Genomic DNA, 57,671 nt, shown 5'->3' on the forward strand with positions numbered 1-57,671 from the left:
GCGCCGCGTCCGTTGCGGCGGGCGATCTCGTTCAGCAGGAGACGATTCGGGACGCGCCGCAGGGCCCAGCCCCCCGCGAACAGCAGGCGCACGCCGAAGCGGCGCCCGACGAGAGGCGGCAGCTCGAGGATCGATCCCCCCGGCCGCTCGATGCGGTAGGGATCGCGCGGCCACGCGGGGTCGCCGATGTAGACGATCGGCGCCAGGCTGGAATCGTAGCGGATGCCGGCCGCGATGAGCGCGTCCAGCGCCGCCGTCACGACCCCCGAGGCGCGGCCGCGCCGCCCGGCTCCGGGCGCGCCTCCGAGACTCCAGCGCGGCGCGCGGTAGCCGAGGACCGGCTCCCCCGTGCCCCCTTCGACGGCCCGGCGCGCGGCGATCAGGTCGGCGCGGAACTCCGTGTCGGACATGGGGGCGACCGCCATGTGCAGGTAGCCGTGCACCCCCACCTCGTGACCGCGCTCGTGGATCTCCCGGATCAAGTCCTGGTGGCGCGCCGCGACCCAGCCGACGGCGAAGAACGTTCCCCGCACCCCGCAGACATCGAGGAGATCCAGGAGCGCGCGCGTGTTCTCGACCGCGCGTCCGGGCAGCCGGTCCCACTCGCCGGGCGGGATGATCCGCTCGTCGATGTGGAACCACTCCTCCAAGTCGACCGTCAGGACGTTCGCGATCGCCGCCACGGGACGCCTCGGCCGAATCATACTCGACAGGACGGGCCGCGGCGCCCGCGCGCGGCGGTACAATGCGCCGCATGCCGGCGGGGGTCGATCTCGGATCGTCCAGCGTCAAGGCCGTCCTGGTTTCGGACCGCGGCCGGCCGGGCCGGGCTGCGCGCCGCAGGATCGCGACCCGGCGCGGCCGGGCGGGCCGCGTCGAGCACGACGCCGAGGAGATCCTCGGCGCCTCGCTCCTGGCGTTGCGCGCCGCCATGCCGCGGCGTCCCGAGCCTCTCGACCTCGGGATCGCCACGCAGCGTTCGACGATCCTGTTCTGGGACAGCCGGACCGGCCGGCCTCTCACGCCCGCGTACTCCTGGCAGGACCTGCGCGGCGAAGCGCTGTGCGAATCGATGCGGCGAGCCGGACGGCTCGACGACGCTGTCGTGGCGCGCACGGGTCTGAGGCTCACGCCCTACTATTCCGCATCCAAGCTGGCCTGGGCCCTCTCGCATGTCAGGGGGCTTCGCCGTCTCGTGGCGGCGGGTCGGGCGCTGTGGGGCACGCTCGGCACCTTCCTCCTCTGGCGCCTCGGCGAGGGGGCCTCGTACGCGATCGATCACGCGAACGCGCAGCGCACTCTCCTGTTCGATCTCGAGACCCTGTCCTGGGATCCGGATCTGTTCGAGGCCTTTGGCCTTGCGCCCCTCCTGGACGCTCCGGCGCTGCCCGCGCTCGTCCCCACGACACTGGCGACGCCCCTGCATCTCGCGGTGGCCGGACGGGCCCTGCGCCTGGGCGCGATGACGGGAGACCAGCAGGCGGCCCAGATCGGCCTGGGCTGCAGGGCCGAAGGGGTCACGACAATCAACTACGGTTCGGGAGCATTCGTGCTGATCAGCACCGGCCGCAGGCTTGCGCGCGTCCCGGGTCTCCTCACGACTCTGCTGACGTCCTGGGGAGATTCGGGAACCGAGGGGAGGACGGCCAGGCGTTTCGCGGTCGAGGGACCGGTGAACGCCGCCGCGACCGCGATCGACTGGGCGATCAAAAGGTTGAGACTCCGGCTGCGGACCCGCGACCTGGACCGCTTCCTGGGCGCCGACGACGGCCGGCCGCGCACGGTCCATTTCCTGCCCGCGGTCGCCGGTCTGGGGGCGCCCCGCTGGGATACGACCGCCAGGCCGCGCTTCGTCGGGGACACGCGCGGCGCCTCGCCGCGGTCCCTCCTGCGGGCCGTGGTCGAGTCGGTCGCCTGCCGCTGCGCGGAGATCATCAGGGTCGCCGAGCAGCACGCGGCGCCGGGCCGGGTCCCGGGCGGCGCCGCTTCCGCCTCCGGACCGCTCCCCGTCCTGGTGGCCGGCGGCCTGACGCGGTGCCGGACGCTGCTCCAGGCGCAGGCCGATCTCCTGCAGCGTCCGATCGTCGTGCGCGAGTCTCCCGATGCCACCTGTCTCGGGGCCGCCCTGCTGGCGCGAAGCCCCGCGCTGTGGTGGGGGGACGGCATCGCCGTGGACGCCGGCGGTGGCGGCAGGAACGTCACGTGGCCGCGCCTTTCGCCCGACGAGGGGGAGAGGCGCTACCTGGACTGGGCGACCGCCGTTTACGGGACCGAGGGGGTGACGCGCCCCGGCGTGGCGGCGGCGCGGGCTTCGAGATAGGGGCGGACGGAACTCTCGAAGACCGGTCCCCGGGTCGCGCCCCAGAAGACCCGGGCGATCGAGCCCTGTCTGTCGATGAGGAGTGTGATGGGGGCGATCGGCGCCCGGCCGTAGTCGTCGTACACCTTGCGATCGGCCACCAGGACAGGATAGGGAATCTTGTAGCTGTCGATGAATCGCCGCAGCATCTCCCCGCCGTCCTGCGGCATGATCAGAGGGTCGGTGTTGATTCCCAGGACGACCAGACCGCGTTCCTTGTACGCCTCGTACAACGCGATCAGATCGGGCGTCTCCATGCGGCAGGGAAAGCAGCTGGAGTACCAGAAGTTCAGGAGGACCACCCTGCCGCGATAGTCGGACAACTTGACGGGGACTCCCTTCATGTCCTTCAGGACGAGGGGGGGCGCCGGTTTCCCGACGAAGCGCTTCAGATAGGCGTCCTTGAGGGGCGTCTGCGCGCCTGCGATCGAGAACGGGGCCAGGAGGCTCGCTGCGAGCAGAAGACCCGCCGCACGGCTCCTCATGCCGCGGCCGCCCGTCCCGCCTCGCGCAGGCGCGCCAGGACGAAGTCACGCTCCAGGAAGGCGAGGAACCAGCCGGCGCGCGGCCCCTTGGGCTGTCCCAGGAACGCCAGGTAGATCGCTTCGAAGGCCGCCGTCGTCTTCTCCATTCCCACTTCCTTCGCGACCTCATAGATGAGCGCGTGGATCTCCTCGCCGCTCATCCCCTCGCGCAGGCCCTCGGCAAGGCGGGAGAGAAACGCGCGCTGCGACGGTTCGAGAGCGCGCGCCGCCATTGGAAGGGCGCGCTCGACCGAGAACTTCACGTCCTCGGGCGCGAACTCACGCAGCCAGCGGATGGCATAGCCGGCCCGCTCCTTGAGCGCCTCCGGGTCCGGGACCGGGTAGCCGTTGCGCTTCAGGATCACGACCGCCTGATCCAGGTCGAAGTCGGCCATCTGCACCACGTTCACCAGGTGCCGGAACGGCACTCCGACCGCCTGGAACCGGCCGGCCTCAGAGAGCTGCAGGGCGCGCGGGTCGCGGCTCTGCGAGGTGGCGTCGTCGAACTCGTCGATCAGCGACAGGAGCGGCAGGCCGGGGTCGAATCCGATCGAGCGCATCGGCCGGGTCTTGACGATGAGATAGCGCAGCACCTCGGGTGGCAGGACTTCGAGCATCCGGTGGACCGACAGGATGTTCCCCTTGCTCTTCTTCAGCTCCCCCTTCCCCTTGAACGAGATCCACTCGTAGGTGATGGGAAACGGCGGAGGGGCCTTGAAGACGTCCCGGCAGATGAGGGCGCCGGTGTCGTACGAGCCGCCGCGCGTCGCGTGGTCCTTGCCGAACGGCTCGATGGTCACCGGGATCCGCGCCCAGCGGGCGGGCCAGTCCACCCGCCAGGTGAGCTTGCCGCCCCCCTGCATCGACACCGTGCCGCGCCCGCCGCATTTGCAGACGTAGTCGACCGTCAGGTTCTTCTCGGAGAACCCCTTCACGATCGTCTCGGTCATCCTGCCGCACGCCTGGCAGATCGGGTTGAACGGGCTCCACTCCGGCTCGACCTTGCGACCCGTGCACTCCTGCAGGATCCGGGCGATGACGTCCCGCCCCTTGAGCGCCTGGAGGATCTGCGGCACGAGGATCCCGGACTTGTACATCCGATCGGCGTAGTAGACCTTGACCTGGATGCCGAGCGTCTCGAGCGACGCGAGGAACGGCTCGAGAAAGTGGGACGCGTAGGATTCGTGCTTGCCGCACGGGCAGGGGAATTCCGAGAGCGGCTTGCCGATGTGGCCCGAATAGACCGCGGCGTCCAGGAACGGATAGACCTTCCGGAGAGGGTCGAAATTGTCGGCCACGTAGTTGAGCGTCACCTGGACACCGCGCTCCGTCAGGACGCGGTAGATGACGTCGGCGGTGATCACCTCGCGCAGGTTGCCGATGTGGATCTCCCCCGAAGGCGAGATCCCTGTGGAGATCTCGTGCGGGCCGGGACCCTGCTTCAGGATCTCGTCGGCGATCTCGTCGGCCCAGTGTCTTTCGCGAACGTGGACCATGACCCCCTCAGCGCGGCGCCGTCCCCGCCACCAGGCGGAAATGCACGGCGATCACGTCGTCCATGACCAGCCAGAGGAAGCGCGGGATCGGAATCCGGAAATCGCTGTAGGTCAGATCGGCGTTCCCTTCGGCTGTCAGGACACCGCTATCATACCGGATCGTCGCCGGGACCATGAGCGTCCTGTCGACCCCGTGCAGGCTGAGGACGCCCTCGACCAGCGCCTTTCCGGATCCGACCCGGATCGACGTCGACTTGAAGACGATCTCCGGGAAGCGCTCGATCTCCAGGTGCGTGTTGCGCATCTTGCGGTCGCGCAGACGATTGCCGGTCTCGAGCGAGACCGCCTGCACCCTGAGGACGGTCGAGCCTCCACGCGTCAGATCCTGCGGGTCGAACGTGACCTCCCCCTCGAACCGCCGGGCCGTGCCTTCGATCGTCTCGCCGGGGCGGCTGATCGTGAAGCTCAGGCTGCTCGCCTGCGCGTCGAGGGGAAGCGTGATCTCGCCGGCGGCCGCGGCCGGTGCCATGCAGCACACGACCAGAAGCGCAGCGACCCCGGTCCTCGCCCCCTTCACCGCCCGCCCCCCGGGACGAAGCGCCGCCGGTCTCCCATCGCCGCCGCGTACTCGGCACGGGCCAGGAGCGCCCGCTCCTCCGTGAGGACGCGCGCCCGGAGGAGCGCCAGGAACAGGACCGCGGCGGCCGAGGCGGTGATCCAGGCTCCCCCGGCGAGCGGCAGCGCCGTCACCTCGACCAGGACCGCGACGTAGTTCGGATGCCGCACGTGGCGATACGGACCCGCGGTGACGACGCGCAACGGTCGCGGCAGGATCACGCGCATGGTCCACAGATCTCCCAGACTCCGGATCGCCCACAGCTTGAGACCCTTGGCCGAGAGGAACAGGACGACCATCGCGGCCGCGAACGGCGCGGGTGGGTGTCTGCCCAGGACGACATGCTCGGCGATCGCCGCGGGAAAGACCGCGATGTAGACAGGCACCATCAGGCGGTAGACCCAGGGGGCCACTTCCTCGGCCCCCGACTCCAGAAGACGCGTCTCATGACCCAGTGCGTGCAGACGCTCCAGGATCGCCGCGAGCGCGGCCGCGGCGACGAGCGCGATGTAGCCGATCGACGTGGCTTCGAGTTCGTGCATGGGATGACAGGATACCGCGCCTCGCCACCGGACAGATCGGGCCGGCCGGGGGCCGGCGATGTCCGGGAGCGTGACACGACGCGGAGAGGCGCGCGCACGTCTCGCCTGAAAGACCCGCCCAGCAAGGAATACAGGATAATCGATCGCATATTTCGGTTGACTTGGCGCCGGCGCGTCGTATACTCGGGGCCGACATCCCGCCCCGCACTTTTTCGCGATCGCTTCCCCGCCCCCAGGAACGAGGTCCCCATGAAGGTCGATCCCCTGGCGCACGGGCCGACGCACCTGACCATCCTGCCGACGTACCGTTGCACGGCCGCCTGCGCGCAATGCTGCTTCGAGAGCAATCCGCACGTGCAGGGACGCATTCCGATCGAGCGCATCCTCGACTACATCGACCAGGCGGCCGGCGACTTCCCCAGCCTCCGGCTGGTGGTCTTCTCGGGCGGCGAGTGCTTTCTCCTGCGCCAGGATCTCGACGCGGCGATCGAGCGCGCCACCAGCCGCGGCCTGGCGACGCGCTGCGTCACCAACGGCTACTGGGCCACCTCGCCGCGGGCGGCGCGCGAGCGCATCCTTCCCCTGTACGAGGCGGGACTCACCGAGCTCAATTTCTCGACCGGCGACGACCACCAGAAATTCGTCCCCTTCGAGCGGATCGTCCACGGCGCCGTCGCCGCCGCCGAGTCCGGTATCCGGGCGCTCATCGTCGTCGAGGGGCGCTCGGGCGCCCGGTTCACGATGGAGCAGGCCCTCGCCGACCCGGTCCTCGCCGAATTCATGCGCACGAGCCCGGCCCGCTCCTCACTCGACCTGCTCAACAACATCTGGATCCCCTTCCAGGACGACGTGGAGATCGCGCAGCCGGAGGGGATCTATCGGACGCGCGAGCGGCTGGACCGCTTCCAGGGCTGCGACAACGTGATCGAGAACCTGGTGATCACGCCCGACGAGAAGGTGGCGTCGTGCTGCGGCCTGACCTTCGAGCACATCCCCGAGATGAAGATCGGCGACGCGCGCCGGACCCGCCTGCGCGATCTGTACGACCGCCAGATGGAGGACTTCCTGAAGATCTGGATCCGCGTGGAGGGTCCCGAGAAGATCTTCTTCTTCGCGACGGAAAAAGACCCCGCTCTTGCCTTCCCGGACGGCGCGACGCATCCCTGCCAGACGTGCGCCGCGCTGTTCCTGAACCCGCGCGTCCGAAAAATCCTGGCCGCACATTACCTCGAGAAGGTCCCGGAGGTGATGTTCCGCTACCAGATGATGCGGACGCTGGAACGGCGCTCCGACCCGAGCTTCGCCCCCGCCCGGCAGGACGCGCCCCCGGCACCGGACGGCGGCCCGCCGCGTGTCGGGTTCGGATCGTGACGGTCGTCTGGCGAAATCACAGGGGGTTCCCATGAAGCGCAGGACGTTTCTCAAACGCAGCTCGATCGGTCTGTCGGCCCTCGTGGCCGGCGTCGCGGGACTGAAAAATGTCTCAGGCTCGGGGCCCGGCGCGGGCCGGGTGTACGGCGTGCCCGAAAGTGTCAGACCGCGCACGCCTCTCCAGCACGATCTCCTCAGGCTGTCGATGAGCCGCACCGACGTTCCGCCCGAGGCCTGGAGGGATGTCGCAGCACTCAGCCTCCTGGCGCAGGACGTGTTCGACAATCCCGATGTCGCCTCGGCCTTCCACCGCGACCCGCAGAACTACCTGAAGGCGGTCGGCCTCGACGACGTGAGGCTCGACCCCGAGGCGGTCGAGGTGAAGGTGGCGCTGGCCCTCGGCGATCCGGATGTCCGCTCGGCCATCGACCGGGATGACCCGCGCGCCTTCGTGCAGGCCCTGGAAGGACGCGGTCTCATCCGCTCACCGGAGCCGTCCGTGCTCGCGCAGCGGATCGGCTCGCAGCTCGAAGGTCTCAAGGGGCGCCTCGACACCAACCCGGTCCCCGAATCGTGCACGGCCGTCGCCATCTGCATCGCGGCCGTCTGGGTCTGGGTGGCCGTGATCCAGGACGCCGTCGTGGCGGTCGCGGTGGCGGCCGTCGTGAGCCTGTACGCCTACGCGCTGATCTCGACCAGCGCCTACGGGGGCGGGGGCGGCGGGCGCCGGCGCAGGAAGGCACGGCTGTCGACGGCCCTGGACCACAACCCTTCGTTCAGGCTGGCCGGCGCACTCGGAGGCCCCGAGTTCGGCGATCGGGTGGCCGAGTCCTTCGTTGAGGAGAACGTCGAGCGGATCGCCTCAGCGGTCGAGACGCTGGAGGCCTACCAGAAAGCAGGGGTCCTGCCCCCCGAGCGGCTGCGCGCGCTCCTGCGCTCCCAGATGCTGCGCCAGCTCCAGGGGAACGCCGTGGACTTCGAGGCGCCCCTCTCATGAACGCCGTCTCCTCCCCTCCGGCCGATCCGATCGTCCGGGCCTGCGGGACCGGCCGGTTCGTCCCGTACTTCCGGAACCGGCCGATAGGCTCCGAGACGGTCCGGGCTGAGGCCGGGGCGAGCGGCCGCATCCGCCTCCGCGCCGAGACCGAGATCGCGATCCATAGGTTCGATCTCCGGCAGACGGTCGTGGCCGAATTCGCGGCCGACCTGCGCCCGCGCTTTTGCACGGTCGAGGCCGTCGTGAACGCCCGACCGTTCTCTCTCGAGCTGGAGGTGGAGCGCGACAGGGCCGTGGTGGCGTCCCGGTCAGGAACGGAGCGGCGATCCGCCCTCTGCGACGTCACGCGCCCCCCGCTGCTCCTGGTCGACAACTGCTTCGCGTCTCACGCCTTCGCGGCGCTCGCGGCGGCGCGCCACGCTTCAGCCATCGACGCGTTCCTGTCGCTGCCGGCGTGCGAGGAACTCCGTTTGACCCGCCCCGGCGTGCTCAAGGTCCTTCTCGGGGGGCGCGAGTTCGGCCCCCCGGCGCTCAGCCTGCACCTGACGCCGGACCTCGACGAGCACGCCTGGCTCCTGGGGGACTGGATCGAGCGGCTGGTGATCCCGCAGACGCAGATGCGCATAGAATGGATGGCAAATCTTCCGCCACCTGGAGGGCACTCATGACGGACACGGCCCTGTTCTCGGCTCCCTGGGACCAGAAACTGACCCTTGTGACGGTCGCGGGCTCGACGCTGCTTCTCCTGGGCGCGACGCTCGCGGTCTGGGTGTCGCTGACGATGGTCCCGCCCGGCCCCGGTCGCCTCCTGATTCTGGCCGGCGGCGTGCTGTCGCTCGGCGCCTTCGTCTTCGGCGCGCTCCTGGCGCCGCGCGGCTACACCGTCGCGGGGGATCGCCTCACGATCGATCGCCTTCTCCGCCCCGTCGAGATCCCCCTGGCCGCGATTCGATCGGTGGAGCTCCTGTCATCCGACCGCCTGGCGGGCTCGTCGAGGACCCTCGGGTCCGGAGGGCTGTTCGGCTACTACGGTCTATTCCGCAACCAGGCCCTCGGCAGCTACCGGATGTACGCCACGCGGGGGGATGGCTACGTGCTCGTCCGCGCCGCGCAATCGTTCGTCCTGACACCCGATAGCCCCGAGCGGTTCATCGAGGCGATCGAGCGCCGCCGCGGTCCTTCGGGCGGGTCGTAGGAGGATGGCATGAGAGGGTTCTCGAATCTCGCGTGTCTCGCGCTTCTCCTCGTCGCGGCAGGGCGGGCCGGGGCGGCCGACCGGAAGCAGCCGGCCGACGATCTGCAGGGAATCGCCGGAGGGTTCGTCGATCTTCTGGCGGCCGGCGATTTCGCCGCGGCGGTCAAGCGCTTCGATCCCGCCATGACGGCCGCCCTGCCGGCGGACAAGCTGCGCGACGTCTGGAAGAGCCTCAACACCCAGGCGGGCGCCTTCCAGAAGCAGACCGGGACTCGGGTCGCGAAGGAGTCGGGCTACCAGGTGGTCTTCGTCGCGTGCACGTTCGAGAAAGCGGTCCTGGAGGCGAAGATCGTGTTCGACGGCTCGAAGCGCATCGCCGGGCTGTTCTTCGTACCGCCGCCGGCGAGATCGGAATACACGCCGCCGGCGTACGCCCGGCCCGGGGCCTACGGCGAGGCCGACGTGCGCGTCGGGAGCCCGGACTGGCCGCTGCCGGGGACGCTGTCGACCCCCGCGGGGCAGGGGCTCGTTCCGGGGGTCGTGCTGGTCCACGGCTCCGGTCCGCTCGATCGGGACGAGACTGTCGGCCCGAACCGGCCGTTCCGTGACCTGGCCTCAGGGCTGGCCTCGCGCGGCATCGCGGTGCTGCGCTACGACAAGCGGACGAGAGTCTACGCGGCCCGGTTGCAGGCGGAGTCCGATCGGCTCACGCTCAACGAGGAGACCGTCGCCGACGCGGTGGAGGCGGTGCGGCTCCTGCGCGGAAGCCGCCGTGTGGACGCTTCCCGCGTGTTCGTCCTCGGCCACAGCCTGGGCGGGGTCGCCCTCCCTAGGATCGCGAGACTGGAGCCGGGGATCGCGGGGTTCGTCATGCTGGCCACTCCGAGCAGGCCCCTTCAGGAAGCCTACCTCGAGCAGATGGCCTATCTCGCCGCGCTCGACGGTGTCACGACCCCCGAAGAGCGCGCGCGGCTCGAAACGATACGGCATCAGGTCGAGCGGGTCGCTGCGCACGATTCCACGGCCGCCTCCGGCGCGGACCGGCCGGATGACCTTCCGCTCGGGCTCGGCCGCACCTACTGGGACGATCTCGCACGTCACGACGCCGGCGAGGCGGCGACTCTTCTCAGGGGGCCCGTGCTCGTGCTCCAGGGGGGGAGGGACTACCAAGTGACGCGGGCCGACTTCGAGGGCTGGCGGCGGCTCCTCGCCGGACGCACCGACGTCGCGTTCAGGATCTATCCCGCCCTCAATCACCTGTTCATGGAAGGGGAAGGGATGGGAACGCCGGACGAGTACCTGGTCGCCGGCCACGTCGCTGCCGAGGTCGTCGAACAGATCGCGACCTGGGTCAAGGACCGGCCGGCCGCCACGCCCGCGCGCTCCTGAACGACCCGGGGCGGCCGACCCGCCGCCCTATGCGCGTATCAGTCGCGCCAGGAAGGCGGGGCGCAGGACCTCCGCCGCGTCCGTCGTGTCCCCCGTGACGCGCGCGAGGAGATCGGCCAGGGACGGGTCGCGCCGCAGCCGGCGCGCGACCCAGTCGGTGAGCCGCGGGCTCTTCAGAAGTAGCTGAAGCAGTCGGTCGAGCCACAGACGGGAGCGGAAGAGGCGGCGTCGCTCCGCCTCGTACGGCTCGAGGGCGCGGCGCCCGGTCCGCCCGCGCACGAGGGCGCCGTCCAGGATCTCCGCCGCGAGCTCGGCGCCGCGCAGCGCCATGCCGATCCCCTCCCCAGTGAACGGGTCGTAGAATCCGGCAGCGTCTCCGACCAGAAGGACCGCATCGTCCACGCACCGGGCCGCACGGCAGGCCAGCGGACCGGTGGCCCACGGACCGGCCGCGATCTCGGCCCCCTCCAGGCGAGCGCGGGTGAGTGGGTGGGAGGCGAACCGCTCGCGCAGGAAATCGGCCAGGTGCGCGCGCCCACCCGTCACGCGTTCCAGATCGCCGCGATCGACCACGACACAGGCGTTGGCGAGACCTCCGGGGAGAGGGTTGATGCCGCAGTAGCCGTACGGCGTGACGATCATCTCGCCGTGATCGACAGGCACCCTCGCCCCGCGGACGTGGGCCATCACCGCCCACTTGCGATGCCGGGGCTCGGGGCGTCTCAATCCGAGCCGGCGGGCCACGAACGAGTTGCGGCCGTCCGCCCCGACCAGGATCCGGGCGCGCAGCACCTCGCCGGCCGTGCCCCTCCGCACGGTCACCTCGAACCCGCCCGCGGCCGGACGCTGCAGCGATACGACGCGCGTCCCCTCGAGGACCACGGCGCCGCTCCGCCGCGCCCCTTCCAGGAGCACGCCGTCGAGGTCGAGACGCCGCATCGACAGGCCGCGAGCGTCCCCGGCGTAGCGCCCCAGGACCTCAGTCCCGTCCGGGGAGACCACCGCCATGCCGACGGGACGGCGTGGGGCGAGGAGGAGGATCCCGTCCAGCACCCCGAGGCGCGCAAAGATCGGGAGGGCCGACGGCGGGACGTACTCGCCGCAGATCTTGTGGCGCGGGAAACGTGCGGCGTCGCACAGCGCTACGGTGCGGCCGGCGCGCGTCAGGAGAGTCGCGAGGGTCGACCCGGCCGGTCCGCCGCCGGCGATCACGACGTCGAACGACTGGCGGCCGGTCATTGATCGGTCGCGCGCAGGACGATCGCCGAGTTCTTCGAGCCGAAGCCGATGCAGTTGCACAGGGCCAGGCGCGGGCGCGCCGCGCGCGCCCGGTTCGGCACGTAGTCGAGATCGCACTCGGGATCGGGTGAATCGTAGTTGATCGTCGGCGGCAGGAAACCCTCCCGCATCCCGAGGATCGTCGCCACGACCCCCGCCGCCCCGCTGGCCCCCTGCGCATGACCGATCATCGACTTCGTCGCCGAGGCCGGGACCCCGCTCGCCCGCCCTCCGAGGAGGCTCCTCACGGCCATCGTCTCGACGCGATCGTTCTGCCGGGTCGAGGTGCCGTGCAGGTTGATGTAGTCCACCTCCTCCGCCGGCGCCCCGGCGGACAGCAGCGCCAGCTCCATCGCGCGCGTCGATTCGGCGCCTTCCGCGCTCATGTGGACCCGGTGGTGCGCGTCGCAGGTCGAGCCGTACCCGGCCACCTCGGCGTAGACGCGGGCTCCGCGCCGCCGCGCGTGCCCGTCGTCCTCGAGGACCAGCATGAAGGCTCCTTCCCCGAGGACGAAACCGCTCCGGTCGCGGCTGAAGGGGCGCGAGGCCTTCCCGGGACGATCGTTCCAGCCGGTCGCGGCGGCGCGCATCCGGCAGAACCCCTCCATCATTCCGAGGGTGATGCAGGCCTCCGCCCCGCCGGTCAGGACGATCGGCTGATCGCCCCGGCGCACGGCGTGCAGGGCGTAGCCGATCGCGTCGGTGCTGCTGGTGCAGCCGTTGCTGAGGACGTGCGACGGGCCGGCGAACCCGAAGCGGATGCTCAGCTCGCTGCTCACCATCCCGATGACGGAGGACGAGATGGCGAATGGATTGACGCGCCTGATCCCGTGTCGGTAGTACCTTTCGTACTGGCGCTCGGCGAAATCGGCGGCGCCCGCGCCGGTGCCGATCACGACGCCGACGTCGCCGCGGGTGCCTTCGGGCGGGTCCACCGGCAGCCCGGCGTCGCGCAGCGCCTCCTGCGCGGCCACGATCGACAGCGGCACGATCCGGCCGACGCGCGGCAGGTCCTCCGCGTCGAGGTGTGCTGACGGATCGAATCCCGGGACCTCGGCCGCCACCTGGCAGGGCAGGTCGTCCGGATCGAAGAGGGTGATGCGCCGGGTGGCGCTCGCTCCCTCGCGCAGGCCGCGCAGGTACGCATCCACTCCGAGGCCGAAGGGGGAGACGACGCCGAGACCGGTGACGACGGCGGCCATGGCGATCGAGTCTATCACCCGGCCCGGGAGTCGGCGACGCGCGCCGCGGACTCCTCCCGGGCGCGGAGCGCTTCCCGCAGGCAGTCGGCGCCCAGAAGGACATAGAACGGCGCGTACTCCACCACGCGAATCCACGGGTACGGCTCCAGCGCACGGCCGGCGGCCCCCAGGTTGACGTACGCCAGGGAGACGAGGCCGGTGAGGAGCAGGAAGGGGCGCGACGGGAACAGGCAGAGCCACGGGAGCACCCACAGGAAATACCAGGGGTGTGCGGTCGGAGACAGAAGCAGGGCCGCGGCGGTCAGGAGAAAGCAGCCGCGCAGCGGGTCGGCGCGCCTGAGCCAGAGCCCGACGGCGAACACCAGCAGGGCAAGAGCACAGAGGCCCTTCGCGAGATCGACCGGGTAGACGTAGGCGTACAGACGGTCGAGTCCTCCCGTGTGCGGGATGCAACTCCGCGTCCAGGCAATGGCGCTCTTGAGTCGCGGTGTCGGATCGAGTGCGTCGATCGCGGCATAGACCAGCGCGAACAGCGACTCGTTCGCCAGCCAGCGATCGGAGTAGGCTCGCAGCCCGGCGAAGAGGCGCCGCCCGGCGGCGTGGAACGGCCAGTACGCCGCGATCAGCAGGGTCGGGACGAGCAGCAGAGAGCGGGCCCGGACCGAACGCAGAAGCGGCGCCATCAGGACGAGCGGGAACAGCTTCACGAGACCGCCCATCGTGAGGGCCAGGGTCGCGCGGTGTTCCCTTTTCTGTATAATCGCTCGGGCCGCCAGGAGAACGAACAGGATGGCGGCCGGCTCGAGGTGGCCACTCCAGGCCGTCTCCGTCACCGCCAGCGGATTCCAGGCATAGATCAGCGAGAGCACCGGCGGCCGACCCCGCGCCCGGAGAAGAGCTCGCAGGGCGACGATCACGAGCAGGTCCGCGACGATCACGAGGAGCTTGATGCCGTAGACACCGGCCTGGAGCGCCGCCCCCGCCGCGAACAGCGCCTGCGCCGCCGGCGGATAGATCGTCGGGATCTCCGCGTGCTCGATGCGCGCGATCTCCTTATCGTCCGGGGACGCCGCGACACGCGAGGCGGGCGTCTCGAGAAACGGATTCCCGCCGGACAGCGTGACGCGGCCGTCCAACAGATAGCGGTACAGATCATGACTGAGGGCCGGGGGAGCGGCGAGAAATGTCAGCCGGAACAGGCACGCGAGTCCGAGGACGAGAGGACCCGCCCCCTCGCTCTTCCCCCGGAGCGTGTCACGGACCGCGAGGAGGTAGAGGAGGAACACGACGAAGTACAGGACGAGGAAGAAAGAGGTGCGGCCGGGAGCGGGTTTCGCCGCGAGCAGGAGGAGGAAGCCGCACTCCATCGCCAGTCCGAAGACGAACAGACGGGAAAGGGACCGCTGCAAGGTCCGCGCATCGTAACAGAGGCCCCGGCGACCCACAAGTGAGGTGCCCCGCGTGACCGTCGTCCTTGGCACGATCGTCGCGGCCTACTACGCGACGCTGCTCCTGCTCTCGATCTACGGCGCGCACCGTTATTCCCTGCTGCGTCTTTATCACAGGCACAAACCGTCCGACACGCGCCCCCCGCCGCCGCTCGACCCGCTCCCCGTGGTGACAGTGCAGCTTCCCGTGTACAACGAGCGCTACGTCGTCGAGCGCCTCATCCGCGCCGCCTGCGCCCTCGACTACCCTGCCGATCGCCTGGAGATCCAGGTGCTGGACGACTCGGCGGATGACACGCAGCGCCTCGCGGCGGACACCGTTGAATCGATGCGCCGGCTCGGGCACGACGTCGTGCACCTGCGCCGCGGGGGCCGCGAGGGGTTCAAGGCCGGGGCGCTGGCGTACGGTCTGGCGCGCGCGAAGGGAGACCTGATCGCGATGTTCGACGCCGATTTCGTACCGCCCCCGTCGTTCCTCCTCGACCTCGTGCACCACTTCGGCGACCCGCGCGTCGGAATGGTGCAGGCGCGCTGGGGGCACCTCAATCGCGAGTACTCGGTCCTGACCCGCATCCAGTCGATCTACCTGGACGGGCACTTCGTCATCGAGCACGCCGCGCGGCACCGCGCCGGCTGCTTCTTCAATTTCAACGGCACCGCCGGAGTCTGGAGACGGGCCTGCATCGAGTCGGCCGGCGGCTGGCAGTCCGACACCCTCACCGAGGACCTCGACCTGTCGTACCGCGCGCAGCTCAAGGGATGGGAGTTCGTGTTCCTGCCGGACGTCACGGCCCCCGCCGAGCTGCCGGCCGACAACGACGCCTTCAAGACGCAGCAGCACCGCTGGACCCTGGGTTCCATCCAGTCGGGCCGGAAGATCCTGCCGCGGCTCCTGCGCGCGCGCCTTCCGCTCAAGGTGAAGGTGGAGGCGTTCTTCCACCTCACCAACAACAGCGCCTACGCCCTCATGCTGCTCCTGGCGATCCTCATCGTGCCGGCCGTGCTCGCCCGCCGCGCGCTGGGCCTCGACGGGCTGGTCTACATCGACCTGCCGCTCTTCCTCCTGTCGACCCTCTCGATCTCCATCTTCTACGTGTGCGCGGAGCGCGAGGTGCACGAGGACTGGCTGACGAGCCTGGCCTACCTGCCGTTCCTGATGTCCCTGGGAATCGGGCTCAGCCTCAACAATGCGCGCGCGGTCTGGAGCGGCTGTTCCGGGAGACGCGTCGAGTTCCTGCGCACCCCGAAGCACAGTCTGCAGGGGACGGACGGGGACTGGAGCCGTTCGTCCTACCGCGGGCTCCGCCGACGCGGCTGGACGGCCGCGGAAATGCTCCTGGGTATTTATTTCACCGCCGCAAGCGCCTGCGCCATCATCACGGGGAATGCGTCCGTCCTTCCCTTCTTCCTCCTGTTCCAGATGGGGTACCTCTACACCTCGTTCCTGTCGCTCGCCCAGGCACTGCGCCGGCGTCTCGAGTCGGCGGCCCTTCTCCGAGCCTTGCGAGAAGCGGAGAAGAAACGCCTTGACGCCGACCCCGGTGCGGCGTAGATGAGTGCGCGACACACATCACTCGAACCCGTCATTCGCTGATCGTCCATCGCCGCCCCCCGGTCTGAGCCGGTTGCAGCCCAGGGAGGGACTGTGCTGCCGCTGCGGACCATCGTCGCTCCCGGTATCCTGGCCTGCATCTTCATCTGTCCCGCCGGTGCTTTCGGCGTGCCGCTCGTTTCCGGCCCGGCCGGCTGCGCCCTGGAGCTGCGGGCGCGCGACGCCTCCGGTAACACGATCCTGATGACGGTCGCCTACGCGCTCGATCGCCCCGGTCTGGTCCTGGCCTCCCTGTCGGCCGCGGCGCGCCTGCGGACTCAATGGCAGCGCCTGCAGACGGTGCCCGATCCCGGATCGGCGGGGCCGGGGGATGGCCCCGCCCCGATCGAGGTGACCGAGGTCCTCCTCCAGGACCCGAGCCGGGATCTGGTGCTCCTGCGCGCCCCGGGGCTCGCGGCGTGCGGCGGAGAAGGGGACGGTGCCGAGGACGAACAAGCCGCCCCGGCGCCCGCCCCGGCAGAAGGGGACACGCTCGTCGGCCTGCGGGACCGCGACGGCTACCGGCCGCGCGTCTTCCAGGCGCGTCTCGACAAGATGATCGCCCTGGGGGCCGGCCCCGGGCTCCTGCGCGTCCGCATTCCCGACGGGGGCGGCGCGGGATCAGGTTTCCTGTTCGACCGTCACCACCGTCTGTTCGGCTCCATCCTGCCGCCTCCCCCCGGCGGCGATCGATTGTTCGCCTGCGCCGTGCCGATCGATCGCAGCGAGATCGACGTCGCCGCGTCCGGCCCCGGTCTTCCGGTGCCGGACGCGCTGGCGCGCCCCGCGGACGACTTCTCGCGCAGCGCCGCGGGGCTCTGGGCGCAGGCGCTCCTCCTGACGCGCGACGACCAGGCGGATCGGGCGCTGCACCTCCTGGACGACGTGGCGCGTATTTCGGGAGATTCCGATGTCCTGATGCTGGAGCGCGGCGGCCGCCTGTTCCGCATCGGCAGGACCGATGCCGCCATCGCGGACTTCGAGCGCGCCGCTCGGCTCAGCCCGCGCCTGCACCTCGCCCGGTTCAATCTCGGCGTGGCCTACGGCACGGCCGGCCGCTACGAGGACGCGATCGACTCGTTCACGCACGCCCTCGAGATCGAGCCGCTCCACGCGCAGACCCACTTTCAGCTCGCGCTCGCGCTGATGGCGACGCACCGGGCCGAGGGGGCGCGACGCGAATGCGACAGCCTCGAGAAGATCGATCCGGCGCTGGCGCGCGATCTGCGCGCCGCGCTGCCCTTCTGAGCCGGCCGCCCCGCCGCCCGATCACAACTCCGTAATACCGCTCCGACAATCCTCGTACCTCCCTTGCGTTCGCCCGCACGGACCTTATATTGCGATTGCGTGATTCCCGAGGCCCGTCGATGGCCCGGAGAATCGGAGCACGCCCCGTGCGTCGGCGACGACGTCGCGTGGCGGCGTCGATTGACGGAGTCGGAGGGAGATGATGACAAGGACAGCCTTCTCGTGGGCGGCGCTGCTTCTGCTCGTCCTGGCCACGGTGACGCCCGCCCTGGCCCAGGAGCTGACGACCGGCACCATCTCGGGCAAAGTCAGCGATCCCACCGGCCGCGGCATCCCTGGCGCGGTGATCATCGCGACCTCCCAGTTCGGGACACGGACCGCGGAGACGGACGCGAACGGCGCGTACATCCTGCCGTTCCTGCGCCCGGGGACCTACACGGTCCGGGCGGAGGCTCCCGGCGGCTTCACCACGGTGATCCGCAATGACGTCGGAGTCGGTCTGAACCAGAAGACGAGCCTCGACTTCACCCTCGAGCCGGGCAAGACGGAGACGGTCACCGTGAGCGGCCAGGCGCCTCTCGTCGACGTCACCTCGACCTCGACAAGCACCAACATCAAGTACGGCGACTTCGCCAACTCGGTCCCGCTCGGCCGCGCGTTCACCGACACCTACGCCGTGGCGGCGGGCGTCGTGAGCGGTCTCGGGACCGGCGACGGGAACTACTCGATCAGCGGCGCCTCCGGCCTGGAGAACCAGTACCTGATCGACGGCGTCAACATCACGAACACGGGCTACGGCGGAATCGGCGCCTACAACATCAATTACGGATCCCTCGGCACCGGCGTCACGAGCGAGTTCCTCGACGAGGTGCAGATCAAGACCGGCGGGTTCGAGGCGGAATACGGTCAGGCTCTCGGCGGGATCATCAACACCATCGTCAAGTCGGGCACCAATGATTTCAAGGGGAGCGTGTCCTTGTACTCCAGCCCGAGCATGCTGCAATCGTCCCGGCAGCTCGTGAAGCTGGACGCCGGCACCTCCAACGTCGTCAACGAGAATGTCCAGGACTTCGCCTTCAGCGTGGGCGGACCTTTCGTCAAGGACAAGCTGTTCTACTTCTTCGCTTACAATCCGGTCCTCACGACGCACAGCGTGACCGCCCAGCCTCTGTCCGACCCCGCCTTCATCGCCGCCAGCGCGGGCGTTTCGGTGTTCGACGAGACCTCCGCGACCGGGTTCAACGCCCCCAACGCAGTGGCCTTCCCGTCGGCGGGTCGCGAGTTCGACCGGAAGCGCACCGCCAACAACTACGCGGGGAAAATCAACTGGCAGGCGTCCCCCAAGCACCAGGTCGAGTTCTCGTTCTTCGGCGACCCGGCCACGGGCGCGGACGGCCCGCAGCGCGGCAGCGCGGTGCGGTACGGTGACTTCGCCACCGGCGGCGGCGAGAGCGAGATCAAGTTCGGCTCGAACAACCAGACCCTGAAGTGGAGCGCCGTGTTCACGCCGCGCTTCTTCATGGAGGCGCAGATCGGCCACCACGCCGGGACGTTCCGCGAGACGTCGGCGCTCGACCAGTACTCCTACACCGACCTCAGGAACACGCTCGAGTTCTTCCGCGGCGCCGACAGCTACGACCCCGGCGGCGGCCCCGTGCCGCTCACCCTGTCGCCCGTGGCCGAGCGCCGCGGCGGCGTCGGCTTCATCTCGAACCAGGACGACAAGGACACGGCGTATTCGGTGAAGATCACCGAGGTCTTCGGCAAGCACGAGGTCAAGTACGGCGTGCAGTACGACGACATCTCGTACAAGGACACCGCCACCTACACGGGGCCGTCGTTCAACATCCAGCTGCCGGTGAGCGATCCCGCCACCGGTGCGCCGGTTGACGCCGATCTGAACGGGATCCAGGACACCGTCTCCGTGCCGACCCGCGGGGGCGCCCTCGTCAGCGTGCGCAACGGCATCGGCACCGACGTGGCGGTGGCCTACGACAGCGCCAATCGCTTCCGCGTCACCCGGGCGCAGCTCGGGCCCGAGCTGCCGCCCACCACGGCAAACGAGATCGCCGGGTTCGTGCAGGACACCTGGCAGGTCCTGCCGCGCGTCACCGTCAAGGCCGGCGTGCGCCTGTCGACCGAGTCGGTCCAGGGGGCCGGGTCGTTCACGCTGCCGTTCGGGACGCAGAACATCACCCTGGGGGGCGTGACCAGCCGGATCTTCACTCCGGGAACCTCGAGCTACACCCCCGACTCGTACGTCTTCGCCGGCAACCTGGCGCCGCGCCTCGGCGTGAGCTGGGACGTCCTCGGTAACGGCAAGAGCCGCGCCTACATGAACTGGGGCCGGTATTTCGAGAGGATCCCCAACGACTTGGCGATCCGGGCGCTGAGCAACGAGGTCGGCATCAGCCGCCAGGAGTTCAGCGACCGCGACTTGACGACGCCCCGGCTCGGCGGCCCCACGGGCAGCTGCTCCGACGGCGCGGGCGGCTCGACCACCTGCCAGCCGCTGGCGGGAGGAGTGTTCACCCAGGGAGTCGACAAGACCAACGTCGTCTCCGGCACCAGGCTGCCTTACGAGGACGAGCTGTCGGGCGGCTTCGCCTTCGAGGTGACTCCCAACTCATCGTTCGAGGTCCGCAGCATCTACAGGACCCAGGGGCGCGCCCTCGAGGACGTGCAGGTCAACGCCATCGAGCAGATCCAGAACTTCTACTACGGCACATCCTACGGGTATCCGTACGACCCGTTCGGCGGCGTCAACGGTGTCGACCAGGGCGCGGGGACGGGGGCCAGCGTGAAGTTCCCGGCGACCACGTTCGGCTCGTACGAGCTGGCCAACCCCGGGACCAAGAACGTGCCGAAGGGCGGGCTGTTCAATTTTCCCAAGCCGCAGCGCCGCTACAAGTCGCTGGAATTCATCTACACCAAGCGGTTCTCCGACAACTGGTCCGTGTACGCCAACTACCGCTTCGCGCGGCTGATCGGGAACTACGAGGGCCTGTTCCGGAACGACAACGGCCAGAGCGACCCGAACATCACGTCCCTCTACGACTTCCCGAACTCGCCCCTCATGTCGGGACAGTTCAACGCCGGGCCGCTGCCGTCCGACGTCTCGAACGTCCTGCATGTCTACCCGTCGTACCAGTTCGCCAACAAGCTGCGTCTCGGAGCCAACTTCTCCTGGGCGTCCGGAGTGCCGCGCACCTCGATGCTCGCGCACCCGATCTACCAGAACTCGGGAGAGATCCCCGGGATCAACCCGACCTACGCGTACTGGGCCGATCCGGGCACCGGTTCCGAGCTGCGCAAGACCAAGAGCCTGGGCACGGCGCTCGCCGACCCGGACCTGCTCCCCTTCGGCGGTCCGTTCCTGTTCTCGTACGACCCGGTCAAGAGAGGCAACCTCGGGCGGACACCGGATCTCGTGACGCTCGACCTGCACGCCGACTACCCGATCCAGTTCGGGAAGTCGAAGATGAGCGTGATGCTCGACGTGTTCAACGTCTTCCAGAGCCAGGAGGCGACGCTCTACGACGACAACGTCGAGCTCACGGCGGGCGTCACCGACCCCGACTTCCTCAAGCCGATCCAGTACCAGGCTCCGCGACAGTGGCGCCTGGCGGCCCGCTGGGATTTCTAGAAGCTCGCCGCACCTCGGTACCTCCTGATTCGGACGGCCCCCGCGAGGGGGCCGTTGTACTGTCCGGCTCTCGTCGCGCGGACTCCGTCTCCTCTATACTCGAAGCGTGACCGCCGCGCGCAACACCACGACCCCGGCGCAACCCACCGGTTCGTACCCCCGAAGACGGGCGTTCCCGCGCCGCGGCGCCCTCCTGGCCGCGCTCGCGGCCGTCGCCGCAGTCCTCGGCGCCGCCTCCATCCTGCGCGTGCCCGAGGGGATGCTGGGGATGACCGGCGGCAGGCTGCACGGGGCGGGCTTCGGCTTCCGGCCGCCGTTGGCGCCCGTCCTGCTGTTCCCCCTCTCCGGTCGCCTCGACGGAGTGGATATCGACAGGCGGACCGAGGAAGGGGCCGCGGTCCGCGTCCGTCTGTCGTTCGCCTACCGGATCGATCCCGGAGCGCTCGCGGGAGGTGCTGCGGAGATCGAGTCGTCCGGACTGCGCGGCCTGGCGGCGTCCCGCGCCGGGACGGCGCTCGATCCGATGCCGCTGGCGGCGCTCTTGCCCGCCGACCCTTTGCAGGGGAGCGCTCCCCTGCCGCGATCGGCGAGTGTTGCGATCGACCGGTCGCTGCGCGCCGCGGGGATCGAGCCCCACGACCTGTTCGCGCGGATCGGTCCGCCGGGCTCGTTCGCCGAGGCGGCGCCGACGGCGGAGCCGACCGGTCTGCGCGTGCTTCTCATCGGTCTCGACGGCGCCGACTGGGACACGATCGATCCGCTGATGCGGGCCGGCCGGCTGCCCAACCTGGCGCGTCTCGCGAACGGCGGGGCGCACGGTCCGCTGCGCTCGTACGATCCGATGATCTCACCCCTGTTGTGGACGACGATGGTCACCGGGGTCGGTCCGGACGTCCATGGAGTCGCCGATTTCCAGGCGATCGACGACGCGACCGGCCGGCGCGTGCCGATCACCAGCCGTTTCCGCAGGGTCAAGGCGCTGTGGAACATCCTGGGCGACGCCGGCAAGTCCAGCGCCTTCGTCGCCTGGTGGGCGTCGTACCCGGCGGAGAAGGTGGACGGCGTCCAGGTCTCGAACCTGGTCGTGTTCCAGACCCTGCGGCCCCGGCCGCCCGGTGCCACGGCACCCGCCGGCCTCACCTATCCGCCCGGCTACTTCGACGAGGTCCTGCCTGCTCTGCACACCGCCGCGGACCTGACGTACGAGGAGGTCGCTTCGATCCTGCACATCGACCGCGCCGAGTACGAGGCGGCGCTCCACGAAGTTCTGCAGCCCGCCGCCACCGACGACGAGAAGGAGACTCGGAAGCTGGCGCAGCGGCCGGTCCCGCTGGCCATCTCGATCCTCGCCGGATCGAAGAACTACGCGGCCATAGCCTCGAACCTCGTCGCGCGGAGGATGGACCTCACGGCGGTGTACTTCGAGGGGATCGACATGATGGGCCACCGCTTTCAGCACTGCATGGCGCCGCGCCTGGCGATCTGCCCCGAGGAGGACTACCGCCGCTACCGGGACGCCGTCGCCGGTTTCTATGTCAAGCAGGACGAGTTGATCGGCCGCATCGTGAAGGCGGCCGGTCCCGGGACGACGATCATGGTGGTGTCGGATCACGGCTTCAAGACCGGCGCCGGCAGGCCTCAAAATGTCTTGCCGTACACGACCGAGCAGCCGGTCGAGTGGCACCGCGAGAACGGCATCTTCATCCTGATCGGACCCGGGGCGCGTCCCGGTCCCCTGGCGCCGCGCGCTACACTGTTCGACATCGCGCCGACGCTCCTGTACCTGGTCGGCCTCCCCGCTTCGGAGGAGATGCCCGGTCGCGTCCTGCTGGAGGCGATCGATCCGGCCTTCGTGGCGGCCCACCCGGCGCGCACGATCCCCTCCTACGAGCGCATCGGGGCGCCGCGCGAGACGACCGTCGTCGCCTCGGGCCAGGGCACGCGCGAGGCGGAGGAGGAGCTCCTCGCCAACCTGCGCGCCCTCGGCTACATCTCCGGCGACCCGGCCGGCGGGGCGCACGCGACCGGTCCCGAGCCGGAGGAGGCCGCGACCGGCCCGGGTGGAAAGGACGTGCCGGCTTCGGCCGGTGTCGGCGGTTCCCCCGGGGGCGGGACGCCCACGGCGGGCGCTTCGAGCGGTCCCGGCGCCACGACGCAGGTGTTCTATCACCGCAACCTCGCGACCTATTTCATGAAGCGGCGCGACTACACGCAGGCGGCGGAGCAGCTGCGTCTCGCCAACGAGCGCCAGAAGCTGCCGAAGAACTACCAGCTGCTGTCCGAGGCGTACCTCGGACTGGGCCAGCACGACCTGGCGCTCGGCGCCCTCGAAGAGGGGCTGCGCACCATGGAGTCGATGGATCCCGAATCCGTGCTTTGGATGGTTCAGCTGGTCCTGTCGCGCCCTGGCGGCCGCGACATCGCATCCGACATCGCCCGGCGCTGGGCGGCGCGCACCGCGAAGCGACCCGGCCTGGACGACGCGATCGCCGGCCTCCTCGCCGAGGACAGGGGCGGGAGGGAGGCGGCCATGGCGCTCTACGCCAAGTCGCTCCAGGCCGACCCGGCCCGCGTGGTCGCGGCACAGCACCTGTTCGCCCTGCTGCCACCGGGAAAGCGCGGGATGCTCGAGCCGATCCTGAGGCGCGCGCTTCTGCGCGACCCGCGCATCGACGAGTTCCACAATCTCCTCGGAATCCTCCTGGCGGGCTCGCGTCGGGCCCCCGAGGCGCTCGAGGAGTTCCGGCGCGCCGAGGAGCTCGACCCCGAGAACCCCCGCTTCCTCGCGAACCTGGCCGGGGCCTTCGCGCAGCTGCAGCGCTGGGACGAGGCCGCCGCCGCGTACGAGCGCGCCTGCGCGGCTTCGCCGTCGTCGGCCCTCTATCTCAAGCTGGGATCGGTGTACAGAAGGCTGGCTCAGCCCGAGCGGGCGCTCACCGCGTTCCGGCGGGCGCGCGACCTGGGGGACGACGGGAGCGCGCCGTTTCTGGGAATGGCGCTGGCCAAGGCCGAGATGAACCGGGTGGATGAAGCGATCGACCTGGCGCGGCAGGGACTGGGGCGGCATCCCGAGGACGCGGCCCTGCGCTCGGTCTACGACGATCTCGTCAGGAAGTCACGTAGTCCAGGATCGCCTCCTGGTCCGCCTGGCTCAGGTCGATGAACTCGATGCCCGCCTGAGGGGCCCCTTCCGGGGTCTTCCCCGCCCGCACGACCTTGGCCTTCACCTTGACCTGGGATCTCGTCCCGGGCAGGTAGAACTCGAGCTCCAGGACCGATCCGACCGAGATGGCTGTCGAGGTCTCGAGCAGGAGCCCCTTCTCCCCCAGGTCCTTCGCCTGACCGATCACCTGCCGGGAGGCGTGCGTGCCCGTGACGTTGAAGACCACCGTGATCCGCTTCGCCTCGCGTTTCTTGATCGACAGGATGCGCGCCACGATCCCGAGAAGCTCGTCGGGCTTCTCCGGCTTGATGACGAACTCCGTGCACCCGGCCTTCAGGCAGCGCTCCCGGTTCTGCGGCGTCCCGGTGGCGCTCATGATGATGATCGGCGTCGCCTGCAGCACCGCGACCTTGCGCATCGCCGCGCAGGCGGCGACACCGTCCATCTTCGGCATCTCGAGGTCGAGCAGCACGAGGTTGGGCTGGCGCTTCTGGGCGATGTCCACCGCCTCCTCGCCGGAGGTCGCGGTGAGGACCTCGAAGCCGCCGCGCTGCAGGTAGGATTTTTCGATCTCGAGGAAGAACTTCAGGTCGTCCGCGATCAGGACCGTGACCTTCGCCAAGCGCTTCTCCCGCGGTGCCGGGCGGAGGCTACCACGCGCTCGAAGAGGGTGTCAACGCGACGAATCGCGCGACGCGGCCGGCGCGATGCGGTCGGCGTGATCGTCCAGAAGAAGCACGTCGATCGTGGATCCGGCAGGCAGGACAGCCGTCTCCGAGGGGACGATGGCGAGGGCGTTCCCGCGGGCGCAGGACACGAAATCCGCGGAGCCGGTCGTGGGCAGCACCTCGACCTCGTACACGCCGCCCGACCACCTGGCCCGTGCCTGGTAGTAGCCGGCGCGGCCGGGGTGCTGGCGGACGGGGGTCTTCAAGATGCCGCGCACCGGCGCGGCGGCCGGATCGGGACGCCCCATCATCCGGCGCAGTGCGGCGCGCCCGAAGACCTGGAAGATGACGTAGGTGGAGACCGGGTTGCCCGGGCAGCCGAAGACCAGCGTGGGGCCGCGGCGGCCGAACGTGAACGGCTTGCCCGGCTTGATCGCCACTCTCTCGAACAGGATCTCGACCCCGAGCGAGCGGAGCGTCCTGCCGACCAGGTCGTGCGTGCCCATCGACACGCCGCCCGAGAGAACCAGAACGTCGTCGCGCAGGCCATCCTCGATCATCCCCCGCAACGCCCTCTCCTCATCGGGGGCGATCCCGAGATACCGCGTCACGACACCGGCGCGGCGCGCGAGGGCGCGCAGGAGCGGGCCGTTGCTGTTGCGGATCCGACCCGGACCCGGCGCAATCTCCGGCTCGACGAGCTCGTCGCCGGTCGCCACGATGGCGAGACGCGGCAGGCCGCCGACCTCGATCGTGGTGCGGCCGCAGGACGCCAGGACACCGATCTCCCCCGGGCCGATGAGCCCGCCCGGACGCAGGAGGACGTCGCCGGCGCGCACGTCGACGCCACGGCGCGCCAGGTTCGCCCCCGGCCGTACGGCGCCGAGCGGCCGGATCGCCGTCGCGTCGCCCGCCGCCGGCACCGTCTCCTCGACGATCAGGACGGCGTCCGCGCCCGGCGGGATCGGGGCCCCGGTCATGATGCGCGACACCGTGCCCGGCGTGACCGGGCGCAGGGCCGCGGGATCCATACCGGCCGGGATCTCCTGCACGACACGAAGGGGCCGGCCCCCGTCCTGAGTGTCGGCGGCGATCACTGCGTACCCGTCCATCAGCGACTTGTCGAAATCGGGGTAGTCGTGGTCGGCGCGGATCTCCTCCTGGAGATATCGCCCGAGGGCGTCGTCCATGCCGACCCGCTCCGAGGGCAGGACCGGCGCGGCTTTCAGGACGATCGACAGCGCGGCATCGACGGGCAGCGGGTCCGGCATGAACGGAGTATACCGCGCCGGGACTGGGGCCCCTACGACCGCGCCCGGATGATCGCGACGCGCGGAATGCCGGCGAGGTCGGGCTCGATGGCGACGACCTGGAGACGGTCCTGTCCGGCGTACAGGTCGCGCAGGGCGGCCTCCTGGCCGAGACCGATCTCGACGATCAGGTGGCCGCCGGCCTTCAGGAACACGCCGGCCTCCCGCGCCAGACGGCGATGGCAGACCAGGCCGTCCGGACCGGCGGCGAGGGCGGCGCGCGGCTCGAAATTCCGCACCTCGGGCGGCGACCGCGTGAGGTCGTCGTCGCTCAGATACGGTGGGTTGGACAGGATGAAATCGACCGCCCCCTCCAGGCCTGTCCCGCGGTGCGGCAGGAGGAGATCACCGGCGGCGAACCGGATGCGCGCCGCGACGCCGTGGGCGAGGGCATTGTCGCGCGCGACCCGCAACGCCTCCTCCGAGACGTCGCTGGCGTGGACGCGGGCGCCGGGGACCTCGCGGGCGACCGCCACGGCGAGACAGCCGCTGCCGGTGCCGATGTCGAGCACGACCGGCTCGGGCGAGCGGTTCAGGCGGAGAAACGCTTCGACGATCCCCTCGGTCTCGGGGCGCGGGATCAGGACGGCCGGTGCGACCTTGAACGCGAGCGACCAGAACTCCTGCACGCCGGTCAGGTACTGCAGCGGCTCGCGCGCCGCCCGCCGGGCGATCTGGGAGCGGTAGCGGGCCGCCAGCGCGGGCTCGACAGACAGCTCGGGGTGGGCGTGCAGTCGCGCGGCGTCGAGACCGAGGAGGTGGGCCAGGAGGACTTCGGCGTCGCGCGCGGGGTCGGGAACTCCGGCCGCCTCCAGACTGGCCCTCCCCTCGGCGGCCAGCGACGAGGCGGTGGCCCTCTTCAGACCCGCACCTCCTCCTTCAGCGCCTCCGCCTGGTAATGCGCGACGATCGGCTCGATGAGCGAATCGAGGTCCCCTTCCATGATCTCGGGCAGGCGGTGGATGGTGACATTGACCCGGTGATCGGTCAGGCGGTTCTGCGGGAAGTTGTAGGTCCTGATCTTCTCGGAGCGCTCGCCGGTGCCGACCTGGCTGCGGCGGTCCTTGGCGATGGCGTCCTTCTGCTTCTGGATCTCGAGGTCCAGTAGGCGCGAGCGCAGCACCTTCATGGCGCGCGCCTTGTTCTTGTGCTGCGAGCGCTCGTCCTGGCATTGCACCACCGTGCCCGTCGGCAGGTGTGTGATGCGGATCGCCGAGTAGGTCGTGTTGACCCCCTGGCCGCCGGGACCCGTGGCGCAGAACGTGTCGACGCGCAGGTCCTTCTCGTTGACCTCGATCTGCACGTCGTCGGCCTCCGGCAGGACCGCCACCGTGGCGGTCGAGGTGTGGATGCGTCCGGAGGACTCGGTCGCCGGGACCCGCTGCACCCGGTGCACGCCGCTCTCGTGCTTCAGACGGCTGTACACCTGTCTGCCGTTGATCAGGGCGATGACCTCCTTGACACCGCCGAGACCGCTCTGGCTCAGGTTCAGGACCTCGACCTGCCAGCCCCGTCGCTCGGCGTAGCGGCTGTACATGCGGAACAGCTCGGAGGCGAACAGCGACGCCTCCTCGCCGCCGGTGCCGGCCCGGATCTCGAGGATGACGTTCTTCTCGTCGTTCGGATCCTTCGGCAGGAGCAGCGCGCGCAGCTCGGCCAGGAGCGTCTCGCGGCGCTGCTCGAGCGACTGCAGCTCCTCGCGCGCCATGGCGCGCATCTCCTCGTCCTGCATCAGGGCCTGCGACTCCTGGATCTGGCGCGCCACGTTCTTGTAGTCCCCGTACTTGGTGATGGTCCTCTCGAGCTCGCGGTAGGCCTTGGTGACCTGCCGGTAGCGGTCCTGATCGGACACGAGTCCCGGATCGCTCATCTGCCTTGCGAGCGAGTCGAATTTCTCTTCGAGACTCTTCAGACGATCGAGGATTTCCATGTCGAGAATCTATCACCGCGGCGCGCGGGGCGCCACACTCAGCGGGACTCGGCGCACGCGCGCCGGTCCCGGGGACCTGTGTCCGGATGCCAGTCCTGGACTCAACGATGTCATGGGGCGATGCGGCGCCGGGATCGGGACCGGGCCTTGCGGCGCCGGCCGGCGCTACGCGCCGGTGGCCGGGCCCTTGCCTGCGGGAGAGGCGGCCTTGTCTTTCGAGGTGGCCGGCGCGCCCCCCTTCGGGACGTTCTTGTAGCGCTTCTCGAACCGCTCGACACGGCCCGCCGAGTCGATCAGCTTCTGCTTGCCGGTGAAGAAGGGGTGGCACTTGGCGCAGATCTCGAGGCGCATGTCGTCCTTCGTCGAGCGGGTCGTGAAGGTCTCTCCGCACGCGCAGGTGACGGTGACGATCTTGTAGACGGGATGGATCCCGTTCTTCATGTGACGACTCCTCTGCTGGAAGTGCGCATTATAGACGCATCGGGGCGCCGGCGCCAAGTGTTCTTGGTGACCCAACCGGACCTACCCCATGTTGCTCATGGAGGACAGGAACTCCTCGTTGTTCTTGGTCTTCTGCATCCTCTCGATCAGGAGCTCCATGGCCTCGACGGGCGACAGGGAGTTCAGGACCTTGCGCAGGACCCAGGAGCGGTCCAGCTCGAGCTTGGCGAGGAGCAGCTCTTCCTTGCGCGTCCCGGAGCGGGTGATCTCGATGGACGGGTAGATCCGGCGGTCGGCGAGCTTCCGGTCGAGGTGGATCTCCATGTTGCCGGTTCCCTTGAACTCCTCGAAGATGACGTCGTCCATGCGGCTGCCGGTCTCGATGAGGGCCGTCGCGATGATCGTGAGCGACCCTCCCTCCTCGACGTTGCGCGCCGCGCCGAAGAAGCGCTTCGGGCGCTGCAGGGCGTTGGCGTCGACACCGCCCGACAGCACCTTGCCCGACGGCGGCACGATGGTGTTGTAGGCGCGGGCCAGGCGGGTGATCGAGTCGAGCAGGATGACGACGTCCTTCTTGTGCTCGACCAGGCGCTTGGCCTTCTCGATGACCATCTCGGCGACCTGCACGTGGCGGGTGGCCGGCTCGTCGAACGTCGAAGAGATGACCTCGCCGTTGACCGAGCGCTGCATGTCGGTCACCTCTTCCGGCCGCTCGTCGATGAGCAGGACGATCAGGATGACCTCGGGATGGTTCTGCGTGACGCTGTTGGCGATCGCCTGCAGCAGCATCGTCTTGCCGGTGCGCGGCGCGGCCACGATCAGGCCGCGCTGTCCCTTGCCGATCGGGCAGAGGATATCGAGGACGCGTGACGAGGCGTTCTCGCGCGTGGTCTCGAGCTTGATCCTCTGGTTCGGGTACAGCGGCGTGAGGTTGTCGAAGAAGATCTTCTCGCGCGCCTGGTCGGGGTGCTCGAAGTTGACCGCCTCGACCTTGATGAGGGCGAAGTAGCGCTCCCCCTCCTTGGGCGGCCTGACCTGGCCCGAGATCGTGTCGCCGGTGTGCAGGTCGAACTTGCGGATCTGCGACGGCGACACGTAGATGTCGTCCGGCCCGGGCAGGTAGTTGTACTCGGGCGCCCGCAGGAAGCCGAAGCCGTCCGGCAGGGTCTCGAGGACCCCCTCGGCGAAGATCAGTCCGGACCGCTCGGTCTGGGCCCGCAGGATCTCGAAGATGAGCTCCTGCTTGCGCAGGGCCGTGGCGTTCGGGACGTCGAGCGCCTTGGCAATGCCGGTCAGCTCGGCGATCGACTTCTCCTTGAGGGTGCGGATGTCCAGCTTCTCGCCGGAGAGCTCGGCGGGCGGGGCGTCGATCCGCTCCGCCTCGTCCTCGGCGATGACGGCCGCCTCAGGCGGTTCGGCACCGCCGTTGGTGGCGACGGCCGGCGCCACGGGGGTCTCGGCGTCGGCGGTCGGGCGGCGAGGCGGGCGGCCGCCTTCGCGGCCTCCCCCCTGCCGCGGGGGTCTTCCTTCACGGGGTGGCTTCACTTCACGTTCCATTTTGTCTCCGTTCACGGGATGGTCCTTCCTCCTTGAATGACCGCGCGGCCGCGGAGCCTGTCGCTCTGCGCCGCGCGGAGTGTCTCGTTCTCACAGACTTCGTCGATGACCCGCCACAGGGCGGGTACTCCGTCCCCGGTCGCCGCCGACACGGCGATGGGGGTCCTGCCGTCCGGAAGGCCGAGCCAGCGGGCTGCGTCCTTCAGAGCGCGCGTCTTCTCGTTGCCGGAAAGCTTGTCGATCTTGGTCAGCACGATCTCGCGGCGCACGCCGAGGGCGCCCAGCCAGTCGCACAGCTCGCGGTCCATCTCGGCCGGCTCGCGGCGGCTGTCCACAAGGTGCACCGCCAGGTCGGGGCGCCCGGGCTCGGCCATGTAGGCATCCACGAGACCCTTCCACTGAACGCGCACCGCGTCCGGGACGTTGGCATAGCCGTACCCCGGGAGATCGACGAAGTACAGACGTTCGTTCACCGAGAAGAAGTTGATCGCCCGCGTGCGTCCCGGCTCCTTGCTGGTGCGGGCCAGGCCGCGCGCTCCCAGCAGCCGGTTCAACAGGCTCGACTTGCCGACGTTCGACCGGCCCATGAAGGCAATCTGAGCCCATCCGTCGCGCGGAAAGTCCTCCGGGCGCGTGGCGCTGACGTGGAAACGGCAGGCGGTGATCTTCATGTCCGGTTGGGTCAAAAGACTTCGGATTCAACCCGCAGGCGCGCCGCTTAGCGGCGCCGTCCGTCGGTGGGCCCGTCCGCGCGGTACGGCGAGGGCGGACCGTGATGCTGGGGAAATCCCGCGGGACGGACCCGCGGGCTCTCTTTCGGGACTGCAACGCGCCGCTCTAGGGATTTTGCAGGAACGGACGCGCCGGGACGATCCTAATGAGCAACCGTGCCGGGGATGCCCTTGTTGAGGTCCTTATTATACTCCTTTTCGACCTCCGGCTGGTCCCCGCGCTCCAGGGCAATCTGGAGCACTTCGTCCATGGTCTCCACGAGCTTGAATTCCAGGGTCTTCTGGATGTCCTCGGGAATGTCCGCCAGGTCCTTCTCGTTGTCACGCGGCAGGATGATGGTCCGGATTCCCAGACGGTGCGCCGCCAGGATCTTCTCCTTCACGCCGCCTATCGGCAGGACCTTTCCTCGCAGCGTGATCTCTCCGGTCATGGCGACGTCACCGCGCGTCGGCGTCTTGGTCAAGAGCGACGCCAGGGCCGTGGCCATGGTGATGCCGGCGGACGGGCCGTCCTTGGGGATGGCCCCCTCGGGCACGTGGATGTGGATGTCGTACTTCCTGTAGAAGTCCTCGTCGAGGCCCAGGACCGCGGCGCGCGACCGAATGTACGACAGCGCCGCCTGCGCCGACTCCTGCATGACGTCCCCCAGCTTGCCGGTGAGGGTCAGCTTGCCGCGTCCCTTCATCACCGTCGCCTCGGTCGTCAGGATTTCGCCGCCGGTCTCCGTCCAGGCCAGTCCGGTGGCGATGCCGATTTCGCTCTTCTTGTCGCTGGTGGCCGGGCGGTAGCGGGGTATGCCCAGGAACTCGGTCAGCTGGTCGGACTTCACGGTGAAGGTGTACTCGGCCCCCTCCCGGACGACGCGGCGCGCCAGCTTGCGGCAGACCGAGGCGAGCTCGCGCTCCAGGTTGCGGACGCCGGCCTCGCGCGTGTACTTCTCGATCATGTCCCTGATCGCCTCTTCCTCGATGGTGAACTTCTTCGGTTCCAGCCCGTGGTTCTTGAGCTGCTTCGGGACGAGGAAGCGCTTCGCGATGTTGACCTTCTCGAACAGCGTGTACCCGGCCAGCCTCAGGATCTCCATGCGATCGCGCAGGGCCGGCGGGATCGGGTGCGTGATGTTCGCCGTGCAGATGAACATCACCTGCGACAGGTCGAACTCGGTGTCGAGGTAATGGTCCAGGAACGTCGAGTTCTGCTCGGGGTCGAGGACCTCGAGGAGGGCGGACGACGGGTCGCCCCGGAAATCCATGCTCATCTTGTCGACCTCGTCGAGCAGGAACACCGGGTTCTTCATCGCGGCCTTCTTCATCATCTGGATGACCTGGCCGGGGAAGGCGCCGATGTAGGTGCGCCGGTGCCCCCGGATCTCCGCCTCGTCGCGCACGCCGCCCAGCGACACCCGGACGAACTTGCGGCCGGTGGCCCGGGCGATCGACTGGGCCAGCGAGGTCTTGCCGACGCCCGGCGGGCCGACGAAGCACAGGATCGTGCCCTTCATCTGCTTCTGCTTCACCAGGCGCCGCACCGCCAGGAACTCGACGATGCGCTCCTTGATCTTCTCGAGGCCGTAGTGATCCTCGTTCAGGACCTTCTCGGCGAAGTCGAGATCGCGGATCTCCTTGCTGCGCTTGTGCCACGGAACCGAGATCAGCCAGTCGAGGTAGTTGCGCGACACCGTCGCCTCGGCGCTGACCGGCGGCATGACCTCGAGCCGCTTCAGCTCCTGCATCGCCTTCTCGAGCGCCTCCTTGGGCATCTTCGCGGCGGCGATCTTCTCCTTCAGCTCCTCGACTTCGTTCAGCTTGTCGTCCTTGCGGCCCAGCTCCTGCTGGATCGCTTTCATCTTCTCGTTGAGGTAGTACTCCTTCTGCGCCTTCTCCATCTGCTTCTTGACGCGCTGGTGGATGCGGCGATCGACCCGCAGCTTCTCGATCTCGGCGTCGAGCAGGTTCGCCAGGATGGTCAGCCGCTCGGCCGGGTTGAAGGTCTCGAGGAGGTTCTGCTTGTCCTCCATGCCGACCTGCACGTGGGCCGCGATCGTGTCGGTCAGCCTCCCCGGCTCGGACACGCGGATGGTCGAGATCATCGTCTCGTACGGGAGGTTGGGCGAGAGCTTGACGTACTTCTCGAACAGCGACACCACCTTGCCCATCTCGGTCTCGATGTCGGGGGTCAGCTCGACCTTCCCCTCGATCGGCTCGAGCGTGGCCACGAGGAAACCGTCGTCCTCGCGGATCTCGACGACCTTGCCGCGCGTGGCCCCCTCGACCAGGAGCTTGATGTTGCCGTTCGGCAGCTTCAGGCTCTGGACGATGTTGGCGATGGTGCCGATGAAGTTGATCTCGTCGGGCTTCGGGTCGTCGATCTTGGCGTCGCGCTGCGTGGCCAGGAAGATCCGCTTGTCGCCCAGGAGCGCCTTTTCGACGGCGACGAGCGAGGACTTGCGCCCCACGACGAACGGGATCATCGTGTAGGGGAACACCACGACATCCCGCAGCGGAACGAGCGGCAGAACTTCCGTTTTCAGGCCCCGGTTCTCGATCCCGTTGATCATCTACCCTGCCTTCTCCATGAGGATGATGGGCGCGGTCTTGTTCTCGACGACTTCCTTCGTGATCACGCACTCCGTGATGTCCGAGCGCGACGGAAGCTGGTACATCAAGTCGAGCATCAGGTCCTCGAGAATCAGCCGCAGCCCGCGTGCTCCGATCTTCCGGAGCAGGCTCTGCTCGGCGATCGCCTCGAGCGCGTCCCGTGTGAACGTCAGCGTGACGTTCTCGTACTCGAATATCTTCTGGTACTGCTTGCTCAAGGCGTTGCGCGGTTCGGTCAGGATCTTCACCAGCGCATCCTTGTCGAGGTCGCCGAGCACGCCGATCACGGGAAGCCGCCCGACGAACTCGGGGATGAGCCCGTACTTGATGAGGTCGCCGGGCTGAACCTGCTCGAGGACCTCCTGCACGTTCTTCTGCGACTTCGACTTGACCTCGGCCTTGAAGCCCATCGCCTTCTTGCCGATGCGCTGCTCGATGATGCCGTCCAGACCGACGAACGCGCCACCGCAGACGAACAGAATGTTGGTCGTGTCCATCGGGATGAAGTCCTGGTGCGGGTGCTTGCGCCCGCCCTGCGGCGGGACGTTGGCGACCGTTCCCTCCAGGATCTTCAGGAGCGCCTGCTGCACGCCCTCGCCCGAGACATCGCGGGTGATCGACGGCGAGTCGCTCTTGCGGCTGATCTTGTCGACCTCGTCTATATAGATGATGCCGCGCTTGGCCTTCTCGAGATCGTTGCCCGCGGCCTGCAGAAGGCGCAGCAGGATGTTCTCGACGTCCTCGCCGACGTATCCCGCCTCGGTCAGGGTCGTCGCGTCGACGATGGCGAACGGCACGCTCAGGAGCTTCGCCAGTGTCTGCGCCAGGAGCGTCTTGCCCGTCCCCGTCGGCCCGATGAGCAGGATGTTGCTCTTCTGGACCTCCACCTCGGAGCGGCGCTTCGACAGCTCGTTCCTCTTGTAGTGGTTGTAGACCGCCACCGCCAGCTTCTTCTTGGCCTTGTCCTGGCCGATCACGTATTCGTCCAGGAACTCGCGGATCTCGACCGGCTTCGGCAGCTTCACCTTGGCCTTAGGCTCGTCCGGCTCGCGCTCCTCGGCGATGATGTCGAGACAGATATCGACACACTCATCGCAGATGTATACGGTCGGACCGGCGATCAACTTCTTGACGTCGCGCTGGTCCTTGTTGCAGAAACTGCACCGGAGTGATTCGCCGTCGCCACGCTTGCCGGCCATTGCCGATCTCCTGGGTCCGACCCTTGAATGTGTCCTGGGATTCTCGTGCTATTCGCGCTTGGAAATGACCTGGTCGATAATGCCGTACTCCTTGCCGGCGCTGGCCGTCATGATGAAATCGCGATCCGTGTCGCGCTGGATCCGCTCCATCGGCAGCGCCGTATGGTGGGCTATGATGTTGTTCAGACGCTCGCGGATTCGCAGTATTTCCTTGGCATGAATGTCGACGTCGGTCGCCTGCCCCGAAAAATCGCCCATCGGCTGGTGCAGAATGATGCGTGAATTGGGCAGCGCAAAGCGCTTTTTCGGCGAGCCTGCGGCCAGGAGCACCGCCGCCATGCTCGCGGCCTGGCCGATGCAGATCGTCGAGACGTCGGGCCTGATGAACTGCATCGTGTCGTAGATGGCGAGACCCGCGGTGACGGAGCCCCCGGGGCTGTTGATGTAGATAGAGATGTCCTTCTCGGGGTCTTCAGCTTCGAGGTACAGGAGCTGGGCGATCACCAGGTTGCTGAGGGTGTCGTCGATTCCACTCCCGATGAAAACGATGTTGTCCTTCAGGAGCCGGGAGTAGATATCGTACGCACGCTCACCCCGGTTGGTCTGCTCGACCACCATCGGAACGAGTGGCATGGGGATTTACTTCACCTCGTGCCTAATATTAGCACCATTCATCACAAAGTCAAGCGACTTTTCCCTGACGATCTGCCGCCTAAGCCCTGCCAGACGCGCATTTTGCGCGAGACGATCCTTCAGAGCGCTGACAGTAATGTTATGCCGCTTCGCTTCGTCCCGGAGCCAGTTGTTGACGTCATCTTCCGTCGCTTCGAGCCCCTCCTGGACCGCGATCGCCTCCAGGATCAGCATGGCGCGGACGGCCTGCGTGGCGGCGGGGACCAGACGGGCGCGCTCCTCCTGCCAGTCGACCTGCGCCTTCGACGGGTCCTTCCCCTCCGCGATCATCTCCCTGACGATCGCCTCCAGGCGTCGATCCACCTCCGATTCCACCATCGCCGATGGAACGACGATGGCCTGTCGTTCCACGAGGTAGGACAGAATCTTGTCCTTGGCTTCCGCATCCTCGGCGGCCCTGGCGCGCTTGTCGAGCCCGCCCTTCACCCGCTCCCTGAGCTCGGCCAGGCTCTGGAAATTGCCCAGCTCTTTGGCCAGTTCGTCATCGATATTCGGCACGACTTTCTTCTTGATTTCCTTGATTAAAAGCGTGTACGCGACGGTGGCGCCGCGCAGCGACCCGGCGCGCTCCTCGTCCGGATAGGCGGTCTCGAACGAGCGGGTATCGCCCGCCTGCGTCCCCAGGATCGCCGCGTTGAAGTCGGGATGGTTGTTCTCCGCGCCGGCCTCCAGGAACAGCGGCTCGTCCGCCAGATTCTTCCCTTTCCCCTTGATGAACCGGCAGGACAGGGTGCCGACGATGAAGTCCCCCTTCTGCGCCGGCCGGTCCGTGACCAGATCGAGCTTGGCCGCCCGGTCGGCGAGCTCGCGCACGGAGGCCTCGATCATCTCATCCGTGACCTGGCGCCGCGTAATCTCGACCTGGATCCCGTGGTAGTCCGAGACCGACACGACGGGCCGGACCTCGAAGGTGGCCTTGAAGGTGAGCGGCCGGCCGTCCTCGTAGTTCACCTCGTCCAGGACCGGGTCCGTGACCGGCTCGAGCTTCTTCTCCTCGAGCGCCTTGAGCGAGAGCTCGCGGACCATCCGGCCGATCACCTCGTCCCGCACTTCCTTTCCGAAGCGACGGCGGACGATGTCGATCGGGATCTTTCCCTGGCGGAAGCCCGGGACGCGGGCGTGGCGCGAGTACTCCTTGAAGGAGCGCTCCACCTCCTCCACCACCTGCTCGCTCGGAACCTCGACCTCGAGACCCCGCTTGCATCCTTCCAGCTCGTTGACGACCACTTTCATCAGATCCAAAGACCTCGCTCCGACAGGGTTCTTGAGGTGTTGGGGAATCGACCCGGGGTTGGAACCCAACGTGCGACCGAGAGATGGGATCATAGCAGGAAGGGAACCCGGGTACAAGGCCGGCGGTTGACCGTTCGCGGATTTCACCAGACCTTTCAGGACATGATCGGCGCTGTGGACCATCCGCACCACAGGACCATCGTCTTCTCCGAGAACGTCGCGCGGTACCTCCTGCGTGGTGAGAGCTATCTTTCCCGGTCCGAGTTCGTGCTCGTGGCGGGCGCGAGCGGCCGGGAGGTCCTCGATCTCGCGGCTCGTGAGCGGGCGGTGGCAGCGGTGCTCGGCTTCGATCTCGGAGACCTCCGGGCCGACGAAATCTGCCGCGGCCTGAAGCGATCCCTCGATCATCCCCCCGTGGTCCTGGTCGTCGGACCGGGGCGGCCGCCGGACGCAGCCCGGCGCTGCCGGGAGGCCGGCTGCGACGACTATCTCGTCTCCCCGGTCGATCCTCCCGCCCTCCTGATCCGTCTGGCGTCCCACCTCGGCATCCACTTCCGGATACATCCCCGCCGGCGGGTGGTCGTGCCGGTATCCTACGGCCGGGTGATCCGCGAGTTCCTCGGCTACACGCGCGACCTGGGCGAGGGCGGAGCGCTCATCGAGTCGGTGCTCAAGCCCGGCCCCGGCCGGCGTCTCGTGCTGCGTCTCTATCCCGAGGGTCAGGACGCGCTGGTGCTGCCCGCGGTCCTCCTGAGGGCGCGGCAGTCGATGGACCACGGGCAGAACCTCCTGGGGGTGCAGTTCCCGGATCCGCCGGCGACGGAGAGGGGGAGGCTCAAGGACCTGATCGACCGGCGCATCTGATACTCTGGAGGGCGTCAGAGATGGAGGAACCGTGGGTCGCCTGAGCCGCCTGCGCCCCGACCAGGTCGGAGAGGACATCCGGTCGCTCTTCGAGACCTTCCTCAGGGAGCGCGGCAACATCCCGAACATGTTCCGGACGGCGGCGCACCGTCCCGAGATCCTGAGCACCATGCTAGCCCACTTCCGGGCCGTCATGGGACCGGGCACCGTCCCCGTGGCGCTGAAGGAGATGCTGGCGGTCCGCGTGTCGCGGATCAACTCCTGCGACTACTGACTCGCGTCCCACACTGCTTTGGCAAAGCAGTTCGGAGTCAGCGACGCCGCTCTCGATGGATTGAAGGACCCCGGCCGCCATCCTTTTCCCCCCGAACAGAAGGCGGCCTTCCTGTTCGCGGACGCCATGACCGACGGCCCCGGGCACGTGCCCGACCCGGTCTACCAGGAAGTGCGCCGTCATTTCAGCGAGGCGCAGGTCGTCGAGATCGCCTGCGTCGTCGGATTGTTCAACTACTTCAACAGGTTCAACAACGCCCTGCACGTCGAGGTTACGCTCACCGACCCGGACGTGATCGTGCGCCTCGTCGAGGAGGCGGGGGCCGTGGGGATCGCCGTCGCGGATTTCTGCGACCGCGTGGCGGACATCCTGCACCAGGGGCGCCGCTACATCCGGGTCGGCATCTACCAGCGTGACAAGGACCGTCTCGTCCTGCGCGCCTGGCGCGGGGCCTCATCCCCGCCCACTTCGCCAGGACTGGGCGAGGGGGACGCCGGCGTGACCGGCCAGAGCGGCGTGACCCGCGTGGCCGGTCCTCTTCTCGTCGTTCCGGTGCTGGTGGACGGCGCGGTCGTGGGAGTCATCGAGGTGGAAGGCGATCGCCCCGCCGCCATCGACGAAGAAGACCGCCCTCTCGTGGAGCGTGTCGCGACGGTCCTCGCCGCGCGGCTGACCTGAGCGCTCGGGAGGACTGGTGCGAAAGGAGGGATTCGAACCCTCATGGGTTGCCCCACCGGATCCTAAGTCCGGCGCGTCTGCCAGTTCCGCCACTTTCGCGAGATCGAGAACGGGCACTTGCAGGAGAGCCGGGACGGCGGTGCCACCGTCCCGGCCGTCGAAACGTCTAGCAGGCAGCCGTGACGCAGTGCGTGGGTGCGCCAGGGTTGATGCACTTGAAGTCCTTGCGGTGGCCACAGCTGGCGGGGCCATCACAACCCTTGTTCTCGCACGTTGGGCTCGCGTAAGCTGCGCCCACTGTCACGTTCGAGAGAGACGACACGTAGGGAGAGCCGGTCGGGGCCGATGGAACAAGCGGAATCACGGTCAGAATTGCGGCGACGACCAGCAACCGGAGGGCGATCTTGACGACATTGCTCATACCCGCATCCTCCTTCTACGGCCAGTGAAACCCGCCCCGGGTCGGCCGAGGCTTGCCCGGGTCGGCCGGCGGCACCGCCGGCATGCTTGGGCTGCGATTGGAGACCCTACCGCGAAATCCGACGCGAGGCAAGCAGGAGACGCGGCGCGATGACCTCCTCAGGGCGCATCATCTATATTAGAGCGCTGCGGCGGCCCGCGAACGGTCGCGGGCGTCCTCGTCCCGGGCCGCGCCCGGGAGCGGAGGTCGTGTGGCCGAGCGTGCGCCCTTCTACCGGATCGTCTTCGGCCTGGCGGCCCTCTACAACCTTGCCTTCGGTCTGTGGGCCGGATTCGCGCCGTACGCCTTCTTCGACCTCTTCCATCTGAGGCCGCCGCTCTATCCGTCGATCTGGTCCTGTCTCGGGATGGTGGTGGGGACGTACGGCCTGGCTTACGGCTACGCCGCGCTGCGGCTCGATCGCGCCGCGCCGTTCATCGCCATCGGGCTCCTCGGCAAGGTGCTGGGGCCGATCGGCTGGGTGCTCACGGTGCGCTCCGGCGAATGGCCGGTGCGGACGTTCACCCTCGTCCTCTTCAACGACATCGTGTGGTGGCTGCCGTTCGCGCTCTTCCTCCTCGACGGGACGCGGATCGCCGGGAGAGTGCGCGACGCTGCGGCACCCGCCTGCGCCGTCCTCAACGCGATCGCCGCGCTCGCGATCCTGGCCGTGCTCCGGCCGGGGACGGAGCTCGTCCCCGATGTATCGGACCGCGTCGCGTACATCTCGTCCCACGCCCTCGCGTGGCGGGCCGGCTGGGCCCTCTGGATCGCGGCGGCGCTGAGCCTTCTCGCGTTCTACGCCTGGTGGGGAGCGCGCCTGCCGCGGCGCTCGTGGGCGCTCGCGGCCTTCGTGGTCGCCGCCGCGGGCGTCGCCTGCGACCTGACCGCCGAGTCGCTGTTCATCGGCTGGCTGCCGGAGCGCATCGAGGAGGTGCAGCGGATCGGGTCGCTCCTGACCGGAGGGGCCGCTAACGGTCTGTACACTCTGGCCGGCGTCATCCTGACACTGCAGACGAGGTCTCTGCGCGGCGGTCTGCTCGTCTGGACCTGGGCCGTCTGGGCCGCCGGCGTCGCGCTCACCGCGACGTCCGTGGCCGGGAGCCTGTCCGGCATGATGGTCTCGACGTCGGCGCTGATGATCCTGTTCTGTCCCTGGGCGTGGGTGATGAGACGAGCGCTTCGATGAGACGGGTCGTGGTCGTCGGGGGGACCGGGTTCTTCGGCCGCGTCGCGGCCGAGCGTCTGCGGTCCCACGGAGTTCGGGCGGTCCTGGCATCGCGCCGGGCGGGGGCCGAGCTGCGCGTGGACGTCGAGAATCGCTCCTCGATGAAGACCTCCTTGAAACCGTACGACGTCGTCCTCGACGCGGCCGGCCCGTTCCAGGCGCGCACCACGGCGCTGATCGAGGCGGCGATCGAGACCGGCTTCGACGTCGTCGATCTCTCCGACAGCCTGCGCTACGCCGAGCGGGTCGCCGATCTGCGTCTGAGGATCGAAGCCGCGGGGGTCCGTGTCCTGACGTCCTGCAGCTCGGTCTCGGCGGTCGGAGCCGCGGCGATCCACCTGAGCGGCGTCGAGAAGCCGGTGCGGCTGGATGTCGTCCTGCGGCCTGCGACGCGCGACACGGCCCACAGGGCGACCGCCCGGGCGCTCTTCGAATCGGTCGGCCGTCCGATCCGTGTCCTGCGGGACGGACGGCTGACGCAGGTTACGGGCTGGCGCGAGTCGCGGCGGCTGCGCTTGCCCGCGACCGGACGGAGGATCCGCGCCTACCTGAGCGAAAGCGCCGACGCGCTTCTCCTGCAGCCCGCCTGGCCGTCGCTGCGGCGCATCGAGTTCCACGTCGACGCGCATGTCCCGGGAATGAATCTCCTCCTCGCCCTGTCGGCGCGCTCGCAGGCGATCCGGCGTGCAGTGGGCGCGCTTCTGCCGCTCGGTCTGGCTCTCTGCCGGCTGTTCGGAAGTCGCGGCGGCGGCATCCTGTTCGAGGTCGAGGACTCGGACGGTGCCTTGGTCACGCTCGCCCTGCAGGCGCCGGCGAAGAGCTATCTGGTCGCGATCGCACCGGCGGTCCTGGCCGCGCGCGCCATTGCGGAAGGACGCTTCAAACCGACCGGGCTCGTTCCGCCCGAGCAGCACGCCGAGGCGAGCGAGCTCGCCGCGTATCTCGGCTCGCTGGGCATCGATCGTGTCACCGTCAGGCACGGTCGGAGAGGCGTGTGAGCGCCGGGAGCGGCTGGCGGATCTTCGTCGATACCGGCGGGACGTTCACCGACGCCCTGGCGGTCAACACTTCGGGCGAGGTGCGGCGGGCGAAGATCCTGAGCAGCGGCGCCCTGCGTGGGACGATCGACCGGGCGGACGGCCGCTCGCGCCTGCGCGTGCGGGCCGACTGGTCGCTGCCGGACGATTTCCTGCGCGGCTTCCGCTTCCGCGGCCTCGAGCCCGGCTCCCCCGAAGTCACGGTGAGCCGCTACGACGCTGGGACGTCGACGATCGATCTGTCTGAGGCGTGGCCCACCGACCTCGTGCCAGGACAGCCGTTCGAAGCAATCTCTCCCGAGGAGTCGCCGGTCCTCGCGGCCCGCATCCTGACGCGCACCCCGCCCGGCCGGCCGCTCCCGGTCGAGAGTCTGCGTCTCGCCACGACCCTCGGGACGAACGCGCTCCTCGAGCGGCGTGGCGTGCGCACGGCGCTGTTCGTCACGCGCGGCTTCGCCGACCTCATTCTGATCGGAACGCAGCAGCGTCCCGATCTCTTCGCGCTCGACGTCCGCCGGCCGGCCCCCCTCTACGAAAGCGTGGTCGAGGTCGACGAGAGGCTCACGGCCGACGGCTCGATCCTGCGCCCCCTGGAGGAACGGGAGATCGTCGACAGCGCCTCGCGTCTCGCCGCCTCCGGGATCGAATCGGCGGCGGTGGCCCTCCTGCACAGCCACAGGAACCCGCGTCACGAGGAGCGGGTCCAGGAGATCCTCGAGCGCTGTGGCATCCGCCACGTGTCGCGCTCGTCCCTGCTGGCGCCGTTCATCAAGATCCTGCCGCGCGCCGAGACGGCCGTCGTCGACGCGTACCTCGCTCCCGTCGTCCGCTCGTATCTCGACCGGGTGGGGAGGAGCCTCGTGGGAGGCCGCCTGCACGTCATGACCAGCGCCGGAGGCGTGGTGACGATGACGGCCGCGAGGCCGAAGGACATGCTTTTGAGCGGCCCCGCCGGGGGCGTCGTGGGGGCCGCGATCGCCGGCCGAAAGTCCGGGTTCACGAAGGTCATCGCCTTCGACATGGGCGGGACGAGCACCGACGTCGCCCGCTTCGACGGCGATTACGAGTACACCTTCGAGCACCAGGTCGGAGACGCCCATCTCGTGGCGCCGGCCCTGGCGATCGAGAGCGTCGCCGCGGGGGGCGGATCGATCTGCGCGTTCGAGGCCCGGCGGCTGCGGGTCGGACCGCGCAGCGCGGGCGCCAGTCCCGGTCCCGCGTGCTACGGAGCCGGCGGACCGCTGACGCTGACCGACGTCAATCTGCTCCTGGGACGCCTCGACCCCGCCCGGTTCGGCATCCCGATCGGGGAACAGGCCGCGCAGCGCGCGGCCGAAATCCTCGTGCGCGCGCTGGCGGAGGAAAGCGCGCCATCCCCCGCGCGCGAGGCGGTGCTGTCGGGGCTCGTCGACATCGCCGACGAGCGGATGGCCGACGCCATCCGGACCGTCTCGGTGCGGCGCGGCTACGACCCCGCGGACTACGCCCTCGTGGCGTTCGGCGGAGCTGGCGGCCAGCACGCGTGCGGGGTCGCCTCGCGGCTGGGGATCCCGATCGTCGTGGTGCCCGCGGATGCCGGGCTCCTCAGCGCCCTCGGTCTGCGGCACGCGGTGATCGAGCGCTTCGCGGAGGAGCAGGTGCTCGCGCCGCTCGAGACCGCCGCGAAGCACCTGGCCGCCGTGGTCGGACGTCTCGAGCGCCAGGCGATCGAGAGGGTCGCGTCGGAAGGGGTGGCGCAAAGCGAGATCGACATGCGCCGTCGCACCGTCCACCTGCGCTTCGCGGGACAGGACTCGGTGGTCGAAGTGCCGTACACGGGGGAGGCCTCCCTCGAGGAGGCGTTCGCCCGGCGCTACGCGGCGCTGTTCGGCCACCGGCCTGAGGGGCGGCCGGTCGAGATCGAGTCGATCCGTGTCGTCGCCTCGTCCCGCCCCGTCCCGGACGGCGGAGAGCGCCGGCCGCCGGCTGCCTTCGAGGCGGCCCCAGCCGGCACGAGACGCGCCCACTTCTCCGGACGATTCATCGACGTGCCGGTCTTCGATCGCGACCGGCTCGAGCCCGGGGCCCGCCTGCGCGGGCCGGCCCTCGTGTTCGAGGCGCACGCGGCCACCGTCGTCGACACAGGCTGGAGCGCTCTCGTCGACGCGGCGCTCGCCCTGGTCCTGCGCCGCGACGGGAACGCCGCGTCGTTATCCGAGTCGGCGCGTCCGGAGGCGGTCCGCCTCGAGCTGTTCACGAACCGCTTCCGCGCCATCGCCTCGGACATGGGGGAAAGGTTGAGACGCACCGCCATCTCGACGAACATCAAGGAGCGTCTCGATTTCTCCTGCGCGATCCTGGATGCCGCCGGCGAGCTGGTGGTCAACGCACCGCACATTCCCGTGCACCTCGGCGCCCTGGGTCTGTGCGTGCGCCGCCTGCGCGAAACGCTGCGGCTCGGGCCCGGAGACGTGGCGGTCACCAACCATCCCGCCTACGGAGGCTCGCACCTTCCGGACGTCACGGTCGTCACGCCCGTGTTCTCCGACGGAGCGGCAGCGGACCCGATCGGCTACGTCGCCAGCCGCGCCCACCACGCCGAGATCGGCGGCAGCCGCCCCGGCTCGATGCCGCCCGCCGCCACGACCCTCGCCGAAGAGGGGGTCGTCATCCCGCCGCTCTACCTGGTGCGGCGCGGCGAAGCGCTCTGGGACGAGATGCGTCGCCTGCTCCAGGGCCCCCCCTGGCCGTCGCGCGCGGTCGAGGACAACCTCGCCGACCTGCGCGCAGCCGTCGCGGCGAACCACGCCGGCGCCGAGGCGCTGCGCGGCCTGGCGGGCGAGCACGGCGCCGCGACGGTCGCCCTCTACATGGAGAGGCTGAAAGACCTCGCCGCGTCGAGCATAAGCGAGGCCCTGAGCGAGGTCCCGCCCGGCCGTTACGCGGCCGAGGAGAGTCTCGACGACGGCACCGTCCTGCGCGTCCTCCTCACACTCAAGGACGGCCGCGCGGCGATCGACTTCACCGGCTCGGCCGGCGTCCACCCAGGCAATCTCAACGCCACGACGGCCGTGGTGCGCAGCGTCGTCATGTACGTGCTGCGGCTGCTCCTGCGCCGGCCGCTCCCTTTGAACGAAGGGCTGATGCGCGCGGTCGATCTCACGATCCCGCGCGGCCTGCTGAACCCGGACTTCGACCTCGACCCGGGGCGCGCCCCGGCCATCGTCGGCGGCAACATCGAGACCAGCCAGCGTCTCGTGGACACGCTCCTCAAGGCGCTGGGGCTCGCGGCCTGCAGCCAGGGGACCATGAACAATGTCCTGTTCGGCGACAAGCACTTCGGCTACTACGAGACGATCTGCGGAGGCTGCGGCGCCGGGCCCGGATTCCACGGCGCCAGCGCGGTGCACAGCCACATGACCAACACGCGCATGACCGATGCGGAGATTCTGGAGCACCGCTACCCGGTGCGCGTCGAACGCTTCGCCGTGCGCCGCGGATCGGGCGGTGCGGGGCGGTACCGGGGCGGCGACGGCGCCGTCCGCGAGATCGTGTTCCTGTCGAGCGTGTCGTTGTCGGTCCTCGGCCAGCACCGCACGGTGGCACCGTACGGTCTCGCGGGAGGGGCCCCGGGACGCACCGGCGCGCAGCGACTCGTGCGCGCGAACGGCGAGGTCGTCCCGCTCGGCTCGATCGACAGCTGCGAGGCGGGCCCGGGTGACCGACTGATCGTCGAGACGCCGGGGGGAGGAGGGTACGGAGCGCCCTAGAGGGACGTCCCGGTCGAGCGGACCGGTCCGGCGTCGTCCTTCGAATCAGGGAAGAGCCGGCCCATCGCGTCGCGCAGGGCATCGAGGCGGAACGGCTTCCCGAGCAGGAGGGTCCCGGAGGTCGAGGTCAGCTCGATCAAGTTCGGTCGCGTCGTGTCGCTCGCCAGGAAGATGACCCGGCGCGCGAGCCTGGGTCTCGCGGCCTGGACCGCGTCCAGAAGCATGCGTCCCTCGAGCTGCGGCAGATCGAAGTCGGCGATCACCGCCTCGTACTCCTGGCCGCGGATCTTCGCCAGCGCCGTCTCGCCGTTGTCGGCGGTGTCGACCCGGTACCCCAGCCTCTCGAGAAGCTCGAGCACGACACTCTGCACGTCCGCCTCCGGCTCGGCGATCAGGACGCGCGGTCCGGACGGGCGGCGCACCCCCTCCCCCTTTTTTCGCGATCGGGCGGCGATCGTCTTTGTATCGCGCCCGCGCCCGGCGAGCACCTTCTTCGCCTGCTCGCCCGCCAGCGCCTCGGCGGGGGCCGCCGGCAGCTCGACGGTGAACACGGCGCCGCGTCCGGGTTTCCCGGAGGCCCGCAGCGTGCCGCCATGATCGCGCACGATCGCGAAGCAGACCGAGAGACCGAGACCAGCCCCCTGGCCGACCGCCTTGGTGGTGAAGAACGGATCGAACACGCGGCGGGCGTGCTCCGGCTGGATCCCGGGGCCGTCGTCGGTGAACGTCAGGACGACTTTCCCCCCCTTCTGCCCGCCGCCGATCCTCAGGACGCCGCGGCCGCGATGTCCGAACATCGCCTGCTGGGCGTTGGTGATCAAGTTCGTGAAGGCCACACTCAGCTGGTGGAAGTCCCCCAGGACGAGCGGCAACTCGGGGTCGAGATCCGTCTCCACTTCGATGCGCGACGACTTGAGATCGTAGGACTTGCGCTCGAGGGTCCTGAGCAGCACCCCGCTCAGGCCGAGGAGCCTCTTCTCCGGCCTCTCCCGGCGGGCGAAGCGCAGCAGGTCGGCGACGATGCGGGCGGCGCGCTCCCCTTCCCGCACGATCACCTCGACCCCCTTGCGCAGCTTGGAGTCGAGGTCCCCCGCTTGTAGAAGTTGCCCGTAACCGAGGACCGCGCACAGCGGGTTGTTCAGCTCGTGCGCCACGCCCGACAGCAGACTGCCGAGCGCGACCATCTTCTCGTTCTGGATGACTTCCTCCTGCGTGTCGCTGATCTGCTGCAGCCGCGTCTGCAGCTCCTTGTGCAGGCGGGCGTTCCCGAGCGCCAGGGCCACGAGCGACGAGACGATCGCGGCGGTCTGGCGGTCGCGCTCGGTGTAGGGCATCTCCTGGCTCAGGCGGTTCACGTTGAGCACGCCGAGCAGCTCGCCGCGCATGGTCAGCGGACAGACGATCGCGGCCCGGATTCTTCGCAGCGACGGCACACCGCCGAACCGCCTGTCACCGGCCACATCGTCGTTGATCAGGGCCGGCTCGGCCTGCTGCGCCACCCGCCCCGCCACGCGCTCGCCGAGGGCCAGCCGAGTCGCCGTCAGGGTGTCGACCACGCTCGACGTCGAGCGCGCGATGTACAGCTCGCGGTTCTCCCCCAGGAGCATCAGGGAGGCGTCGTCGGCGCGCAGGATCTCCATCGCCGACTGAACCAGGCGGCCGTACAGCAGGTCGGGATCGAGCGTCGAGAAGATCGTGCGGCTGAGATCGAACAGCGCCGACCGCTCCAGCAGATTGCGCCGTTCGAGCGCCCTGCCGATCGAAAATTGCAGATCTTTCAGCACCACCGGCTTCTGCAGGAAGTCGAACGCTCCCATCCGCAGACTCTCGATGGCGCTCTCGAGCGTGCCGTGCGCCGTCAGGATGATGAACTGGATGTCGGGATTGATCTGCCGGATGCGCGAGATCGTCTCGAGACCGTCGATCCCCGGCATCTTCAGATCGCAGATGGCGATGTCGTACGGCGTCGTGCGGGCCTTCAGGATCGCACTCTCGCCGTCCGCCGCCACATCGACCGAGAAGCCGCTCTCGCCGAGGGCGTCCTTCAGGACAGTCCTCACCTGCGGCTCGTCGTCGACGACCAGAAGACTCGCGGGGACCGGTCCCGCCAGCAGTCGGGACTCGATCGGCATTCGGTTTCGGATTCTCCCCGGGGAAACCTCGCGTTCAGGGACGGGCGAGCGCGGTGGTGGGTATCAGTCTCCGGGCGGCTTCGGCCTCGCGGCTGCCCGGCCAGCGCTCGACGATCTCGTCCAGGATCGGGCGCGCCTCCACGTCGCGTCCGACCTTCACCAGCACCTCCGCCAGGCGGACCTTGAACAGCGGCTCGTCGGGCGTCTCCTTTGCGCCGCGCTGGAAGTAGCGCACCGCCACGTCCAGGCTGCCGGCGTCCTGCATCATCGTCCCCAGTCCCAGGAGCGCCGGCGGATATCCAGGCGAGATCGACAGCGCCTCGTGGTACAGCTCGAAGGCGCGTGGCAGGCTGCGCGTTCCTTCCTGGTACATGCGAGCCAGGACCGCCGCGACCTCGGCGTCGCGCGGCTGCGCCCGGCGCACGCCCTCTTCGATGGCGATGGCGCGCGACCAGTCGCGCTCCATGGCCAGGGCCAGGGCCGTCTCGTGGCACGCCCGCCAGTCGGCCGCGCGGCCGCACGACATGCAGGACTCCGGAGAGACCTTCTGCTGCGACGGCGAGGAACCCGCGGGTCCGGCCATCGGCCCCATCGCCATGCCGATCGAAACCGCCATCACGCTCACGAGCGCGAGGACCGCGATCCTGTTCGACTGTCGAGCGATCTGCGTCATCCGGAGCCCCCGGGCGAAAAGATAGGCTCCGCCTGGAAAAGGGCAAGCGATCACAATTTGGTGCTCCTCGCGTAGGATCCCCCCGTCCCGGCCCCACTCGGTATTTCAGGAGGTGACACAGATGCGAAGGCCCTGGTCGTCCATCATTCTGACAGCGCTGGCAGGCGTCCTCGTGGCGGGACTGGTGTTCGGGGCCCCGCCGAGCCCGGGACCGGTAGGGGCCGGTGGCCGTCCCGCCCCGGGGGTCGGTCCGGGGCTCGCCGGCCCGTCGCGGGCCCGGGAGGCCGACCTGGTGCTGCGCGGCGGTGCTATCTACACGCTGGACGCGGTCCGCTCGTGGGCCGAGTCGGTGGCGATCCGCAAGGACACCATCCTGTACGTCGGACCGGACAGCGGCGTCGGTCCGTACGTCGGCTCGCGCACGCGCGTGGTGAACCTAGAAGGGCGCATGGTCCTGCCGGCGTTCCAGGACGCGCACATCCACCCGATCAGCGGCGGCATCAGCCAGATGCAGTGCGCCCTGTACGATCTTGAAACGAAGGAGAGGTACCTGGTCGCCGTCGCCAAGTACGCGTCGGAGCACAAGGACGCCCCCTGGATCAGAGGGGACGGCTGGTCCCTCGCGGCCTTCGCGCCGACCGGGATCCCGGACAAGAGGCTGCTCGACCCGGTCGTGCCGGACAGGCCGGTCTACCTCGAATCGAGCGACGGCCACTCGGCCTGGGTCAACAGCAAGGCACTGTCGATAGCAGGGATCACGAAGGACACCCCCGATCCCCCCGGCGGGCGCATCGATCGCGACCCGCGGACAGGCGAGCCGGTCGGCAGCCTGCAGGACTCCGCCATGAATCTCGTCAGCCGCAAGGCCCCCCCTTACACCGCGCAGGAAAGACAGGACGGACTGCGCCGCGCGCTCAGACTCCTGAACGGCTTCGGCATCACCTCGTTCCAGGACGCCAGCGTCGACACCGACTCGCTCGAGACGTACCGCGCGCTCGACGAGAAGGGAGAGCTGACCGCGCGCGTCGTGGCGTCATTGTGGTGGGAGCGCGACAAGGGGGAGGAGCAGATCGCCGGCTTCCTGGAGGAGCGCCGCAAGTACACCAAGGGGCGCGTGCGCGCCACGACGATCAAGATCATGCAGGACGGCGTCATGGAGGTGCAGACCGCCGCCATGCTCGAGCCCTACAAGGGAAAGCCCGGCGCGCGCGGCCTGGAGATGGTCGAGCCCGAGGCGCTGAAGAAGTACGTCACGCGCCTCGACAAGGAAGGGTTCCAGGTCCACTTCCACGCCATCGGCGACGCCGCCATAAGGCACTGCCTCGACGCCCTCGAGGCGGCGCGCCGCGCCAACGGGGCGCGCGACAGCCGTCACCACATCTCGCACCTCGAGATCTTCAACCCCGCCGACATCCCGCGTTTCCGCGCCCTCGGCGTCGTGGCGAACTTCCAGCCGCTCTGGGCCTTCGCCGACGATTACATTGTGAAGCTCACGCTGCCGTTCCTCGAGCCCGAGCGCGCCCGCTGGATCTATCCGATCGGCAGCCTCTACCGCAGCGGCGCCGTCATCGCCTTCGGCAGCGACTGGTCGGTCTCCTCCCCCAACCCGCTCGAGGAGCTCGAGGTCGCCGTCACACGCATGGGCCCGCAGGGGGAGACGAAGGAGCCGTTCATCCCGGAGGAGCGGATCGATCTCCCCGAGGCGCTGGCCGCCTTCACCATCAACGCCGCCTACGTGAACTTCCAGGACGACAAGACCGGCTCGATCGAGACGGGCAAGCGCGCCGACCTCGTCGTGCTCGACCACAACCTGTTCACGATCAAGCCGGAGGCGATCTCCGACACGAAGGTCCTCCTGACGCTTCTCGACGGCCAGCCGGTGCACGGGAACTTTTCGCTCGCGGCAGCCTCGAAGTAGTCCTGCGCACCGTGGTAGACTGACCGCACACCTCAGGAGGAGCCTATGAAACCTTCCGGGCGCATTCCCTTCGTTGCGTTCCTCGTCGCAGTCTGCTGCGGAGCCACCTGGCCGGCGAACGTCCAGGTGAGCCGGGACCACTCCGGCGATCCCCAGGCCGAGACGTCGCTGGCGGCAGACCCGCGTGATCCCCAGCATCTCGTCGCGGTCTGGTGGGAAGTGACGATGTCCACCTCGGGAAGTCGGGACAAGCGCATCAATTACGCATGGACGAGGGACGGCGGCCTGACCTGGCAAAACGGGCGGCTCGACACCGACGTTTACAGCAGCGATCCGGCCATCGTCGCCGACAGTCAGGGAGACTTCTATATCGAGACCATCATGGTGTCCGATTTCCAATCAGGTTCGGGAGCGAGGATCGGCATCTTCAGGTCCACGGATGGCGGCGAATCTTTTTTCCAGACGGCCGAAGTGGCGCGGGACAATTTCATCGACAAGCCGTTCATCGCCGTGGACCCGGTCAGCGGCGCCCTCTACCTGACGTGGACGGACCTCGGCTCCGGCCCGTCCAGGGGGATCGAGCTGATTCAAATCCAGTTCGCGGCAAGTCTCGACCACGGCGCCACGTTCACCGCGCCCCGGAGCATCTCCACCGCGTTCAGCTTCGGAAGCATGGCTGTTCCTACGGTGGGTCCTGGCGGGGAGGTCTACGTCATCTGGGGTGGGGCGTTCAACGGTCGAATCTGGTTCGATCGCTCGCTCGACGGCGGCATGACCTGGCTGAAGCACGACGTCTTCGTGGCGTCCACGAATCGTGGCGAGGGCAAGGGACACTTCGGATACTTCTTCCCGGCCATCGCTGTGGACAGGAGCGCCGGCCCCTATCGCGGGCGGGTTTACGCAGTCTGGGACAACAGGCTTCCGGAAGGGGATGACATCCTGCTGGCCTGGTCGGACGATCGAGGCGACCACTGGAGCGATCCGCTCCGGGTCAATAACGACGCCCCGGGCAATGGGACTCTCCATTTTCATCAATGGGTGGTCGTCGATGAGCGCGGGCACGTCCACGTCGCCTGGGTCGATGAGCGACTGGCCTGGGACGTCCCCCTGAGGGCCGAATACATGGCTACGTCGACCAATGGGGGCGTCACGTTTGGCCCGAACATCCGCGTCTCCGACGGGGCCTACCCGCCCGCCCGGTTTGTGGGGGAATACAATCAGCCGGCGGCCGCGGGGAACCGGTTTCACGCGATCTGGGCGGACTCACGGCTGGGACATAACGAAGTCTTCACGCAGAGCGCCGACCTGGACGATTTTGACGGGGACGGCGTCCTGAACGACGGCGACCTGGACGGACAGTACGCCGACCACCGCTGCACGGGCGGAGCCACCGCGCCCTGCGACGACAACTGCCCGGGCGTCCCCAACATCGACCAGGCCGACACGGACGGCGACCTGGTCGGAGATGCGTGCGACAACTGCCCGACGACGCCGAACACGAACCAGAGCGACATCGACCGCGACGGAATCGGGGACGCCTGCGACCCGGCAGGGCCCTAAAAAGCGACGGGCAGGGCGTCCACCCGAGAGTGAACGGCCCTGCCCTGAAGTGTGCCGGGTTCGAGCCTTACGCGGCCTGACGATACGCCCGTAGTGCCTTCCGGAAGTTCGCAGCGGCCCGCTTGGCCATCTTCTCGGCCTGATTGCGATTACGACGAGCCTGCCGGAGTCTCACAGCCAACCGACGGTGTGCCTTATCGGACATTGGTCACCTCCAACGCCGCAACATAGTGCCCGTCCGAACATGAGTCCAGCCAACGGTTGTGGAAGATTCGCCGCGTCAGAAATTGTCAGTGACGCTGTTTGGCAGTGATGCGCCCGAAGCGGCTCGCCCCCCCTCACTTTGCCGAGCCCCGTCATCCGTGATAAAACCTGCTCATCTTCACAATAAGGAGGATGGATCATGCGCAAGTCGATCAACTACGCGCTGAAGATCGCGGCCCTGGCCGCCGTCATAGCGTCACTGTCGATCCTGCTGGCTCCACCTGCGCCGGCGCATACTCCGTACACGTCGGCCCTCTCGAGCCTGATGACCTCCCCCGTCTACGCGATGGGATGCCCGGACAAGGCCTGCCTCGATCGGGCCACCTGCTCCCCCGCAGCCGGGTACAAGTGCCTCCACTTCAACGGCAAGGGGTGCCGCAGCATTCTCTGCTGATAGCGATGGAGACGGAGCCGAGCGGGCCCCCTCCGCGCATCGAAGACCGGCCGGCGAACGCCTGTTTCCGCTGCGGAACGGACTACGGAAGCGTGGCGCTGCCGCGGATCGCCGGATTGCCCGTGTGCGATGGGTGCGCACGGATCCTGCGGAACCGCCCGTTCCCCGGCTGGATCAAGATCGCCTTCGGCGCGCTGATCCTCCTCGCCGTCCTCGCCTTCGTCTACAACCAGAGATTCTTCCTCGCCCACGTCGAAATGCAGCGGGGCCTCCGCGCGCTGAAGAGCGGAAACGTGGAACGGGCCGTCGCCCTGTTCGACGAGGCGGCGGAGCGCGTGCCGGACGAACCGGGGCTCCGGGCATTGTCCCTCTATTTCCGTGCGTTGCTGCTGGTCGGCCAGGAGCGCTCTGCCGAGGCGATCCCCCTCCTGAAGGAGGCGCTGGCGATCAATCCGAACGAGCCGACAATCGCGGCGGCGCTCCTCCAGGCGGAGGCCGGCCTGGCCTACGAGCAGAAGGACTACGATCGTTTCCTCGAAGTCGAGCAGACGGTGGCGAAGAAGCAGCCGGACGATCCGATCGCCGCGCTCGGCGTCGCCTCGGCGCACGCCTGCAGGTACGCCGCCACCGGCGACGAGGCCGCGAAAGACCTGGCCGAACGACAGATCGAGAGCGCCTCGAAGATGAAGGGCGCGGAGGGGCCCGAGTTCGCCGAGTACCTCGATCGGATCCGCTACCGGCTCGAGACGCGCGAGATCATCTCACGCAACGAATACGTGCGCCGATTCCCGAACGGGCGGCTCGCGAAGGACGGAGGGTAGCGCATGTTCTTCATCCCCGGCTTCCTCGTCTCGATCGCCACGTTTCCCGGGGTGATCGTGCACGAGGGGGCGCACATGCTGTTCTGCCGCCTGGGCGGCCTGGCCGTCCTCGACGTCTGCTTCTTCCGGGTCGGCAACCCGTCGGGCTACGTGATCCACGAGGAGACGGACAACTTCAACACCGCGTTCCTGGTGTCGGTCGGACCGCTCATCGTCAACTCGATCCTGTGCGTCGTCTTCTGTTTTCCCGCCTTCGTGCCGGTGCGCGTGTTCGGCCGGTCCGACCCGATCTCCTACGTCCTGCTCTGGCTCGGAATCTCGATCGGCATGCACGCCTTCCCCTCGACGCACGACGCGAAAAACGTCTGGAGGCTGGCGCGCCAGCAGGTCCGGACGCTCAAGCCTCTCGTGCTGCTCTCGTTCCCCCTGGTGGTCGCGATCTACGCCGCCAACATCCTGAGCGTTGTCTGGTTCGACTACTTCTACGGCTTCGCCCTGGGCATTCTCCTGCCGGAGTATCTCTTCCAGCACCTCGTCTGACGTTCCTTCTCGGAGCGCGAACGGCGGCATGTGGCGCGCCCGGAGGGGCTCGAACCCCCGACCACCGGATTCGAAGTCCGGTGCTCTATCCAGCTGAGCTACGGGCGCGTTAGGCATCTTTATAACACGGCGCAGGATAGCGGTTCACGTCACCTCGGCGCCACGATGGCCGAAAGTAGCCGGAGTTCATGGGGAGTTCACAGGGGGATCGGCCCTGTTGGAGCGGGCGGTACGACCGCGCGTGGCCACCCGAGACTACGACGCGCTGCCGTCACCGTGGGGAGTTACCTCGCCATCCGGTATCCGTTGTACGTGAAATCGACGATGATCGTGAAGTAAACGTCGACCGGCTCACCATTCTTCATGCCGGGCTTGTAGCGCCATTGGCGGACCGCCTCGATCGCCGACTGCTCGAACCCGCAGTCGCCGCCCGCGCCTTGCAGCACCTCGATATGCCCGATGCTGCCGTCCTTGCTGACGACCGCCTGGAGCACGACTCGCCCCAGAACTCCCTTCCCCTCGGCGGCCTTGGGGAATCGCGGCTTGACCTTGGAGCTTTTGATGATTTCAGGATTTTGGACGTTGCCGACGCCTGCTACAAACACGCCTTCGGGAGGGTCGCGCTTGGCTGGTGCCGGCGGCACCGAAGGCAACCTCGGCGCTTTCCACAGATCGGCCATTCTCTTGAAGATCGCCAGGTCGTCTCCCGACATCTTGTAGCGCACGGTGATCCTGTAACCCGGGAGAGCGATCTCGGCACGAGTCACGGCGGCCAGCTTCTCCACGAGAGCAAGCTGGTTCTGCAAAAGGATTGTCTGCGTCACACGACATCCCGAATCGTGGATTCTGATCTCGTCCGAATCGGCGATCGGAACGGACCACGGCCCTTCCTCGGTCGTTACCTGGATTGATGTGGGACGTCCCTTCGGCGAGTCCTTCACCTCGATCATGAAGACGATCTTGCGCGCGCCATCATCGGCGACCGCGAGGATTGGGATTGCCCGGACCTTGAACTCCTGCCAAGGATCCAGCTTCGGTTTGTACCAGGTGATCCTCCCGCTCTTGTCGTAGCTGACCTCGACTCCTTCCGGCACGGGAATGCCGGCCGGGGACTCGGGAGTGCTGCCCGGGAACGGAGAGGCCGCTTCAGCAGGCCGGAGGGGTTCGTCGCGACCGGCAGCACCCGCGCGAGCGGTATCCCCGAGCGGTGCCGCGCTCGCGAGAATCCCGACGATCAACAAAGGTCTGAGGGCTGGCCGCGCGTGATTTCGGCGCATGGGTTTCCAGTGCGCGATTATGCCACGTCGACCGGGCCGGGTGAAACTCTGCTCCCGTGTGCGCTTCATCCAGAAGGGAGTGCGAGCGGACGGGCAGATCAGCGTCCTCCGCCCTGGCGGGAGCGGGAGCGATCCGGCGGCGTCGCTCCGCCAGGTCCCGGGTGGGCACGGATGCGGGTCTGCGCCCCGCCTCAGTCCATCGTGCCCAGGGCGATGACCACGTCGGTGCCTTCGATCGGAGTGCCGTCCTTCAGCTGCCCGCTCAGGCTCAGGGTCAGCACCTCGCGGTCCGCCGGCGGGCGCCCGAGGGCTGATGTGATCGCCGCCACGAGCTGCCGCGTGTCGAACTTCAGCGCGAGATCCAGAAGACCGTCGGGGCCCGAGGCGGTGCAGGGCTCGCCCGTTCCCGGGGCGCCGACATCTTCGAAGTCAGTCCTGAGGGGAGCGACGCCGACCAATCTGATGGACGCCGGATCGATGTCATGTGCGTCCACGGCATCGGTCCCGAGGATCGCGGCCGGAAGCACGCCGCGACTTCCGAGGTTGAGCAAGTTCGGGCAGGACGACGGCTTGATGTCGAGCGGCACGGTCAGCGCGGGCTCCCCGAACGTCACCTCGATGCGCGGCGGGATCGTGGCGAGCTCGCCGAACGCCGAGCCGCCGGCACCGCCGCCACACTGAGGATCGCATGTGAGCTTGACGCGAAACCCGAGCCCCTTCCCGCGGAACTGCGCGAGGACCGCTGTGACATCGAAGGTGAACACCCCCGTAGGCTCGTTGTTGTCCGTCTGGAACGTCGCGTTCGGAGTCGTGGGGCGATCGTAATCCTCGACCGACACGGCGAGGTCCGCGGCATAGTAGGACAACTCGTGGGTGTCCGGTGGCACAGGGTCGGAGATAGTCCCCCTGGTCTCCGTCAGGACCAGCGTGGCTTTCTGCACGGACGTTTCGAACGCGGGGATCTGGAACTCGGCGAATCCCCGGCGGAATTCCAGGAGGTTCAATTGCCACCAGGTGGACTCTATCAGTCCTCCTACCGGGGCCGGTTCGAGGAGGCCGATTTGCGGCAGATAGCGGATGCTGCCCGTCACCTGGGGCAGGAGGACGACATCCTGGGCGTGTGCGTGGACGGCGGCGATCGCCGTCATCGTGAGAGCGGCGATCGCCGCGATCGGGAAACGGTGAGTCATCGGGATCCCTCCTTAGCGTGGGAATTTCGGATTGCTGAAATGTACCCAACGCCGTCGCCGCCCGCGCCGCGATCTGCAACGAAATGCGGTGGGAAGACCGCGTCCGCCCGTTCGCTTGCTTCAGGTATTCACCCGATCTCCCATCCGGTCGGCGCCTCCTGGTGTGCCGACCAGCCCTTCTCCACAACGAGCTGGTGCCCGGCCAATTTTCGGGTAGACTAACGGGCACTCGGAAACACAGCCGCCGTCGCAGGGCCAGGCCCCGGCGGCACCTTCTGCGACCGCGGCACACCGCTTCGCGTTCGCCGATACGTCAGGACAGGGCGCCCCATCCCCATGGCCGGCGAACGTCCGCGTCAACCAGGACTCAACCGGCAATCCCCAGGCGGAGTCCTCGCTCGCCGTGGATCCGCGGGATCCGCACCATCTGGTCGCCGTTTTCTGGGAGGCGATCAGCTACGACCCCGCAAACCCGGGGAATCGGCAGAAGCGCCTGAACTGGGCCTGGAGCCGGGACGGCGGGCTGACCTGGCAGAGCCGGCGCTTCGAGAATGACCTCTACAGCAGCGATCCCTCCATCGTCGCCGACCGTGACGGAAATTTTTATATCGAGGCAATCCTCACCCCCGACGTCCATTTGGACGTGGGATCGAGCATCGGGGTCCTCAAATCCACCGACGGTGGGGAGACGTTCGTCAAGACGGCCGATATCGGCCTCAACCGATCCATGGACAAGCCGTACATGACGATCGATCCGGCCACCGGCGCTCTCTACGTGGTCTTCACGCAGAGCATCGACCTGGACGATTTCGACGAGGACGGCATCCTGAACGACGGCGATCTGGACGGACAGTACGCCGATCACCCATGCACGGGCGGAGCCACCGCGCACTGCGACGACAACTGCCCGGGCACGCCCAACGGCGACCAGCGCGACACGGATCAGGACGGGATCGGGGACGCTTGCGACGATTGACCGCGGGGAGGCCGCAATCCTCCGCGATCGGCGCCGGAGTTCACCTGGGGTCAACGACGGTTCCCGGCGAGACGTTCTTGTAGATCCCGATGACCCGGTCGAGAAGCCTCAGGGCGTCGACCTTCTTCCGCTGGAAGGAGTTGCGGCCGATGATCGAGCCGAAGCCGCCTCCATCGTGGATGCTGCGGACCTCGTTGAGCACGGTGTCGTCGGACTCGGCCGGGCCTCCGGAAAAGATGACGATTCGGCGGCCGTTGAAGGCGCACTGGACTACGTGACGCACCCGTTCGGGGACGGTCTCCACCGGAATCTTTTCCTTCAAGTAGACCTTGCGGGCGGCCTCCTGCTCGATGTGCGCGGAGGGAAGCTTGACCTTGATGATGTGCGCTCCGAGCTGGGCGGCGATCTGGGCGGCGTAGCCGGTGACGTCGATGGCGGTCTCCCCTTCCTTGCTCAGGCCCGAGCCGCGCGGGTAGGACCAGACTACGACGACCAGCCCGTGGCGCTTGGCCTCCTCGGCGTAGGCCCGGATCCGGCCGTACATCTCCAGACGATGCGACGAGCCGGGATAGATCGTGTAGCCGATGGCCGAGCAGCCCAGACGCAGGGCGTCGCCGACGCTGCCGGTCATCGCCTGGTCGGGGTCCCTTTCGTCCCCGAGGGCGTCGTGGTTGTTGACCTTCAGGATGAGCGGAATCTGCCCTGCGAAGTCGCGCGCCGCCGCCTCGAGGAAGCCGAGCGGCGCGGCGTAGGCATTGCAGCCGGCCTCGATCGCCAGCTCGAAGTGATAGCGGGGGTCGTAGGCGGGGGGGTTCGGCGCGAAGCTGCGCGCCGGGCCATGCTCGAACCCCTGGTCGACCGGCAGGATCACCAGCTTGCCGGTGCCGCCGAGCTTGCCGTGGTTGAGCAGCCGGGAGAGGTTGGCCAGGGTGCCGGGGTTGTCACTGCCGTACCAGCTCAGGATCTCTCGGACTCGTTCGGTCACGTCGCTCTCCTCACTCCATGAATGATTCGTACAGGGCCACTTCAGCCGCGCTGCCGATGACGAGCGGCGTGCGTTGATGAATGGTCCGTGCCGGGATGTCGAGAATCCGGCCGGTTCCGGTGCTGGCGCGCCCGCCCGCCTGCTCAACGATCATCGCCATCGGGGCGCACTCGTACATGAGCCGGAGCTTGCCGTCGGGATGGGCGGCGTCCACCGGGTAGAAATA

The 57,671-nt window shown here is 68.6% G+C and carries 47 protein-coding genes and 2 tRNA genes (1 of these 49 running past the window's edge); 22 read left to right on the forward strand and 27 right to left on the reverse strand.

Features of this window, described 5'->3' with window-relative positions; all coding sequences use genetic code 11:
* The coding region (locus VEW47_16950) for a polysaccharide deacetylase family protein (GenBank protein HYS06872.1) at positions 1-683 on the reverse strand (683 nt) is incomplete at its 3' end.
* Positions 684-745: 62 nt separating this feature from the next.
* On the opposite strand from VEW47_16950, the gene VEW47_16955 reads away from it, so the two are divergent.
* On the forward strand, positions 746-2,320 hold the full coding sequence (locus tag VEW47_16955) for an FGGY family carbohydrate kinase (GenBank protein HYS06873.1): 1,575 nt from the start codon (positions 746-748) through the stop codon (positions 2,318-2,320).
* On the opposite strand, the gene VEW47_16960 is transcribed toward VEW47_16955, so the two are convergent.
* Genes VEW47_16960 through VEW47_16975 form a run of 4 tightly spaced genes read right to left on the reverse strand, consistent with a single transcriptional unit; the run spans position 2,263 to position 5,537 of the window.
* Positions 2,263-2,844, reverse strand: a complete 582-nt coding sequence (locus VEW47_16960) for a TlpA disulfide reductase family protein (protein HYS06874.1) — start codon at positions 2,842-2,844, stop codon at positions 2,263-2,265. The genes VEW47_16955 and VEW47_16960 overlap by 58 nt on opposite strands.
* On the reverse strand, positions 2,841-4,379 hold the full coding sequence (lysS, locus tag VEW47_16965) for a lysine--tRNA ligase (GenBank protein HYS06875.1): 1,539 nt from the start codon (positions 4,377-4,379) through the stop codon (positions 2,841-2,843). The genes VEW47_16960 and lysS overlap by 4 nt, the downstream gene beginning before the upstream one ends.
* A 7-nt stretch (positions 4,380-4,386) precedes the next feature.
* A complete protein-coding gene (locus tag VEW47_16970) occupies positions 4,387-4,956 on the reverse strand; it encodes a YceI family protein (GenBank protein ID HYS06876.1) in 570 nt (189 codons plus the stop codon).
* Positions 4,953-5,537 carry an isoprenylcysteine carboxylmethyltransferase family protein gene (locus VEW47_16975; GenBank protein ID HYS06877.1) on the reverse strand — a complete coding sequence of 195 codons (585 nt, stop codon included), beginning with the start codon at positions 5,535-5,537 and terminating at the stop codon, positions 4,953-4,955. The genes VEW47_16970 and VEW47_16975 overlap by 4 nt, the downstream gene beginning before the upstream one ends.
* Before the next feature lie 249 nt (positions 5,538-5,786).
* Between VEW47_16975 and VEW47_16980 the strand changes: the two genes are divergently transcribed.
* From VEW47_16980 to VEW47_17000, 5 genes are read left to right on the forward strand one after another with little or no spacing between them, the layout of a single operon-like run.
* Entirely contained in the window at positions 5,787-6,908 is a 1,122-nt protein-coding gene (locus VEW47_16980; protein ID HYS06878.1) for a radical SAM/SPASM domain-containing protein, read from the forward strand.
* Between the two features lie 31 nt (positions 6,909-6,939).
* Positions 6,940-7,905: a hypothetical protein gene (locus tag VEW47_16985; GenBank protein HYS06879.1), complete on the forward strand. Its 966-nt coding sequence runs from the start codon at positions 6,940-6,942 to the stop codon at positions 7,903-7,905.
* A complete protein-coding gene (locus VEW47_16990; GenBank protein ID HYS06880.1) occupies positions 7,902-8,573 on the forward strand; it encodes a hypothetical protein in 672 nt (223 codons plus the stop codon). Before VEW47_16985 ends, VEW47_16990 begins: the two co-directional genes overlap by 4 nt.
* The gene (locus VEW47_16995) at positions 8,570-9,100 is read left to right on the forward strand and encodes a PH domain-containing protein (protein ID HYS06881.1); all 531 of its coding nucleotides are present in this window, start codon (positions 8,570-8,572) and stop codon (positions 9,098-9,100) included. The genes VEW47_16990 and VEW47_16995 overlap by 4 nt, the downstream gene beginning before the upstream one ends.
* 9 nt (positions 9,101-9,109) lie before the next feature.
* Positions 9,110-10,489: an alpha/beta fold hydrolase gene (locus VEW47_17000; protein ID HYS06882.1), complete on the forward strand. Its 1,380-nt coding sequence runs from the start codon at positions 9,110-9,112 to the stop codon at positions 10,487-10,489.
* Between the two features lie 27 nt (positions 10,490-10,516).
* Here VEW47_17000 and VEW47_17005 read toward each other — a convergent pair whose 3' ends face one another.
* The 3 genes from VEW47_17005 to VEW47_17015 are packed head-to-tail and all read right to left on the reverse strand — an operon-like array spanning position 10,517 to position 14,378.
* Complete coding sequence (locus VEW47_17005) at positions 10,517-11,728, reverse strand: NAD(P)/FAD-dependent oxidoreductase (GenBank protein ID HYS06883.1); 1,212 nt, start codon at positions 11,726-11,728, stop codon at positions 10,517-10,519.
* A complete protein-coding gene (locus VEW47_17010; GenBank protein HYS06884.1) occupies positions 11,725-12,969 on the reverse strand; it encodes a beta-ketoacyl-[acyl-carrier-protein] synthase family protein in 1,245 nt (414 codons plus the stop codon). Before VEW47_17010 ends, VEW47_17005 begins: the two co-directional genes overlap by 4 nt.
* A gap of 14 nt (positions 12,970-12,983) precedes the next feature.
* Positions 12,984-14,378 carry a hypothetical protein gene (locus tag VEW47_17015; GenBank protein ID HYS06885.1) on the reverse strand — a complete coding sequence of 465 codons (1,395 nt, stop codon included), beginning with the start codon at positions 14,376-14,378 and terminating at the stop codon, positions 12,984-12,986.
* Between the two features lie 52 nt (positions 14,379-14,430).
* Here VEW47_17015 and VEW47_17020 point away from each other — a divergent pair, with 52 nt between their 5' ends.
* The 4 genes from VEW47_17020 (at position 14,431) to VEW47_17035 (ending at position 24,065) form a co-directional block, all read left to right on the forward strand.
* A complete protein-coding gene (locus VEW47_17020; protein HYS06886.1) occupies positions 14,431-15,969 on the forward strand; it encodes a cellulose synthase family protein in 1,539 nt (512 codons plus the stop codon).
* A 93-nt stretch (positions 15,970-16,062) separates the two neighbouring features.
* Complete coding sequence (locus VEW47_17025; protein HYS06887.1) at positions 16,063-17,256, forward strand: tetratricopeptide repeat protein; 1,194 nt, start codon at positions 16,063-16,065, stop codon at positions 17,254-17,256.
* Between the two features lie 199 nt (positions 17,257-17,455).
* The gene (locus VEW47_17030; protein HYS06888.1) at positions 17,456-20,902 is read left to right on the forward strand and encodes a TonB-dependent receptor; all 3,447 of its coding nucleotides are present in this window, start codon (positions 17,456-17,458) and stop codon (positions 20,900-20,902) included.
* Positions 20,903-21,008: 106 nt separating this feature from the next.
* Positions 21,009-24,065, forward strand: coding sequence for an alkaline phosphatase family protein (locus tag VEW47_17035; GenBank protein HYS06889.1), 3,057 nt, complete (start codon positions 21,009-21,011; stop codon positions 24,063-24,065).
* On the opposite strand, the gene VEW47_17040 is transcribed toward VEW47_17035, so the two are convergent.
* The 11 genes from VEW47_17040 to tig form a co-directional block, all read right to left on the reverse strand.
* Positions 24,010-24,687 (reverse strand): response regulator, encoded by a 678-nt coding sequence (locus tag VEW47_17040; GenBank protein ID HYS06890.1) that lies wholly within the window; start codon positions 24,685-24,687, stop codon positions 24,010-24,012. The two genes, VEW47_17035 and VEW47_17040, sit on opposite strands and share 56 nt — an antisense overlap.
* A gap of 51 nt (positions 24,688-24,738) precedes the next feature.
* A complete protein-coding gene (gene glp / locus VEW47_17045) occupies positions 24,739-26,004 on the reverse strand; it encodes a gephyrin-like molybdotransferase Glp (GenBank protein HYS06891.1) in 1,266 nt (421 codons plus the stop codon).
* A gap of 32 nt (positions 26,005-26,036) precedes the next feature.
* Positions 26,037-26,906, reverse strand: coding sequence for a peptide chain release factor N(5)-glutamine methyltransferase (gene prmC, locus VEW47_17050; GenBank protein ID HYS06892.1), 870 nt, complete (start codon positions 26,904-26,906; stop codon positions 26,037-26,039).
* The gene (gene prfA / locus VEW47_17055) at positions 26,903-27,967 is read right to left on the reverse strand and encodes a peptide chain release factor 1 (GenBank protein HYS06893.1); all 1,065 of its coding nucleotides are present in this window, start codon (positions 27,965-27,967) and stop codon (positions 26,903-26,905) included. The genes prmC and prfA overlap by 4 nt, the downstream gene beginning before the upstream one ends.
* A gap of 171 nt (positions 27,968-28,138) precedes the next feature.
* Positions 28,139-28,414 (reverse strand): 50S ribosomal protein L31, encoded by a 276-nt coding sequence (rpmE, locus tag VEW47_17060; GenBank protein ID HYS06894.1) that lies wholly within the window; start codon positions 28,412-28,414, stop codon positions 28,139-28,141.
* A gap of 81 nt (positions 28,415-28,495) precedes the next feature.
* A complete protein-coding gene (gene rho / locus VEW47_17065; protein ID HYS06895.1) occupies positions 28,496-29,749 on the reverse strand; it encodes a transcription termination factor Rho in 1,254 nt (417 codons plus the stop codon).
* Between the two features lie 233 nt (positions 29,750-29,982).
* On the reverse strand, positions 29,983-30,642 hold the full coding sequence (gene yihA / locus VEW47_17070) for a ribosome biogenesis GTP-binding protein YihA/YsxC (GenBank protein ID HYS06896.1): 660 nt from the start codon (positions 30,640-30,642) through the stop codon (positions 29,983-29,985).
* Between the two features lie 203 nt (positions 30,643-30,845).
* Positions 30,846-33,260 (reverse strand): endopeptidase La, encoded by a 2,415-nt coding sequence (gene lon, locus VEW47_17075; GenBank protein ID HYS06897.1) that lies wholly within the window; start codon positions 33,258-33,260, stop codon positions 30,846-30,848.
* Positions 33,261-34,499 (reverse strand): ATP-dependent Clp protease ATP-binding subunit ClpX, encoded by a 1,239-nt coding sequence (gene clpX, locus VEW47_17080; GenBank protein ID HYS06898.1) that lies wholly within the window; start codon positions 34,497-34,499, stop codon positions 33,261-33,263.
* Between the two features lie 48 nt (positions 34,500-34,547).
* Positions 34,548-35,132, reverse strand: coding sequence for an ATP-dependent Clp endopeptidase proteolytic subunit ClpP (gene clpP, locus VEW47_17085; protein ID HYS06899.1), 585 nt, complete (start codon positions 35,130-35,132; stop codon positions 34,548-34,550).
* 6 nt (positions 35,133-35,138) lie between these two features.
* Complete coding sequence (gene tig, locus VEW47_17090; GenBank protein ID HYS06900.1) at positions 35,139-36,425, reverse strand: trigger factor; 1,287 nt, start codon at positions 36,423-36,425, stop codon at positions 35,139-35,141.
* Between the two features lie 126 nt (positions 36,426-36,551).
* Here tig and VEW47_17095 point away from each other — a divergent pair, with 126 nt between their 5' ends.
* The 3 genes from VEW47_17095 to VEW47_17105 are packed head-to-tail and all read left to right on the forward strand — an operon-like array spanning position 36,552 to position 38,241.
* Entirely contained in the window at positions 36,552-37,289 is a 738-nt protein-coding gene (locus VEW47_17095; protein ID HYS06901.1) for a PilZ domain-containing protein, read from the forward strand.
* Between the two features lie 31 nt (positions 37,290-37,320).
* Positions 37,321-37,563, forward strand: coding sequence for a carboxymuconolactone decarboxylase family protein (locus tag VEW47_17100; GenBank protein HYS06902.1), 243 nt, complete (start codon positions 37,321-37,323; stop codon positions 37,561-37,563).
* A gap of 18 nt (positions 37,564-37,581) precedes the next feature.
* Positions 37,582-38,241: a GAF domain-containing protein gene (locus tag VEW47_17105; GenBank protein HYS06903.1), complete on the forward strand. Its 660-nt coding sequence runs from the start codon at positions 37,582-37,584 to the stop codon at positions 38,239-38,241.
* A 14-nt stretch (positions 38,242-38,255) separates the two neighbouring features.
* On the opposite strand, the gene VEW47_17110 is transcribed toward VEW47_17105, so the two are convergent.
* Positions 38,256-38,340 (reverse strand) — tRNA-Leu (locus VEW47_17110).
* 572 nt (positions 38,341-38,912) lie between these two features.
* Between VEW47_17110 and VEW47_17115 the strand changes: the two genes are divergently transcribed.
* The 3 genes from VEW47_17115 to VEW47_17125 are packed head-to-tail and all read left to right on the forward strand — an operon-like array spanning position 38,913 to position 44,715.
* On the forward strand, positions 38,913-39,890 hold the full coding sequence (locus tag VEW47_17115; protein ID HYS06904.1) for a hypothetical protein: 978 nt from the start codon (positions 38,913-38,915) through the stop codon (positions 39,888-39,890).
* Entirely contained in the window at positions 39,887-40,927 is a 1,041-nt protein-coding gene (locus VEW47_17120) for a saccharopine dehydrogenase NADP-binding domain-containing protein (GenBank protein HYS06905.1), read from the forward strand. Before VEW47_17115 ends, VEW47_17120 begins: the two co-directional genes overlap by 4 nt.
* The gene (locus VEW47_17125) at positions 40,924-44,715 is read left to right on the forward strand and encodes a hydantoinase B/oxoprolinase family protein (GenBank protein ID HYS06906.1); all 3,792 of its coding nucleotides are present in this window, start codon (positions 40,924-40,926) and stop codon (positions 44,713-44,715) included. Before VEW47_17120 ends, VEW47_17125 begins: the two co-directional genes overlap by 4 nt.
* Here VEW47_17125 and VEW47_17130 read toward each other — a convergent pair.
* Positions 44,712-46,847 carry a response regulator gene (locus VEW47_17130; GenBank protein HYS06907.1) on the reverse strand — a complete coding sequence of 712 codons (2,136 nt, stop codon included), beginning with the start codon at positions 46,845-46,847 and terminating at the stop codon, positions 44,712-44,714. The genes VEW47_17125 and VEW47_17130 overlap by 4 nt on opposite strands.
* Before the next feature lie 34 nt (positions 46,848-46,881).
* Positions 46,882-47,520, reverse strand: a complete 639-nt coding sequence (locus VEW47_17135; GenBank protein HYS06908.1) for a tetratricopeptide repeat protein — start codon at positions 47,518-47,520, stop codon at positions 46,882-46,884.
* A 121-nt stretch (positions 47,521-47,641) separates the two neighbouring features.
* Between VEW47_17135 and VEW47_17140 the strand changes: the two genes are divergently transcribed.
* From VEW47_17140 to VEW47_17160, 5 genes are all read left to right on the forward strand, one after another.
* Positions 47,642-49,438, forward strand: a complete 1,797-nt coding sequence (locus VEW47_17140) for an amidohydrolase (protein HYS06909.1) — start codon at positions 47,642-47,644, stop codon at positions 49,436-49,438.
* Between the two features lie 45 nt (positions 49,439-49,483).
* Positions 49,484-50,998, forward strand: a complete 1,515-nt coding sequence (locus tag VEW47_17145) for a thrombospondin type 3 repeat-containing protein (protein HYS06910.1) — start codon at positions 49,484-49,486, stop codon at positions 50,996-50,998.
* A 403-nt stretch (positions 50,999-51,401) separates the two neighbouring features.
* Entirely contained in the window at positions 51,402-51,656 is a 255-nt protein-coding gene (locus VEW47_17150) for a hypothetical protein (protein HYS06911.1), read from the forward strand.
* 5 nt (positions 51,657-51,661) lie between these two features.
* Positions 51,662-52,477, forward strand: coding sequence for a tetratricopeptide repeat protein (locus tag VEW47_17155; GenBank protein ID HYS06912.1), 816 nt, complete (start codon positions 51,662-51,664; stop codon positions 52,475-52,477).
* Positions 52,478-52,480: 3 nt separating this feature from the next.
* On the forward strand, positions 52,481-53,017 hold the full coding sequence (locus VEW47_17160) for a DUF3267 domain-containing protein (GenBank protein ID HYS06913.1): 537 nt from the start codon (positions 52,481-52,483) through the stop codon (positions 53,015-53,017).
* Between the two features lie 31 nt (positions 53,018-53,048).
* Here VEW47_17160 and VEW47_17165 read toward each other — a convergent pair.
* The 3 genes from VEW47_17165 to VEW47_17175 all read right to left on the reverse strand — a co-directional run bounded on the left by VEW47_17165 (position 53,049) and on the right by VEW47_17175 (position 55,484).
* Positions 53,049-53,125: transfer RNA gene (locus VEW47_17165), tRNA-Arg, on the reverse strand.
* A gap of 176 nt (positions 53,126-53,301) precedes the next feature.
* Entirely contained in the window at positions 53,302-54,363 is a 1,062-nt protein-coding gene (locus VEW47_17170; GenBank protein ID HYS06914.1) for an energy transducer TonB, read from the reverse strand.
* A 122-nt stretch (positions 54,364-54,485) separates the two neighbouring features.
* Positions 54,486-55,484, reverse strand: a complete 999-nt coding sequence (locus VEW47_17175; GenBank protein ID HYS06915.1) for a hypothetical protein — start codon at positions 55,482-55,484, stop codon at positions 54,486-54,488.
* 403 nt (positions 55,485-55,887) lie between these two features.
* Here VEW47_17175 and VEW47_17180 point away from each other — a divergent pair, with 403 nt between their 5' ends.
* Positions 55,888-56,460, forward strand: a complete 573-nt coding sequence (locus VEW47_17180) for a hypothetical protein (protein HYS06916.1) — start codon at positions 55,888-55,890, stop codon at positions 56,458-56,460.
* A gap of 40 nt (positions 56,461-56,500) precedes the next feature.
* On the opposite strand, the gene VEW47_17185 is transcribed toward VEW47_17180, so the two are convergent.
* Positions 56,501-57,445: a class I fructose-bisphosphate aldolase gene (locus tag VEW47_17185; protein HYS06917.1), complete on the reverse strand. Its 945-nt coding sequence runs from the start codon at positions 57,443-57,445 to the stop codon at positions 56,501-56,503.
* A 10-nt stretch (positions 57,446-57,455) separates the two neighbouring features.
* Positions 57,456-57,671, reverse strand: the 3' portion of a protein-coding gene (gene fbp / locus VEW47_17190; protein HYS06918.1) for a class 1 fructose-bisphosphatase. 774 nt of this gene lie beyond the right edge of the window; the window shows 216 of its 990 coding nt (coding positions 775-990); its start codon lies off the right edge, out of view; its stop codon occupies positions 57,456-57,458.

Source organism: Candidatus Dormiibacterota bacterium, assembly GCA_035635555.1.
In the GTDB taxonomy this organism is placed as follows: domain Bacteria; phylum Acidobacteriota; class Polarisedimenticolia; order Gp22-AA2; family Gp22-AA2; genus Gp22-AA3.

What these genes read in the sequence shown, in the direction of transcription:
- VEW47_16955 (HYS06873.1), top strand. Translation starts at nt 746, where the DNA reads ATGCGCCGCATGCCGGCGGGGGTCGATCTCGGATCGTCCAGCGTCAAG.
- VEW47_16960 (HYS06874.1), bottom strand. Translation starts at nt 2,844, where the DNA reads ATGAGGAGCCGTGCGGCGGGTCTTCTGCTCGCAGCGAGCCTCCTGGCC.
- lysS (HYS06875.1), bottom strand. Translation starts at nt 4,379, where the DNA reads ATGGTCCACGTTCGCGAAAGACACTGGGCCGACGAGATCGCCGACGAG.
- VEW47_16975 (HYS06877.1), bottom strand. Translation starts at nt 5,537, where the DNA reads ATGCACGAACTCGAAGCCACGTCGATCGGCTACATCGCGCTCGTCGCC.
- VEW47_16980 (HYS06878.1), top strand. Translation starts at nt 5,787, where the DNA reads ATGAAGGTCGATCCCCTGGCGCACGGGCCGACGCACCTGACCATCCTG.
- VEW47_16985 (HYS06879.1), top strand. Translation starts at nt 6,940, where the DNA reads ATGAAGCGCAGGACGTTTCTCAAACGCAGCTCGATCGGTCTGTCGGCC.
- VEW47_16990 (HYS06880.1), top strand. Translation starts at nt 7,902, where the DNA reads ATGAACGCCGTCTCCTCCCCTCCGGCCGATCCGATCGTCCGGGCCTGC.
- VEW47_16995 (HYS06881.1), top strand. Translation starts at nt 8,570, where the DNA reads ATGACGGACACGGCCCTGTTCTCGGCTCCCTGGGACCAGAAACTGACC.
- VEW47_17000 (HYS06882.1), top strand. Translation starts at nt 9,110, where the DNA reads ATGAGAGGGTTCTCGAATCTCGCGTGTCTCGCGCTTCTCCTCGTCGCG.
- VEW47_17005 (HYS06883.1), bottom strand. Translation starts at nt 11,728, where the DNA reads ATGACCGGCCGCCAGTCGTTCGACGTCGTGATCGCCGGCGGCGGACCG.
- VEW47_17010 (HYS06884.1), bottom strand. Translation starts at nt 12,969, where the DNA reads ATGGCCGCCGTCGTCACCGGTCTCGGCGTCGTCTCCCCCTTCGGCCTC.
- VEW47_17030 (HYS06888.1), top strand. Translation starts at nt 17,456, where the DNA reads ATGATGACAAGGACAGCCTTCTCGTGGGCGGCGCTGCTTCTGCTCGTC.
- glp (HYS06891.1), bottom strand. Translation starts at nt 26,004, where the DNA reads ATGCCGGACCCGCTGCCCGTCGATGCCGCGCTGTCGATCGTCCTGAAA.
- rpmE (HYS06894.1), bottom strand. Translation starts at nt 28,414, where the DNA reads ATGAAGAACGGGATCCATCCCGTCTACAAGATCGTCACCGTCACCTGC.
- yihA (HYS06896.1), bottom strand. Translation starts at nt 30,642, where the DNA reads ATGAAGATCACCGCCTGCCGTTTCCACGTCAGCGCCACGCGCCCGGAG.
- lon (HYS06897.1), bottom strand. Translation starts at nt 33,260, where the DNA reads ATGATCAACGGGATCGAGAACCGGGGCCTGAAAACGGAAGTTCTGCCG.
- clpX (HYS06898.1), bottom strand. Translation starts at nt 34,499, where the DNA reads ATGGCCGGCAAGCGTGGCGACGGCGAATCACTCCGGTGCAGTTTCTGC.
- clpP (HYS06899.1), bottom strand. Translation starts at nt 35,132, where the DNA reads ATGCCACTCGTTCCGATGGTGGTCGAGCAGACCAACCGGGGTGAGCGT.
- tig (HYS06900.1), bottom strand. Translation starts at nt 36,425, where the DNA reads ATGAAAGTGGTCGTCAACGAGCTGGAAGGATGCAAGCGGGGTCTCGAG.
- VEW47_17120 (HYS06905.1), top strand. Translation starts at nt 39,887, where the DNA reads ATGAGACGGGTCGTGGTCGTCGGGGGGACCGGGTTCTTCGGCCGCGTC.
- VEW47_17130 (HYS06907.1), bottom strand. Translation starts at nt 46,847, where the DNA reads ATGCCGATCGAGTCCCGACTGCTGGCGGGACCGGTCCCCGCGAGTCTT.
- VEW47_17135 (HYS06908.1), bottom strand. Translation starts at nt 47,520, where the DNA reads ATGACGCAGATCGCTCGACAGTCGAACAGGATCGCGGTCCTCGCGCTC.
- VEW47_17140 (HYS06909.1), top strand. Translation starts at nt 47,642, where the DNA reads ATGCGAAGGCCCTGGTCGTCCATCATTCTGACAGCGCTGGCAGGCGTC.
- VEW47_17145 (HYS06910.1), top strand. Translation starts at nt 49,484, where the DNA reads ATGAAACCTTCCGGGCGCATTCCCTTCGTTGCGTTCCTCGTCGCAGTC.
- VEW47_17150 (HYS06911.1), top strand. Translation starts at nt 51,402, where the DNA reads ATGCGCAAGTCGATCAACTACGCGCTGAAGATCGCGGCCCTGGCCGCC.
- VEW47_17155 (HYS06912.1), top strand. Translation starts at nt 51,662, where the DNA reads ATGGAGACGGAGCCGAGCGGGCCCCCTCCGCGCATCGAAGACCGGCCG.
- VEW47_17160 (HYS06913.1), top strand. Translation starts at nt 52,481, where the DNA reads ATGTTCTTCATCCCCGGCTTCCTCGTCTCGATCGCCACGTTTCCCGGG.
- VEW47_17170 (HYS06914.1), bottom strand. Translation starts at nt 54,363, where the DNA reads ATGAAGCGCACACGGGAGCAGAGTTTCACCCGGCCCGGTCGACGTGGC.
- VEW47_17175 (HYS06915.1), bottom strand. Translation starts at nt 55,484, where the DNA reads ATGACTCACCGTTTCCCGATCGCGGCGATCGCCGCTCTCACGATGACG.